Here is a 57,032-nt window from a genome sequence, read left to right as displayed (position 1 = left end):
TGAACGGCCTGGTCGAGCTGCGCGCGCTGATGAGCGCCGCGGACTCGGCCTCCGCGTGGGATCTCAAGTGCGACGTGCGCGAGCACCTCATCACGTACGTGCGCGAGAACCATCCCGAGGCCATGCCCCGCTTCCGCGTCGAGTCGCCCGAGACCCGCGCGGGCGTCCCCTGGCCCGGCGAGCCCGGTTCGCCGTAAAACCGCTGGCGCTCCGGCCGATCATCGGTCTAGCGTTGACAGCGTCAAGACCGAGGAGAAAGGGGGCGAGCAGTGACCGGCCTGAAGCGCGAACCGCTTCCCCCGTCTCCCGGCGCCTGCCCGGCATCCGGCTGACCCGACCGGGCCGCCGGGGTTCACAGGCGGTTCTTCACCACCCGAGTGTGGGGCAGCTTGGCAGCCCGCCTGCCTTGGGAGCAGGAGCGTCGCAGGTTCGAATCCTGCCACTCGGACACCGGCCCTGAAAGAAGAGGGCCGCGGGCACTGATCTGGACCGGCGGGAGTGGCGACCCCCGGCCGGACACGGCCCTCCGCCCCGGGCACGGCCCACGCCAGCCCGGCCCGGGGCCCACCTCTCAACCCTGCAGCAGTCCGGCCAGCTTCTCCGCCACCTCGTCGGGCGATCCGGAGCCGTCGACCACCAGGTCAGGGTGCTCCGGCGGTTCGTAGGCCTGGCCGAGGCCGGTCATGTTGGGCAGCCTGCCGGCCTTCGCCTGGGCGTACAGGCCCTTCGGGTCCCGGCTCGCGCACACCTCGGGCGGGGTGTCCACCCAGACCTCGGCGAAGTCACCCGGCGGGAACAGGCTCCGCGCCGCCGCCCGGTCCGTCCGGAAGGGCGAGACCAGCGCGACGATCACGATCAGCCCGGCGTCCAGCAGGATGCGGGTCAGCTCGGCGACCCGGCGCACGTTCTCCGCCCGGTCTCCCTGGGTGAACCCGAGGTCTCTGTTGAGTCCGCTGCGGACGTTGTCGCCGTCGAGCACGTACGTGTGCAGCCCCATGCCGTGGAGCCGCCGCTCCAGCGCGTTGGCGATGGTCGACTTCCCGGAGCCCGGCAGACCGGTCAGCCACAGCACCTTGGCCCGCTGCCCCTTCAGCTCCTGCCTGGCGTCGCGGTCGACGGTGAAGGTCTGCCGGACGACGTTGCGGCCGCGCCGCAGCGCGTGCCGGACCATGCCGGCCGCCACCGTCTCCTTGCTGACCCGGTCCACGAGCAGGAAGCTGCCGGTGTCCCGGCACTCCTGGTAACCGTCCAGGCAGAGAGGGGTGTCGGTGGCCAGCTCGACCGTGCCGATGTCGTTGAGGCCGAGGGAGCGCGCGGCGAGCCGCTTGCCGGACACCACTTCCATCCGGCCGCGCACGGCCGTGACCGTGGCGGGCACGGTCCGCGGCCCGGCCAGCATCAGGTAGGAGCGGCCGTGCCGCAGCGGCTCCTCGGCGGTCCAGATCAGGGTGGCGGAGTACGCCGTGGCCGGGGACAGCCCGTCGCCGAGGGCTTCCGGCGTGGTCAGCAGGTCTCCGCGCCGGACGTCGACGTCGTCGGCCAGCGTCACCGTCACCGGGGTGCCGGGGGCGGCCTGGTCGAGGTCGCCGCCGCCGGGGCCGATCAGCCGGTCGATCCTGGACGCGACCCCGCTGCCGGCGACCGCGACGGCGTCGCCCCGCCGGACGGGGGCGCCGATCACCGTGCCCGCGAAACCGCGGAAGTCGTCCGCCCGGATCACGTACTGGACGGGCAGCCGGTAGCCGCCGGCGTCGTCCGCCCGCGACCCCTCGGCCGGCTCCCACTCCGACAGCGCGCCGAGCAGCGTCGGCCCGTCGTACCAGGGCAGGTTCGGCGAGGGCTCGACCACGTTGTCGCCCTGGACGGCGCTGGCCGGGATCACGCTCGCCGCCATGTCGAGGCCGTTCGCCGCCGCCAGGACCTCGCTCGCGAGCTTCTCGAACACCGTCTGGTCGTAGTCCACCGCGTCGAGCTTGTTCGCCACCGCGATGACCGCCCGCACACCCATCAACGCGCAGATCGCCAGGTGTCTGTGGGTCTGCTCGCGGACCCCCTTGGTGGCGTCGACGAGTAACACGGCGACGTCCGCGGTGGACGCCGCGACCGCCATGTTGCGGGTGTACTGCTCGTGTCCCGGCGCGTCGGCGATGATCACCCGGCGCCCGGACGGCAGGTCCAGGAAGCGGTGGGCGACGTCGATGGTGATGCCCTGCTCGTGCTCCGCCTCCAGCCCGTCGGTCAGCAGTGAGTAGTCCACCGCGCCCGCCGCGATCGTGGAACCGCCGCGCCTGGTCCGCCGCGCGTAGTCGAGCTGGTCGTCGGTGGCGCCGCCGGTGCCGGCGAGCAGCCGGCCGATGAGGGTGGACTTGCCGTCGTCGACCGAGCCGCACGCGACCACTCGAAGCATGGAGATCATCAGAAGTATCCCTCCGACTTCTTGCTCTCGATGGAGGTGCCGCCCTCACCGTCGATGAGCCGGCCGGCGCGTTCGGACCTGCGGTCGCGTCTCATCTCGTCGATGACCTCGTCGACGGTCGCCGCCTTCGACTCGACCGCCGCGGACAGCGGGTAGCAGCCGAGTGTGCGGAACCGTACGTGGCGCAGCCGCGGCTCTTCGCCGGGCTCCAGTGGTAAGCGTTCGTCGTCCACCATGATCAACGAGCCGTTCCGCTCGACGACCGGGCGGGGCGCGGTGAAGTACAGCGGCACCACGGGGATGTCCTCTCGCTTGATGTAGCGCCAGACGTCCAGCTCCGTCCAGTTCGACAGCGGGAACACCCGCATCGTCTGGCCCTCCGCCAGCTCGGTGTTCGCCCGCCACCAGAACTCCGGACGCTGCGAGCGCGGCTCCCAGCGATGACCGGGCTCACGCAGCGAGAAGATCCTCTCCTTGGCCCGTGACCGCTCCTCGTCGCGTCGCGCGCCGCCGATCGCGGCGTCGAACCCGCCGTCGTCGAGCGCCCGGCGCAGCGTGACGGTCTTCATGATCCGGGTGTACTCGTGAGCGCCGTGGGTGAACGGCGTGGCTCCCTCAGGGTTGGTGTGCACCCGCAGGTCGAGCCCCAGCCGCTCGGCCGTCTCGTCCCGGAAGGCGATCATCTCGCGGAACTTCCAGCCGGTGTCGACGTGCACCACGGGGAACGGCATCCGGCCCGGCGCGAACGCCTTCATCGCCAGGTGCAGCAGCACCGAGGAGTCCTTGCCGATCGAGTACAGCAGCACCGGGCGGCGGAACGCGCCGGCGACCTCGCGCAGCACATGGATCGCCTCGGCTTCGAGCATGTCCAGGACGTCTTCTCCGGCCATGTGCAGACCCTCCGTCGTCGCTGTGCCAGATAGACCGTCTTCGCGGCCGTACATGTCTATAGTAACCTATAAATAGGTGATATCGGGTTACTCGGTCTCACGCAAGACCCGGACCGGCCGAGCGGAGGAGAGGTCATCAACTTCCCAGGACGCGCGGCCGGAAACGCTACGAACAACCAGATCGGCGGTGTGGCGGATGAACGCTCGTGGCAAGCGGAACGGCTCTTTGACCGTCGAAGAGCTGTCCAAGAAGACCTGGAACGACTTCGAGACGGTTCTCGGCGACAACGGAGGCGCCCGGGGGTGCTGGTGCATGCACTGGCGGCTCTCCATCGCGGAGTGGACGGAAGGAAAGGGCGAAGGGAACAAGAAGGCCATGAGCCGTCTCGCCCAGCGGAAACCGGTGCCGGGCGTCATCGTCTACGACGACGGCGCGCCGGTGGCGTGGTGCTCACTCGGGCCGCGCTCCGCGTTTCCGAGGCTCGAACGCTCGCCGCTCCTGTCGAGCGTGGACGACGAGCCGGTCTGCGCGCTCGCGTGCGTCTTCGTCCACAAGAAGCATCGTGGCTCCGGGCTGCTGCCGGGCATCCTCGAAGCCGTCTGCGCGTACGCGGCGTCCGAGGGTTACACGACCGCCGAGGGGTATCCGGTCGAGCCTCCCGAGGGGAAACGCGCGGGCTCGGACACGGCGATGACGGGGATAGCCAGCGCCTTCCTCAAGGCCGGGTTCTCCGAGGTGGCTCGCCCGCGCAAGGACCGGCCGATCATGCGGCGGCAGCTCACCTGATCCCTGGGAAGGCGCGCCGGTCAGGGCGTCCGGCCCTGACGGTGGCGGCGCGCCTTCTCCCGGTTCCCGCAGATGCTCATGTTGCACCAGCGGCGGCGTCCGCCCCGCGAGGAATCCAGGAACAGCCAGCCGCACCTCCCGCAGGCCCTGACGCGGCCGGACGGAAGGGTGAACACCGCGTGGACCGCCAGCAGCGACAGGACGGCCGGAATCGCTCCCGGCGCCGTCCAGTCCGCGGTGAACCGGTCGAGCGCGGCGTCGATCCGCTGCGCCTGGTCGGCTCCCACGCCCTTTCCGGCCCGTTCGAGAAGCGCGCCGAAGGGCCCGGCCGGCGCCGCCTCGCCGCGCGCGATCGCGCTGAACACGGCCCACGCCTGTTCCCTGACGGCCTGGACCTCGGGTACGAGATCCTTGGCGGACGCCTCCGGCAAGGGCGGCGTCTCCTCGAACAGCCCCGCGGACGCGCACCACGTCAGGACGTCCGAGGGCGTGTTCAGCAGCTCGCCGTCCTCCGCCGGGTGGTTGCGGTCGAAGATGGTGTTCGTGAGGTCCAGGACCGGGTGGCCGCCGACGAAGTGGGCGTCCTGCCAGGGAGACTGGGCCTTGATAGCTAGAGTAACCATTACGTCTAGTTTAAATGGTTACGCGGCCCTTGGCTAGGCGTCAGGCCGGAGCCGTGGCCTCCCCCTGGAAACGCTTCCGGAGAAGGACGGTCGCGACGATCGCCCCCACCGCGAACACGACCGAGCACCAGAGCGCCCAGCGCCAGCCGTCGACGGCTCCGCCGGAGGCCGCGGCGAAGTGGGCCGCCACCGAGGTGACCACTCCCACCCCCACGGCCAGTCCCAGCTGCTGGGAGACGTTGAGCAGCGCGCCGGCCGTGGCCCGCCGCCCTTCCTCGGCGCCGTTCGTGCCGGCGATACTCGTCGTGACCAGGGCGATGATGTGGCCGAACGCGTTCACGGAGGTGCCGATCAGGACGAGGGCGAACCCGTAGCCTTCCGGCAGGCCCACCATGATGAGAATGCCGGCCGTCTCGATGACGATCCCGCACAGGAGGACCCGGTAGAGCCCGAAGCGCTCGACGTACCTGCCCGCGTAGATTCCGACGACGATGGCGATCGCGCCCGAGACCGCGAACGTGAGGCCGGTCTGGAGCGCGCCCAGACCGAGATGCGTCTGCAGGTAGAGCGTGAGGACGAAGAGCATTCCCCCGTAGGAGCAGATCAGCAGGACGTTGACCAGGTTGGCCGCGCCGATGGCGGCCGTGTGGAAGATGGAGATCGGCACGAGGGCGTTGTCCTTGCGGGACTCCACCCAGACGAAGAGGGCGACGGCCGGCACCGCGACCGCCGCGCAGGCGAGGATCGGGACCGACGACCAGCCGTACTTCTCCCCTTCGGTGAGGGCGAACACGAACGCGACCATGCCCACGGTCGCCAGGACGACGCCGGTGAGGTCGAGGTGGCGGGACGCGTGCCTGTCCCGGCTCTCCTCAAGATGCGCTCTGGCCAGCAGACCGAACGCCACGACGATGGGCACGTTGATCAGGAAGACGGACCTCCATCCGGCGAACTCGGTGAGGACGCCCCCGAGGACCATGCCCGAGACGAATCCCGCCGACAGCGCCGACCCGTAGATGCCGAGGGCGCGCTCCCGTGGCGGTCCTTCCGGGATGGCCGCCTGGAGGAGCCCCAGACCCGCCGGAGCGATGAACGCGGCGGCGACCCCCTGCAGGGCGCGGCCCGCGATGAGAGCCGCCGGCGACCAGGCGAGGCCCGCCAGCAGCGAGGCGAGCAGGAATCCGGCCAGGCTCCAGATGAACACCCGCTTTCTTCCGTACAGATCGGCGATCCTCCCCCCGAGAAGGAGGAAGCCGCAGAAGGCGAGCGGATAGGCGGAAAGAACCCACGCGACGCCTCCACCGGAGGAGAAGTCCATGGATTCGCGGATGCTCGGAGCCGCGACATTGATGATCGAATAGTCGAGGGCGACCAGGAACTGGGTGCCGCAGATGACCGTGAGCTGCCAGAGATGCCGGGACCGGAACGCGCTCTCATCCCTTCCGGCCGTGCGCGCCGATGCTTCCTTCATGGCGTATCCCCTCTGCTTCTGTCGACTGCGGGTCCGGATGTCTCCGCTGCGGTCCCGGCGCGTGGGCGCGGTGTTCCGCGTGGCGGCGACCGCCGTGCGGATGGGCGTCCGCGAGCGTGCCGGGGCCGAGGAACATGCGGTGGAGATGCGTCACGGCGTTGAGCACGTCGTGCTCGGCGCAGGTGATGGAGATGCGCCGGGCGCGGACGATCACGTCCGTCACGGTGACGCCGCGGGCCTTGAGCGCGTCCACGAGGAGCCGCACCTGCGGATGGTGGGCACAGAAACCGCAGCCCACCAGCGACACCTTCGCCATGGGGCCGGACCAGTGGCATCCGGTGAAGGCGTCGGCCGCGCGCAGGCCGGCGAGCGCCTCGTCCACCTTGTCCCGGTCGGCGGCGTTCACGATGAACCCCAGCGAACCGGCGGAGGCGTCGGCGGCCGGCTGGCCGAGCATGTCCACCGGCGGCATCGGATCGGCCAGCGCGGCGGCGATCGTGGTCAGGGCGCCGGGGTCGACCCCGTCGAGCCGGCAGCGGAGCTGACCGGTCCGGTGCGCCACGCCGACGGCGGTGAACCGCTCCCCGTCGAGCGGGGCGGCCGAGCGGAAGCCGGTCACCCAGGTGCCGGCGGCCTCGGTCGTGCTGGAGCGGACGTGCACGGGAACGCGATGGGCACCGGCGTACTCCACGCTGGGATGCGCGAGCACCGTGGCGCCGCAGGCGGCCAGCTCGGCCATGTCCTCGTAGAAGAGGCGGTCCACCTTGCGGGCGTCGGCGACGTGTCGCGGGTCGGCGGTGAACACGCCTTCGACGTCGGTGAAGATCTCGCACACCCTGGCCCGTAACGCCGCCGCCAGGGCGACGGCGGTGGTGTCGGAGCCGCCCCGGCTCAGGGTGGTGAGCTCGCCGTTGTCGGCGGACAGGCCCTGGAAGCCGGAGACGACGGGGACGTGGCCGTCCTGGACGCATTCGCGGATGCGTACGGGATCGACGTTGACGATACGCGCGCGGCCGTGCACTCCGTCGGTGATGATGCCGCAGTCGTGGGCGCTGAACGAGCGGGCGGGCACGCCCAGCTCGTGCAGCGCTATGGCGAGCGCGGCCGCGGAGGCCTGTTCACCGGTACTGAGCAGGAGGTCCAGCTCCCGGGCGTGCGGCGTGTCGGTGAGGTCCCGGGCCAGCTCGATCATGGAGTTGGTGGTGCGGCCCATCGCGGAGACCACGGCGACCACGGACCCGTCCGCGGCGGCGATGCGCCGCGCCACGCGACGGATCTTGCCCGCGTCACCCAGTGATGTTCCGCCGTACTTCTGTATCACCAGGTCCATTGGTTTCCTCTTCCTGCGCCACGACGATCGTCATCGCGTCTCCCGGCTTTCGCGTCGCAACTGGTCCGGCGTGCCGAGGCGGACCGATTCGGCCGCGGCCCGCCGGTAGTACAGCTGGGCGTCGTCGTCGGACCGCATGCCCGCGGCGCCGTGGACCTGCATGGTCCGCGTCGTGACGGTGCGGGCCAGGTCCGACGCCGCCGCGAGGTCGGCCGCCGCGTGCGCCGCCGCGTCGCGGTCGTGCACCAGCAGGCGCGTCGCGTCGATGTGCATCGACAGCTCGGCCAGCCGGAACGCCAGGCCCTGGAACTTGCCGATGGGCTGGCCGAACTGGCGGCGGGTCTTCGCGTAGCCGACGGCGTGGTCGAGCGCCGCCTGGGCCAGACCCACCAGGTACGCGGCCTGGCGCACCCGTGCGCCGGCCAGCGCCGCCTCCCACCGGGTGGGGTCGGCCCACGCGGTCACGGGGGCGCCGTCGAAGACGACCTCGTACGCCTCGCCCCGGCTCGTCTCCTCGTACCGGCGCGTCGTGATGGCGGGATGGCCGGCGGGCACGAGCGCCAGGCGCGGTCCGGCGCCGCCCAGAAGGAAGTGGTCCACCTCCGCGGCGAACCCGACGAAGGTCCGCCGCGCGGAGACCACACCGTCCTGCTCGGACAGCGGCTCGTCCGCCACCGCCAGCGCCACCGGGGACCGGCCTATGTGGTCGTCCCCGAGCAGTTCCCGCGCGGTGAGCGTGTCGAGCAGCGGGCCCTGGTACAGCACGGACCCGAGGAGCTCGGCCAGCCGCACGGCGTCGGGGCCGGACGCGTCGAGCGCGCCGAGCTCGGCCAGCCCCTGCCACACCATCGCGCGGGTCTCCCGGCTGTCGTCGTCGTCCCAGCCCTCCGCGCGCGGCCGGTCGGCCATCCGCCGTACCAGCGGGGCCAGTTCCTCGTCGAAGAAGTCGGCGATCATCGTGGTCATGACGGCAACCCCAGTTTCGATGTGGCGACGAAGAAGAGCATGATCTCCGAGGAACCCTGGGCGAGCGTGAGCCCCGGCGCCTCCCGGAACGCGGCGTCCAGGACGCCGTCGGCGATCGCGTCGGGATCGCGTGCGTCCAGCAGCGCCCGCGGCCCGAGGAGCTCGACCGCCGCCACCGACACCTCCTTGGCCGTCTCCGACGTGTACCATTTCGCGGTCGCCGAGTGGACCTCGTCGGGCCGGCCCTCGTGAAGGTTGGCCACGCACCGCCAGGCCAGGAGCCGGGCCGCGCGCACCCGCGTGTCCAGTTCGACGAGCCGCTGCTCGCACCCCGGCGGGGCGTGCTCGCGCAGCGCGGCCAGCGTGCGTTCCGCCTTGGCGGAGTGGTCGAGCCCGGTGCGCTCCAGCGGGAGCACCTTGCCCAGCACCTGCCAGCCGTCGTCGGCCTCGCCGAGCACGTCCTCGGGCCCGATCCGGATCCCGTCGAGCGTCACCAGGTCGAAGCGTTCCTCGGACAGGTTCCACACCGGCTCGATGACCACGCCCATGGACTGCAGCGGCACCAGGAACAGCGTGATCCCGGCGAAGTTCACCGGCCCGGTCGACGTGCGGGCCGCGCACAGCGCGAAGTCACTGTGCTGCGCCTTCATGTTGTAGATCTTCCGGCCGTGCAGGCGCCAGCCGTCGCCGTCGGGTTCGGCGCGCGTGGTCAGCGACGCCAGGTCGGACCCGATGTCCGGCTCGCTGAAGAGCACGTTGGCCGTGATCTCGCCGCGTGCGAGTCCCGGCAGGAACCGCTCCTTCTGCTCCTCGGTGCCGAACAGGTGGATGGCGTTCCCGACGATGTCGACGCCCAGCGAGTGCACGTTGTCGGGCACGCCGTGGCGGATCATCTCCTCGGTGAGGATCGCCTTCTCCACGATCGTGGCGTCCGCTCCGCCGTAGCGCTCGGGCCAGTTGATCGCGAGCCAGCCGAGCTTGCCCAGCCGCCGATGCACGTCGAGCAGACCGGACTCCTGCCCGTACGGCGTCCGCCGGGACTGCGCGATCTCCGCGCGCACCTCGTCCTCGCACAGGAGCTTGCAGACTTCTTCCCGGAAGTTGTCCTGTTCCGGCGTGAAGGCCGGGATCATCGGACACTCACCTCGCTCAATCTGTGGCGCATGGCCTCCGCCAGCGCCTCGATGTGTGGGGGCCGGAGCATGGTGTAGTGGTCGCCCGGCACCACCTGGATCTCGTCGGCGTAGGGCCGCCACCGGCTGAGCTTCTCGCCCTCGGACTTCTCGGCGCACAGCAGCACGACCCGGCTGTCCACCCGCGACGGACGGAACGTCAGGAGCGCGCGCACGTTCGCGGCGAACACCGGGAACCGCTCGGCCAGCTCGGCCTCGCCCGGTTCGGCGCCCATGGCCGCGACGTCGGAGGCGAACCACGCGCTCAGCTCGTCGTCGCCGGGACGGGACGGCGCGTCCGGGACGGCGGTGTCGAGCACGAACGTCAGCGCGACGTCGCCGTCCTGGCGTGCCATCTCCAGCGCCACCGCGCCGCCGACCGACCAGCCGCCCACGTGCAGCGGCCCGTCGGGCCGGGCCTCGCGGACCGCGGCCAGATAGGTGGCCGCGAGGTCCGCGAGCGAGCGTTCCCCGATCGCGCCGCCGTGCAGGCCGGGGTCCTCCAGGGCGCAGACCTGACGGTCGTCGCCGAGGAGCCCGGCCAGCGCGACGTAGGGGGCCACCGATCCGCCGGCCGCGTGCACCAGGAACAGCGGCGGCTCGGTGCCCGCCGGGCCGAGCGGCACGAGCGGGGACACCGTCCGGCCGGAGGGCCGCGGCCGCCCTTCCGGCGGCGCGGCCTCCTGCTGGGCGAGGACCTCCTCCCGCCGGCGCCGCAGCCGCAGGTCCAGCAGCGCGCGCCGTTTCTCCGCCAGGGCGGCGGGGTGTGACCCGGCCATCAGCTCGACTCCTTCAGCAGCCGATCGACCTCCTCTTCGGGCAGATCGGCGACCTGCGCCTCCAGCTTCGCCACCTCGTCCTCGCCGAGCAGCGCGTGCTGCGCGTCGTCGATCTGGGCGGCGAACTGGCTGAGCAGCGGGTAGCTGAACAGCCGCCGCGGGTCGAGCGTCACCTGGAAGGCGTCGCGCACCCGCGAGATCATCTGGGTCACCTGCAGGGAGTTGCCGCCGAGCAGGAAGAAGTTGTCCTGCGCGCCGACGCTGCCGGGGTCGAGGCTCAGCAGGCTCTGCCAGATCTCGGCCACCCTGCGCTGCGTCTCGGTGGTCAGCTCGGCCTGACCGGCGCCGCCGTCGGGGCGGGGGTCGGGCAGCTTCCCGTGGTCCACCTTCCCGGTCGAGGTCAGCGGGAGCTGGTCCAGCCGCACGTAGTCGGTGGGCACCATGTGCAGCGGCAGCCGCCCGCTCAGGAACTCGCGCAGCTCGTCCGGCTCGACGTCGCCGACCACGTACGCGGCCAGCCAGGCCGAGGGCGTGCCCGCGTCGCGTACGGTCACGACGCACTGCCGCACGCCGTCGAAGCTCTCGATGGCGTGCTCGATCTCGCCCAGCTCCACGCGCAGCCCGCGCAGCTTCACCTGGCGGTCGACCCGGCCCAGGAACTCCAGGTTGCCGTCACCGTTCCAGCGCACCAGGTCGCCGGTGGCGTACATGCGCTCGCCCGGGGTGGTGGCGAACGGGTCGGGCAGGAACTTCTCGGCGGTCTGGTCGGGCCGGCCGAGGTAGCCGACGGCCAGCCCGGCGCCCGCCATGTAGAGCTCCCCGGGCACGCCGACCGGCACCGGCCGCAGGCCCTTGTCCAGGACGTAGGCCCGCTGGTTGGCCATCGCCCGCCCGATGGGCGGCGTCCCTTCCAGCGGCTCCGGCGGGCACAGGTAGTCCACGCAGGTCACCGTGACCTCGGTCGGCCCGTAGCCGTTGTGGAACTCGCGTCCCGGCTTGCTCCACCGGTTGACCAGGTCGGGGCCGAACGGCTCCATGCCGATGAAGCACACCCGCAGGTCGTCCAGCTCGGACGGGTCGAGCAGCCCCAGGACGGCGGGCGGGATGTCCACCATCGTCACCCGCTCGCGGGCCAGCAGCCCCTGCAGCGCCTCCGGGTCGAGCAGTTCGGAGCGCGGCGCGCCCACGATGGTCCCGCCGGCGGTCAGCGTCGAGAACACGTCCGACACGCTCACGTCGAAGGCAGGGTTGGAGAACTGCAGGATCCGGTCGTCCGGCGTCACCGAGAACATCCGCTGGAAGGTGGTGCAGAAGTTCACCACCGCCCGGTGGGGGACCATGACCCCCTTGGGGGTGCCGGTCGAGCCCGAGGTGTAGATGACGTACGCCGTGTCCTCCTGCGCCACCTGCACGGAAGGCGGCGAAACCGGCCGTCCGTCGAGCGTGTCGGAGTCCAGCAGGATCCGTTCCACCTCAGCGGGCAGGCGGTCGGCGAGATCCGAGGTCGTCACCACCGCGGCCACGTCGGCGTCGCCGAGCTGGTAGGCCAGCCGCTCCGCCGGGTACTGCGGGTCGAGCGGCAGCCACGCCCCGCCCGCCTTGAGCACGCCGAGTTCGGCGGCCGGCAGGTCGAAGCCGCGTTCGAGCAGCACGCCGACCACGCGCCCCGGCGTCACCTTGAACTCCTCGACCAGCGCGTGCGCCAGCCTGCTGGACCGCTCGTCCAGCTGCGCGTAGGTCAGGTCCTCGCCCGCGAAACGCATCGCGACCGCGTCGGGCGCCTCGGCCACGCGCGCCGCGAACAGCTCGTGCAGCAGGCGCTCGTCGCGCTCACCTGGCTCGGGGTTCCACGCGGTGAGCACGCGCAGGTACTCGCTGTCGGGCATGATGTCCAGCGAGCTCGCCCGGGCGTCCGGCCGGGACAGCGCGTCGGCCATGACCGTGCTGAAGTGCTCCACCAGCTGCTCGATGCGCTCGTGGTCGAACAGCTCGGAGGAGTACTCGATCCACACGCCCAGGCCGCCGTCCGGCAGGTCGTTGATCTGGAACGTGATGTCGAACCGGGTCGTCTCCGGCTGCGGGGTCAGCATCTCGACCTCGACGCCGGGCAGGCGCCAGCGCGCGATCATCGGCTCGGGCAGCAGCGTGAACAGGTGGGCGACCAGCGGGTTCCGCCCCGGCAGCCGCTCCGGCTTGAGCTCCTCCACCAGGCGGCCGAACGGCACGTCCTGGTTGGCCATCGCCTCCAGGATGTTGTCGTTGGCGGCGTGCACCAGGTCGCGGAACACCGGATCGCCCTCCAGGTTCCCGCGGACCACCACCGTGTTGGCGAAGAACCCCATCATGGGCTCGACTTCCGAGCGGGTCCGCCCGGAGAGTACCGACCCGAGCGCGATGTCCTGCTGACCGGTGTAGCGGTTCAGCAGCACCTGGTAGCCGGCCATCGTCAGGGCGAGCAGGGAGACCCCCTCGGCCTGGGCCATGTCGCGGATCTTCCGTGCCAGGTCGTCGGGCAGGCGGGTCTCGTGGATGCGGCCGGCCCCGGTGGGCGCCGACGGGCGCTGCCGGTCGGTGCGCCACTCCAGCGGTTCCATGCCGTCCACCGCGGAGTGCCAGTAGTCGATCTGCTTGGCCGGTCCGTCGCTGAGCAGCCAGAGCCGCTGCCAGGCCGCGAAGTCGGCGGGCTGGAGGGTCAGCTCGGGGAACTCCGAGCCGTCCGGATCGGTGTAGCGGGCCGTCAGCTCCTCGGCGAACTGCCGCGAGGACCATCCGTCGATGACGATGTGATGCCAGACGATGGACAGCACGTGCTCCTCGGGGCCCAGCCGCAGCAGGGCGAACCTGTACGGCGGGTGGTTGCGCAGGTCGAACTCCTCGCGCACCTGCCCGTCGATCCAGTCCTGGACGGACTCCTCGGTCCCGTCGGTCACCGGCAGGTCCCACGTCTCGGGCGGCGGATCGACCGTCTGGAAGGGCACGCCGTGCTCGTCGCCGAACCGGGTGCGCAGGCTCTCGTGCCGCGTGACGATGCCGCGCAGCGCCTTGGAGAGGGCGGGCACGTCGAGAGGCCCGCGCAGGCGCATCGCGAACGGCACGTTGTACACCGGTGCGCCCGCGACCATCTGGTGCAGGAACCACAGGAACCGCTGCTGCTCGGCGATGGCCATCTTGCCCGTACGCGGGACGGGGACGATCCGCTCCCGCTCGGCCTTCTCCGCCACGCGCTGGCGGACCTTCCTCTCCAGCAGGGCGCGTCTGATGTCGGCTGCGTCACGCTTGTCGGGTGTGGACATGATCTCGTTCTCCTCCTTCACCGTCGCACGCTCATCGGGCGCAGGTCGGTCCACACCCGCGCGATGTGTGCAAGGCAGTCGCTCTTGCTTCCCTCCGCACCGGCCTCGCTCCAGCCGGCCGGAATCTCCCGGCCCGCGGGCCAGATCGAGTACTGCTCCTCGTGGTTGATCACCACGACGAATCTCTCTTCCATGACGCTCACCTTTCTTGTGGTACGAAGGCGTGAATGCCGGTCAGTTCACCGAGGTAGCGGTCGAGCGCCCTGAGCCCGTCCGTCTCCGGCCTGGCCAGCGAGGTCGCGTGGCGGCTGAACCGCCGGGTGTCGAAGTGCCGGGAGCCGTCGGTGAACATCCGGTCGAACTCGGCCGGTGCCGCGTCCTGGTCGGCGACCGGGGGCGGCAGCAGCAGGAGCAGCCCGGCGAGCCGCTCGTCGGACTCGGCGATGGCCTCCAGGCGGTCGCGGAACCGGGGGTAGCCGACCCGGTCGAGCGCGGACCGTTCGGCGAGCACGCCGAACGCCTCGGCGAAGCGCAGCCGGGCCGGCCACAGCACGTGCATGGCGCCGTCGGGCACCTCGATGTCGCCGGTGGCGGCGCGGGCCACGAACTCGGCGACCACGTCGACGGGCGTCACGTCGATCTCGGCCCCGGTCGGGAACACGCATCCGGTGCGCGCGCACGCGTACAACAGGTTGTGCGCCAGCGAGTCCGGGTTGGCCACGCCGGTCGCGCGGTGCGGCCAGACCTCGCCGAGGCGGTACACCACGGATCTGACGCCCTGCCGGTGCGCGTCGGCGAGCAGGGACTCGGCGACGTACTTCGATCGGTTGTAGCCGTCCGCGGCGACCTCCTCCGTCGCCGGGAGCCGGTCCTCGGTGACGGGCGGCGCGTCCGGCCCGGCGGGCGGGAAGATGCTCAAGGTCGACAGGGTGTGCACGCGCGCGCCGCCCGAGGCGAGTTTGATGATCTCCTGTACGCCGAGCACGTTGGCGGGGCGGTGGTCCAGATAGCCGGACAGGAAGTTCACCGCGCCCGCGGCGTTGACGACGCCGGACACCGTGGAGGCGATCGCGTCGAACCGCCGCTGCGGCAGGCCGAGCAGCTCGCTGCCCAGGTCGCTGGGGATCACCTCGACCCGTCCGGTCTTGAGCGCCGTGGGCAGCAGCTGCCAGGCGGACGTCAGCCCGTACTGTTCGAGGACCTCGGTCAGCCGCCGGGCGCCGTCGGCGGGGTCGGCGCACCGCACCAGGCAGATCAGCCCGGCGTTGGAGCGCGTCAGCAGCTCGGCCAGGACGTGTGCCCCGACGAAGCCGGTCGCGCCCGTGAGCAGCAGGGTCTGCGGCGGGCTCCAGGCCAGGTCGTGCCGGATGTAGGCGAGCTCGGCGCAGTCGTCGTCGACGCCCTGGGTGAGCCGCGCCGCCTGCGCGCGCACGGTCGAGGCGACGAGCAGGTCCCGGGGCGGCACCGGCTTCCCCAGCCGTTCGCTGATCGCGGCGGTGAGCCGGTAGGCGAGCAGCGAGGTGCCCCCGTAGTCGGAGAACGGCACGACCACCGAGACCTGCTCCAGGTCGAGCACGTCGCGCCAGGCCGAGCAGACCAGCTCCTCCATCGGGTCGGCCGGCGGCTCGACAGGCTCCGCCGGGCCTTCCTGCGTCGCGGTCTGGGCCACGATGAGGGCGGCCAGCGCCTTGCGGTCCGCTTTGCCGTTGTGGTTGAGGGGGAGCGCGTCGAGCACCACGATCCGGTGCGGCACCTGCTCGGCCGGCAGCTTCTCCGCCGCGTACCCGCGAAGCAGCTCCGGCGACGGCGGGTCGTCCGGCGAGCGCGGCGTGACGCAGCAGACGAGCGTGGACTCGGGCGCCTCGCCGAGCACGATCGCCACCGCGTTGCCCACGAGCGGATGGTCGGCCACGGCCGAGGCGACATCGCCCAGCTCGACGCGCACCCCGCCGAGCTTCACCTGTTCGTCGCGCCGGCCGATGAAGTACATCAGGCCGTCCTCGTCGACCCGTGCCAGATCGCCGGTCCGATAGAGCTTCTCACCCGGGATCTGGGGGAACGGGTTGGCCACGAGCACCCGCGCGGTGCGCTCGGGATCGTTGAGGTAGCCCGCTCCGACGCACTCGCCGCCGAGATACATCTCGCCGGGAGTGTTCACCGGGACGGGCTTGAGGTCGTCGTCGAGCAGGATCGCGGCGGTGTTGTCGATGGGCCGCCCGAGGGGGATCCGGTCGGCGTCGGCGTCCGTGACGTCGTGGAACACCGACCCGATCGAGCACTCCGTCGGCCCGAACGTGTTGGTGACCTCCAGCCCCGGCAGCAGCGCGCGCAGCCGGTGCACCACGCCGGCGCCCGCCGCCTCCCCGCCGATCAGCATGCGCCGCAGGCTCGACGTCGCCTCGCGCAGGTCCTCGCGCACCTCCAGCAGCGACACGAACGCCTCCAGCACGGACGGCACGAAGTCGGTCATCGTGACGCCGTAGCGGCCGATGGTCGTGGCCGTCTCCTCAAGGTCGAGGATGCCGTCGCGGTGCGGCAGCACGACCTGCCCGCCCGACACCAGCGGCCACAACACCTGCCACATCGAGGAGTCGAACGTGGACCGGCTGTTCTGCAGCGTCACGTGATCGGCCCCGTCACCGAACCGGCGCGACATGGTGGTCAGCCTGTTGACCAGGCCGCGGTGGTGGTTGAGCGCGCACTTGGGCGCGCCGGTCGAGCCGGAGGTGTAGAACCCGTAGATCAGGTCTTCCGGCCCCGGCGCGCGGCCGGCCGGCGGCGGTTTCCGGTCGGCCGGACCGGGTGGCTCCGCGCAGTCGACGATCACCGTCGGGAGGGCCTGCTCCAGTTCGCCGATGATGCCCGCGGTCGCCGGCGACACCACGACGACGGGCGGCGACAACTCGGCCACGATCGCGCGGAGACGGTCGACCGGCCAGGCCGGATCAAGCGGTACGAACGCCGATCCTGTCTTCATCACCCCGAAGAGCGAGATCGGGAATTCGGGCCCGTCCGCTATCAACACGGGTATCAATTGTCCGGCCCGGACACCGCCGCTGATCAGTCGATCGGCCGTCACATTGGCCCAGGCGTCGAGGTCGGCATAACTCACCGTGATGTCCCGATAGCGGATCGCGGGACGGTCCGGCGCGTTCTCCTTTTGTGCGTGGAACAGATCGAGGACGGTGCTCCGCCGGGGGAAATCGTGGTGCGGCCCAAGGAATAAGTGAATGGCGGCCAGATGGTGTTCGTCTGGATTCTCATGCGGTTGGCGTGTCATCGTGCTCCCGATGTTCTCGACGGCAACAGATCGTCGTTTCAGGCAGATCGGTGACCATTCGGATTTGTGGTTTCCGGACAGCGGAAACCGGTCCTTCGGCAGGCATGGCGAGGGTACTGGTGAGATTCGGAGTTTTCGGCGGCCGGGTACGGGCGCCGGAAATCCACAGAATTGCCCGCGGGCATGAGCGGCCCGCCGGATATCGCGAGCCCGGCCGATCAAGCGGGTGGCGCCTTCGGGCGTGCGCTGACCACGTGTTTCCTCCTTTCGTCAGACGACTGGAGTGCCGCACGTTCGAACCGAAGTAACCGATATCAGTTGGATTACAAGTTACTCACATCTTGGAACATGAGACCGGGATGCGCAACCCGGGTGTCGCCGCCGCGGGCCAGGATGCCGGTGCGCGAGGCGGTATGGCCTGCGGGAACGAGAATGTGCCGCGGACTGAAATCGGTGTGGAGCGACGACCGGGCCGGCCGGACGCCGTGCGGCGCCGGGCACGCCGGACAGGCACGGCCTGGGGGAAGTCGCGAAGAGCATATTCGGCGTTACCCGAGGCGGCGCGCGCCAATCTGCGGACGCGCTGTTTTGTGACAATCTGCCGAAGAGCGAAAAATGATCAGCGGATGGGCGCGAAATGATCGTCGTCTGTCAATGACCAGGTAAGCGCACCTCCCGGCCGGAAGAATGAGGCCGGAGGCGAGCCGTATCAGAACGCCTCGACGGCGCTGAAAATCGACAAGGGCCGGACAGTTCACGTCCGCGATCCCGGGCGCTCCGGACGTGAAGGTCCCGAATCCATGGGTAGGGTCGGTGACGGTCGGCCCATTCAGCGCCGGCATCGCGCCCCATCTGTCGACGTAAGGGGGAGTCGTGCGGCAAACCGGCGACAACGCACCTGTCGGATTATTCCAATCGGGAGGACTTTCCTCCCTGGCCGTCGGGGTCTGGCTTCGTGAACTGCCGACGCCGGCGAGGCACTATATCGCCGACATCGGCCAGGCGGATCCCCCGGAGTTGGACGCGCTCGCTTCTTCGGTGCGACGATTCGGGGACGAATCCGTGGTCGTGGATCTACGGCCGTCCATCGCCGCCGTGGCGTCGGATCTCCTGCGGTACCGCGCCCGCCACGACGGCGGCTACTGGAACACGACCGGCGCGGCGCGCTTCGTGCTCGTCAGCGGGCTCGCGCCGCTGATGCGGGCCGACGGATGCCGGGCACTCGCGCACGGCTGTGTCGGCGGGGGCAACGACCAGCGCCGCTTCGCTCGTTACGGCGCCCACGTCGCGCCGGACCTGCCGGTCGTCGAGCCGTGGACGGATCCGCGGGCGCTCGAACGGTTCCCCGACCGCGAGACCATGCTCGCGGCCGTCGCCGAGCACGGGCTGAGCCTCGACCCGGGCAGCGGCGCAGAACGGTCCACCGATGCCAGCCTGGCCGGCGTCTCGCACGAGTCGGCGGAGCTGGAGGACCTCGAAACGCCGGTCACCCGGCTCGACCCCCGGTGGAGCGCGTGGCCCGAGCAGGCCACGGCCGAGCCCGAGACCGTCACGGTCCTCTTCCGCGAAGGACGGGTCGCCGACCTCGACGGGAGCGGGCCCGACCCGGTCGAGTGGATGAAGCGCGCCAACGACCTCGGCGCGCGGCACGGGGTCTGGCTGCGCGACGTGGTCGAGCGGCGCATCATCGGCACGGTCTGCCGGGGCGTCTACGAGGCGCCCGGCCTGGAGCTGCTCGACCGCGCGTGGACCCGCGTCCTGCAGGCGAGCCTCGACGGGGCGAGCCGCGAGCTCTACGACCGGCTGTCCGCCGTCCTGGGCTCGGCGATGTACGAGGCGCGGTGGCTCGAACCCGCCGCGCGGGCGGCGCGGGAGGCGATGGACCGGCTCGTCGGCGAGATCGACGGCAGCGTGACCCTGTCCGTCCACCGGGGCGTCGTCCGGGTCGAGCGGATGAAGGTCGCCGGCCCCGTGGTGCGGCAGACCCGGTTCGGCTCCGGCGGGAACCGCTGGAGCTAGACGGCAAGAGAAGGCTTACAGACAAGGAAGGAGCAGGTGATGCGTGAGCGTCGATTCGGCCGGCTCGGCTGGAAGGTCAGCGAGGTCGGCTACGGGATGTGGGGGATAGCGGGCGGCGAGGGCGGCTGGACGGGCGCCGACGACCGGACCGGCGACACCGCGCTGGACGAGGCCGTGCGGCTCGGGTGCACCTTCTTCGACACCGCCTGGATCTACGGCCGGGGACACAGCGAGAGGATGCTCGGGCGGCTGGTCGAACGGCACCCGGAACGCCGCCTCCACCTGGCCACCAAGCCCCCGCCCATGGACCGCGCCTGGCCGTCCACCCGCGACTCCAAACTGTCCGAGGTCTACCCGCCCGATCACCTGTGGGAGTACCTGCACCGCAGCCTCGAAGGACTGGGCACGCCGTCCGTCGACCTGTTCCAGTTCCACGTCTGGGAGGACGCCTGGGCGCACGACGCGGCCTGGCAGGACGCGATCATCGAGATGAAGGAACGCGGGCTCATCAGAGGCGTCGGGATCAGCGTCAACCGCTGGGAGCCCTGGAACGTCCTGGAGACCCTGCGCACCGGGCTGATCGACACGGTGCAGGTCATCTACAACATCTTCGACCAGGCCCCCGAGGACGAGCTGTTCCCGGCATGCCGTGAGCTGGACGTCGCGGTGATCGCCCGGGTGCCCTTCGACGAGGGCACTCTCACCGGCACCCTCACCCGCGACTCCCGCTGGCCCGAGGGCGACTGGCGCAACACGTACTTCGTCCCCGAGAACCTCGTCCCGAGCGTGGAGCGCGCCGAACGGCTGGCGCGGATCGTGCCCGAGGACATGACCATGCCCGAGCTCGCGCTCCGCTTCATCCTCCAGAACCCCGACGTCGCCACCGTCATCCCCGGCATGCGCAACCTCACGCACGTACGCGCCAACATCGCCACCAGCGACGCCGAACCGCTGAGCGAGGAGCTGATGGCGCGGTTGCGCGGATTCCGCTGGGACCGCCGGCCCACGGAGTGGTCGCAATGAGCGCCGCGCGCAAGCCCATCCTGCTGTGGGCCGTGCCCCGATCGCGATCCACGGCGTTCCTGCGCGTCATGATCGAGCGCGGCGATCTGGAGGTGGCCCACGAGCCGTTCTCGTACCTCCAGGCGGACGGTCACGTCGAGTTCGCCGGCAGGCGGGTCACCTCGCCGATCGAGATGCTCGACCTGATGCTCGACGTCAGCGCCGGCGAGCGCCGGGTGTTCGCCAAGGAGACCTCCGACTACACCTACACGCCGCTGCTCGAGGACAAGCGCCTGTTCAGCGACGTCGTCAACACGTTCATGATCCGGGAGCCGCGGGCCGCGATCTCCTCGCACTACGCCATGAACCCCGGGGCCACCCTCGACGAGTACGGCTTCGAGTACCTGCACACCATCTTCGACGCCGTGCGGTCGGCCACCGGCGAGATCCCGCTGGTGATCGACGGCGACGACCTCGTGGCCGATCCGGAGCCGACGGTCCGGGCGTACTGCGAGCGGGTCGGGCTCGACTTCAAGCCCGAGGCGATGCGCTGGGAACCCGGTCGACGGGACAACTGGCGGCGCACCGACCAGTGGCACGCGGAGGTGGCCGAGAGCAGCGGGCTGGTGGCCGGGAAGACGCCCGAGCGACGTGAGACGCCCGACACGAACGAGCACCTGCGCCGCGTCGCCGAGCACCACCAGCCGTTCTACGACGCGCTCGCCCGCCACCGCCTCGCCGGTTGACGCAGATCCTCGTCGCGTTCGCGGTCGTCGAGCCCGGCTCGCCGTGAAACCGCTGGTGCCCGACCGATCAGCTGGCGAGGCCGCTGTCCGGCCGAAGAAGAGCGGGAATCGAATTCCTGAAGGTCGTTGCAGCCTGACCTTAATAGGTGTTTTACGTTAACACAGAAAGTCCGACTCCTCCAAAAATATATTCTTGTTGATGGGTGAATGATGTTGTACTCTCCTGAAGAGATCAATTCAGAACGATCGACTCTGATGGAGTGGCCGTGGCAGTTCATGAGCCCCCGCAGCGCAACCGCCGGTTGACTCGTCGCTTCTTCACCCGGGCCATGGGCGCCAGCGCGCTGGCCGCTGCCACGACCGTCGCCACTCAGGCGCGGCCCGCTTCCGCACAGGCCATCTGTGAATACCTGTGCTGCCGCCTGGTCTACTGCCCGACCTTCCCCTACAGCACGTGCGCGAACAACGCGTACTACATTTGGGGCTGCTATTCGGGGGCGTCCTTCTGTCAATGCTGTGAAGCCTCCGGAAGGGCCTCTATCAGCTGCTATCCCTGAGCAACGGACGGACGATCCGGAGGCCCGCAATGTCGATCACCCCGACGAATCACGGCTACGCCTACATCTTCGAGAACGAAGGCTCGGTGAACGTGGCGGTCTGCGCGCGCATCGAGGACGAGAAGCCTGTCGACGTCATCGCCATTCATTTCCGTACCAAGCAGATCAAGGTCGATACGGCCGTTCAGCTGACCGGGGAGCAGGGCGCCCGCTACTCGACCGCGCCCGTCGCCGTCTACGGGGAGGACCACGTGGTCCACCTCCGCAAGGTAGCCGTGGGCGAAGGGCTGACCGCGGCCGGGCTCCGGTCGTAGCCGGCGATGGGGGTGCTGCCTGCCGTCCTCAGCGCGCTGCTCGCAGCGGCCCTGCTCAGCTCGGGCGCCGGCAAGCTGGTCAGCCCGCACGGTCTGGCCGAGGCTCTCGGTGAGCTGACCGGCGCACGGAGACCGCCGCCTGTGGCCCTGGTCCGGGCGGTCGCCGCCGCGGAGATCGCGCTGGCCGTCCTGGCCGTGTTCGGCCAGGAGCACCTGCTCACCTTGCTGCTGGCGGCCCTGCTGGGAACGGGATTCGCGGTGGTGGGGGTCCTGGGACGGCTGCGGGCGAGCTCACTGCCCTGCGGCTGTTTCGGCCGGAGCGGTTCGCGGTCGTTCGGGGCCTGGAACGTGCTGGCCGGCGCCGCGATCCTGGCCTGGGCCTTGGTGCCGGCGCTGCGTGAGACCGCCTACGATCAGGCTGTCCTGCTGCTCGCGCTGAACACGGCGATGTTCGTCCCCGTCTGGGCGAACCGCCGCCATCTGATCGTCTTCGTGAGAGGGACCATGGCGCGCGAACGGACCGAAACATGATCACGGCACTGATGGTCACCCTGCTCGTGCTGCTCAGCCTGGCGGTCGTGATCCTCTTCGCGATGCTGGGCGAGCTCAACGCGCGGATCTCCGAGTCGTCCGCGGGCGGCGGGACGAGGCGCCCCGAGTCCGTGCAGCCGCTGCCCGACGCCAAGCTCGGCGCGACGGTCATCGAGTTCCCCGACGGGCTCGCCCGGCCGCCGGGCGTGCTCCTCGTCCTCAGTACGACCTGCGGGGCGTGCCAGGAACTGGCTCCCGAGGCGCGTGGCTTCTTCGCCTCCTCGGGCGTGGACCTCGTCGGCGTCGTGGTGTCGTGCGCGTCGGCCGCCTCGGGCAGGGAGTTCGTGGCGCAGTACGGGCTGGCTGACCTGCCCGGCTACGTGGACGTCTCAGGACAATTCAGCATGTCGGCGCTCGGCGTCGGCATGAGCCCGGCGGCGGTGGCGCTCTCCCCCGATGGGGTCGTGCGGTCCGCTGTGGTGTTCAGCTCCTTCAACGCCCTGTCGAGCTGGATCGCCTCCCTCGACGACCCCTCCGGCGCAGCGGGCGGCGTGAGCGTCGCGCCGGGAAAGGACCTCGTCTGATGGACGTCCCGGCGATCGTGGCACTGGCCCTGGCCGGCTTCGTCCTGCAGTACTGGAGCCCTTGAGGCCGCTCGATGGTCGGCGTGGCCGGTCCATTGTCCAGGCGGTCGCCTGGCGCAGCACGCCGCTTCATCGCGGGCTACTCCGTGGGTCTCGTGGTGGGCGGAACGGTCATCGCGCTGCTGGCCGCCGTCGTGGCGGAAGGGCTCGGGAGCGTGCTCCCGCTCCGGTGGCGCGAGGTGGCGGCGGGCACGCTGCTGGTCGGGGTGGGCGTCGCGGACGTGCTGAACCGCACTCCGCACGTGATGCGGCAGGTGCCCCAGGACTACGCGCGGGCGCTCCGGCCCGGCTGGCGCGGTGTGCTCTGGGGCGTCGACCTCGGTCTGCTGTTCACCACGCAGAAGACCACGTCGCTCATCTGGGGCGCGCTCGTGGTCACGGTGCTGCTCAACCCCATGGCGGCACCGGTGTTCCTGGTCGGGATGGTGATCGGCTCGGTGGCGGGGACGGTGATTGGGACGGCACTCAACCACGTTCCCGGCCGGGCGTTCCTGGGCGGAGAGCGGGTGTTCATCCGTACTGTACGGGCCTTGAGCGGAGTAGTGCTGATATGCCTGGGTTTGCTCCAGATCGTGTAGTGGCCGCCGCCGCCGGGCGCTGTGCCCCGGATCCAGACGGTGGCGTCGTCGTCGTGACCAGGTTCGACTGTGGCGGGCTGTGGCGGCTGCTCGCCTTCCGGATCGCGCACGCCTGGATCTCGGCGCGCATCACGCCGCGGCTCGAAGGGCTCGTCTTCATCGCGACCCGTACGGACGTGGCGGCACGCAGGGTGCTGAGCGTCACCCTCTTCCACAACCTCGGCCAGGTTTACCAGATGGGGAGGATCCCGGCGCACATCAAGGCCGCGCGGGTCACCCGCCGGTTCGGTGTCCGGACCCGCGGCGCCGTTTTCGCCAATGTCGGGGACTGGCGGACGGTGCTGTTCGACGCGGCGGCGGGGGAGCCGGTCATCGACTGACGAACTCCAGGTCGATGGAGTCCGTGTGAGAGCTCCACGCGAGGTCCAGGCGCCAGCATCCGGGGCTCGGCAGGTCGACCGCAGAAGGCCCGGGGCCGCCCTCGACGGTGATGCGCGTCGGCGCGCCCACGCCGTTCAGCCGGGCCTCGATGCGCAACGGCTCGGACGGAACCAGCGGCGCTCTGGAACGCCACAGAATTTTGTTGCCCCGGTCCGGCAGCGGTGGGCTGTAAAGCGGATAGCCGAAAAGGATGGCGAGCATGTCACCGCGGCTGCTGGAGGCATAATGCATCTCTACGCCGGGGGTGAATCCTGTCCGGGCCCAGGATGGCGGTTCGCCCTTGACGGCCCGGAACTCGCACGGCGCCGTGGTGACGGAATCGACGGCGGCCTGGGTCGGCTGTGGCCGAGTTGGAGAGCTGTCATTCATGCAGGCGGCGGAGAGAAGGAGCGTTGCAGCCACCATGACGTGGCGCGACCGCATCAAGCGGACCCCCAGAAAAGGCGGATGAAAGGAAATCACCGCCAACGTACTACAACACCGAGCGATGCCGAAGACCTCAAATCCTCATGCGCCGAGGTCCGCGGTCGTCACTGGTCGTCCTCGTAGGGGTGGGCGCGTGCGTACCAGACCCACGCGGCCAGCCCGGCGAACAGCAGGGCGATGAACGGCGACCCGGCCGCCATCATGATCAGGCAGGACGTGGAGCTGATGGCGAGCAGGACCGTGTAGGTCCGTCTGGACAGGTCGGGCGCTCGCCGGGGCAGGTGCCGCGCGTCGCTGTGGAAGGACTCGGTGAAATCCGGATCCTCGTCGCGCAGCCGGCGCTGGATCCTACGCAACTCGTCGCGTTCGCGGTCGTCGAGCACGACACACCTCCTGGGCGCTCGCGCCAGGTGCGATCTCATCTCGTATCCCACCTGAATGATTTACATCGTAGCACGATATAAAATGGATCCCATGGATGGTCACGGGGGGATTCGGGAGGCGGCGGCAGAGAGCGAGCCGCTGTCGAAGCAGGATTTCGAGGCGCTCGCCCGGTTCCGTTTCGGGATCCGCAGCTACCTGCGGTTCAGCGAGGACTCGGTGCGCGCGGCCGGCCTCGCCCCCCAGCAGTATCAGCTCATGCTGGCGCTGAAAGGGTTCCCCGGCCGCGACTGGGCGACCGTGCGGGAGCTGGCCGAACGGCTGCTCCTGCGTCACCACAGCGTGGTCGAGCTGGTCAGCCGCGCCCAGCGGCAGGGCCTCGTACGCCGGAGCGCCCACCCCGACGACGGCCGGGCGGTCCGCGTGCTGCTGACCGCCGAGGGGGAGCGGGTCCTGGCTCTGCTGAGCGCCCTGCACCGCGACGAGCTGCGCCGCATCGACACCATGCTCACCCCGCCGACCTGGGACGCTAGCGGGTGACCAGGGACCACGCCCACCGGCCGGCCCCGGCGCGGGTCACTCGCCGGCGGCCCAGACGGCCTCGAACGCGGCCCCGTCGATCTCGGTCAGGTCCCAGATGTCGAGCGGCTGGTCGGTGAGGAACCCGTGCTCGTCCTGCGGGTGGCGCCACCAGTAGCGGCGTAGCCGCCGGGCCCCGTCGATCTCCGCCTGCCGGATCGCCCAGTGTTCGCCGTCGCCCTCGACGCTCTCGAACAGCCACACCCCGCCGCGCTCGTCGTCGCCGCGCCAGTAACGCCGCGGCCGCTCCGACTCGCTCAGCTCTTTGACCAGGGACCGGCGGAGATCAGGATGCACGCCGCCCACTTTAGGGGAACGCCCTCAGCGGTCGACGATCTCGTTCTTGCCGATCACGACCACGCCGCTCCGGGTCAGGGCGAAGCGGGTGCGGTCGTACTCCAGGTCGAAGCCGATGCGGGCGCCGTCGGGGATGACGACGTTCTTGTCGATGATGGCCTTGCGGACGATCGCGCCCCGGCCGACCTTGACGTTCTCCATCAGCACCGAGTCCTCCACCAGCGAGTGGGAGTGGAGGACGACCTTGGGCGACAGGATCGACCGGACGGCCGTGCCGCCCGAGACGATCACGCCGGGGGAGACCAGCGACTCCAGGGCGCGCCCGACCCGGTCGCCGTCGTTGTGCACGAACTTGGCCGGCGGCAGCGGGTCGTGACCGGTGTGGATGGGCCACTTGTCGTTGTAGAGATTGAAGATCGGGTGGGCCGAGATGAGGTCCATGTGGGCCTCGTAGTAGGCGTCGAGCGTGCCGACGTCGCGCCAGTAGCCGCGGTCGCGCTCGGTGGAGCCCGGCACCATGTTGTGGGCGAAGTCGTAGACGTCGGCCCCGCCCGACTTGACCATCATCGGGATGATGTTGCCGCCCAGGTCGTGTCTGCTGGTCGGGTCGAGCGCGTCCTCGCGCAGCGCGTCGATCATCGCCTGGGTCTTGAACACGTAGTTGCCCATCGAGGCGTAGACCTCGTCGGGGGAGTCGGCCAGGCCCACCGCGTCCTTGGGCTTCTCGCGGAAGGCCACGATGCGCTTGCCCTGCGGGTCGGTCTCGATCACGCCGAACTGGTCGGCCAGCGACAGCGGCTGGCGGATCGCCGCCACGGTCACGTCGGCGCCCGACTGCTCGTGCTGCTCGACCATCTGCCGGGGATCCATCCGGTAGATGTGGTCGGCGCCGAACACGATCACGTGCTCGGGCATCTCGTCGTAGATCAGGTTGAGGTTCTGGAAGAGGGCGTCGGCCGACCCCGAGAACCAGCGCGGCCCGAGCCGCTGCTGCGCGGGCACCGGGGTGACGTAGTTGCCCAGCATGGCCGAGAGCCGCCAGGTGCGGGAGATGTGGCGGTCCAGGCTGTGGTTCTTGTACTGGGTCAGCACGACGATCTTCAGGTAGTCGCCGTTGGCCAGGTTGGACAGCACGAAGTCGATCAGCCGATACATCCCGCCGAACGGCACAGCCGGTTTCGCCCGGTCCGCCGTGAGAGGCATCAGCCTCTTTCCCTCTCCACCCGCCAGCACGACCGCAAGCACCCTCCGGGACCTCATGTCCAGGACGCTACCCCCAATCGGCGCATCTATCGACGTAACTCTGTCCGGCCCTCTCCCGAGGTGTCCGGAGTGATCCCTCTATGTGCCGCCATCAGCGCACCGGTTGTTTCCCGCTCGCGCGCCTGTCAGCGTGTCCGGACGCCCGCGATTCCTCGTAAAGTCGAGTCATGCGAGTGGATCTGCTCAGCCGCGAATACCCGCCGGAGGTCTACGGCGGCGCGGGCGTGCACATGGAGTACCTCTCCCGCGAGCTGCGGGAGCTCGCCGACGTGCGGGTGCGGTGCTTCGGCGCCGCCAGGGAGGAGCCCGGGGTGTCGGCCTACCGGACGCCCGCCGGGCTGGCCGGCGCGAACGCCGCGCTCCAGGTGCTCGGCGTCGACCTGGAGATCGCCGCGGCCTGCGAGGGCGCCGACCTGGTCCATTCGCACACCTGGTACGCCAACTTCGCCGGGCACGCCGCCAAGCTCCTCCACGGCATCCCGCACGTGGTCACCACGCACAGCCTGGAGCCGCTGCGCCCGTGGAAGGCCGAGCAGTTGGGCGGCGGCTACGCGATCTCCTCGTGGGCCGAGCGCACCGCCCTGGAGGCCGCCGACGCGGTGGTCTCGGTGTCGGCCGGCATGCGCCGCGACGTGCTGGCCGCCTACCCGCGGATCGACCCGGCCAAGGTGAGCGTGATCCACAACGGCATCGACACCGCCGAGTACGCCCCGGACCAGGACCATCAGATCCTGAAAAAGTACGGCATCGACCGCGATCGACCGTACGTCATCTTCGTCGGCCGGATCACCCGCCAGAAAGGCCTGGTCCACCTTCTGCACGCGGCGCGGTCCTTCGCCCCCGACGCGCAGCTCGTGCTCTGCGCGGGCGCGCCCGACACGCCGGAGATCGCCGCCGAGGTGGCCGGGCTGGTGCGCGGCCTCGACCGCAAGGGCGTGTTCTGGATCTCCGAGATGCTGCCCAAGCCCGAGGTGATCCAGCTGCTCACGCACGCCTCGGTATTCGTCTGCCCGTCGGTCTACGAGCCCATGGGCATCGTCAACCTGGAGGCCATGGCCTGCGAGACCGCCGTGGTCGCGACGACCACCGGCGGCATCCCCGAGGTGGTCGCCGACGGTGAGACGGGCCTGCTCGTACCGATCGACCAGGGCCCCGACGGCACTCCGCACGACCCCGAGCGGTTCGCCGCCGACCTCGCCGGGCGGGTGAACACGCTGCTGGAGGACCCGGCGCGGGCCCGCGCGATGGGGCTGGCCGGACGGGCGCGGGCCGTCGAACACTTCTCCTGGCCCGCGATCGCCCGCCGCACGATGGAGCTGTACGCGTCACTTATGTGACGTAGGTCTCATTTGGGCCTTGTCCTGCCCGCCGTACGGGATCACCCTGAACGGCAGGAGGCAGAGATGACGCATCCCCTCGGAGTCAGCCGCCCGGACCTCGAAGTCACCGATCTGCCGACGCCGGAGGAGGTCTTCAAGGTCCCCCGGATCGGCAAGGTAGAGCTGTTCAAGTTCGCCGTGGGGCCCAGCCTGATCGCCCTCGGCATCTCCATCGGCAGCGGCGAATGGCTGCTCGGCCCGCTCAGCGTCGGTCAGTACGGCTTCGTCGGCGTCGGCTGGGTCATCCTGGTCTCGGCCGTGCTCCAGACGTTCTACAACGTCGAGTGCGCCCGCTACGTGACGGCCACCGGCGAGACCCCGGTGGTCGGCTGGGGGAGGGTGCCGCCGGGCTGGAAGCTGTGGGTCCCGCTGTCGGTGTTCATCGTCATCTTCGCATTCATCGCCGGCGGCTGGGCCGCCTCCGCGGGGCAGGGCGTGTACGCGCTCGTCCACGGCGACATCCCGCCCGCCGGGGCCGAGGAGCCCCGGCTGTGGGCCATCGCGCTGCTCGTGCTGGTCTTCCTGATCACCGCGGCGGCCCGGCGGGTCAGCCGCGCCCTGGAGCTGGCCAACTGGATCATGGTCGGCTCCATCCTGGTCGCCCTGCTGCTCATCGACCTGTTCGTGGTGCCGTGGGAGCTGTGGTGGGAGGGCATCAGGGGCTTCTTCACCCCGGCCGCGCCGCCCGCCGGGATCACCGCCACCCAGCTCGGCGGCCTGGCCGGCTTCACCGCCCTGGCCTCCGGACTGAACTGGTACGTGATGGGCCACTACCGCGACAAGGGCTACGGCATGGGCCACCGCGCCGGTTACATCGCCGGCCTGCGCGGCGGCCGGCAGGAGATCCTGGCCAGCGGCGTCACCTTCCCCGACGACGAGCGCAACCGGGGGCTGTGGCGGCGGTGGTACCGGCTGATCATGGTCGACATGTGGGGCGTGTTCTTCGTCGGCGCCATGCTCGGCATGCTCCTGCCGACGATCCTCATGGCGCACGCGGTCAACCTGTCGGGACAGCAGCCCACCCGGGCGACGGTGCCGACCTTCGTCGCCGCCGCGCTCGGGGACGAGTACGGGCAGGCGATGTTCGTCCTCGCGCTGATCCTGGGCGTGCTCATCCTGTTCAGCACGCAGCTGGGGATCTTCGAGGCGATGGTGCGGGTCACCACCGACGCCGCCCATGCCACCAGCCCCAGGCTGCGCAGGCTCATCGAGGGCGACCCGCGGCGCTTCTACTACCCGTTCATGATCGTGCTGCTGATCGTGATCGCCGTCGTCATCCACCTGTCACTGCCGGTGGCGCTGGTGGAGTGGTCGGCGAACATGTCGAACCTCGGCGCGCTGATCTACCCGTTCATGCTCATGTATCTCAACAGCAAGCTGCCCAAGCCGGCGCGGGCGCGCTGGTGGCACCACGTCATCCTGGTGCTCAACTTCCTGTTCTTCGGGTTCTTCTTCGTGAACTTCATCGCGGACTTCGTCGGGGAGCCGCTGGTGACGTTCTGATCAGCGCTGGGGCTCCAGGACCACCACCGGGATCTTGCGGTCGGTCTTCTTGGTGTACTCGTCGTAGTCGGGCCACGTGGCGGTCATCAGCCGCCACAGCTCCGGTCGCTCCTCGTCGGTGGCGGTGCGGGCGCGCGCCTTGAACCGGTCGCTCCTGACCTGCACCTCGACCTCGGGGTCGGCGGCCAGGTTCTTGTACCAGTCGGGATGCGACGGGTCGCCGCCCTTGGAGGCGACCACCACGAAGTCGTCGCCGTGCGGCTGGTAGATGAGCGGCGTCGTGTACGGCTCGCCGGATTTGCGGCCCTTCGTGGTGAGCAGGAGGGTCGTGGTGCCGTTCCAGTCGTGTCCTTCGGCGCCGCCGGTCTCGCGGTAGCGCCGGACGTGTTCCTTGCCATAGAGCATGCCCAGGCACCTACCCCGGCGCGCCCGGCACTCACCCGGGCACGCCGGGGCCTGTACGAGATGTTGACCTCGTTCGTGGCGTTCGCCCCATCGGCCAGGCTCGCGGCGGTTCGTCCGGAACGGTGCTGTACGTGAAGGACGGGCTGATGAGAGCCTAGGCCCCATGAAAGATCCGGCCAGGGTGCTCGCTGCCCGAATCGAGGAGTTCGAGCGGGCGGCGGACCCCCGGCTGGTGCTGGACGACGCGGCGCTGGACGACGCCGAGGACGCCATGCTGGCCTGCGACGGCGGGCCACGCGACGCCGCCGTCTGGCGGCTGGCCGGGGTGCTCCACCTGGCCCGCTACCGGCTCGCCCCCGAGGAGGACGGCGAGGCGGCCGTGGCAGGCGTGTTCTTCGCCGCCGTCGCCGTACTCGACCCCGACGGGCTGCCGGAACGGCTGCGCGGGACGCACGTCCCGGCCTCCGCCACCGCCGAGACCTGGGCGGAGCTGGCGGAGCAGGTCTTCCGCCACGTGGACGTGGACGCGTACCCGCACGTGGGCCTGCTCCTGCACGCCATACTCCGCCGCGCGCTCGCCACGCCCACGGCGGAGGTGTGTGACCGGCTCGGGCAGGTGCTGCTGGAGCAGGCCCTTGACATGCCCGCACCAGCCTGGGCCGCCGAGGCGCTGGCCATCCTGGGCAACGGCCTGGTGCGGCTGTACCGGACGGCCGGCGACGGCGGCGCGCTCGACGACGCGGTGCACGCCCTGTTCCGGGCCGCGCTCGCCGGCCCAGGCCACGTGACGGACCTGGCGGCGGCGCTCGGACACGCGCTGGCCGGCGACACCCCCCTGATCAGGGCGTACCTCCTGGCCGCCGGCCGCCCTCCAGGACCGGAACGCTCCGCGGCGCTCCTGGACCTCCTCTTCCTGGCCTCCACCCGCGCCGCCGCGTCCTGCGCCGACGCCGACCTGCTGGCGCTGCTGCGGGTGGGCCAGGCCTGCCTCGACCACTGGCACGAGGCCGGCGCGCACCCGGCGGTCCTGTCCCGCTACGGCACGGCCCTGGTGGAGTGGTACGTGGTCACGGGCGACCTCCGCTCCCTCGAAGCCGGCCGCGACATGCTCGCCGCCCTACCCCCCGCTCCGGCCACCCCGCCGACCCACCCGGTGCCTCCCGCCCATCCCGCATCCCATCCGCACGACCCGGCATCCCCAGCCCCGCTGGATGCCCCGGAAACCGCCCCGAGACCGGACCGTTCCGCGACCCAGCCTATGGGCCTTCCAGGTCCGTACGGTCACGCCGGCGCCTTGCCGGTGGATTCAGTGGACCTCCCGGGTTCGTACGGTCACAGCGCCGCTTGGCCGGTGGATTCGCTGAGCCATCCGGGTTCGTACGGTCACAGCGACGGCTGGCCGGAGGATCCGGCGAGCCATCCGGGATCGTACGGCTACGCCGCCGCCTGGTCGGTGGGCCTTTCCGGTTCGTACGGTCACACCGCCGCCTGGCCGGAGGATTCGGGACCATCGGCGCTGGGGAACGCCGCCGCCAGGCTGGACGACGCGGCGACCCGCCTCGACCTGCTCGGCCGCCGCCGCTGGCGGCGCTACCGGGGGAGCGGCGACCTGGCTGACCTGGAGATCGCCGTACAGACCCTGCGGCAGGCGGTGGTACGCGCACCAGAGGGACATCCGGAACGGCCCGCGTTCCTCACCGGCCTGGCCGGGGCCCTCCTCCACCGCGCCACACGAACAGGAGACGCCCGCACCGCCATCACCGCCGCCCGCGCCGCCGTCGCGGCCTGCCCAGGCCGCCACCCCCAGCGCCCCCGAGCCCTCCTCCTGCTCGGCCAAGCCCTACGCCTGGACCTCACCGCGCACACCGCCGCCGAGGCCGTGACAACCCTCCGGAAGGCACTCGCGGCGCATACGGACCCGCGCTTCCAGGCGGAAGCGCACACAGTCCTCTCCGACGTACTACGCCACCGCGCCACCCTCGTCGGCGCAGCCCAGCAGGTACGCGAACCCGCCGAGCCGGACGTGACGGTGCAGACGACCGGGCGCCCTGCGGATTGGGACGCTGAGGCCCTGGCGGGACGCCGGCCGGCCGCCTGGGACGAGGCGGTGCAGGCCGCCGGGCGCCCTGCGGATTGGGACGCTGAGGCCCTGGTAGGACGCCAGCCCGCCGATTGGGACGCTGCGGCCCCGGCGGGACGCCGACCCGCCGATTGGGATGCCGTGGAGGCGGTCGAGCGCCCTGCGGACTGGGATCCTGCGGCTCGGGAGGTACGCGGACCCGCCGAGTCGGGTGTGGCGGTGCAGGCGGCCGGGCGCTCTGCGGACTGGGATGGTTCGATCCAGCCGGCTCGCAGCTCCGCCGACGCGGGGGGTGCCGTTCAGGCGGCCCGTCAGATCGCGGACCTGGACGCTGCCGTTCAGGCGGCTCGCAAAGCCGCAGAGCTGGCTTACCTCGCCACCGGAACCACCGCGCCTCCGTCCGGCCCTCGCTCAGCAGTACCACTGCCTGGCGAACCACTGGCATCGCAGACGGTAACCCCGAGGGACCCGTTCGGCGGCTTGCCTTCGGCGCAAGGCACCCCGGCGAGTGCGGCGCGAGAGCCGTCGCCTCGGCCACGCACCCCCGAAGCACCGCCGCCCACGGGGGCGGGAGCGTCGCCCGTACCGCTTGCGCTGGTCAAGGGGTTGCTGGTGCGGTTCACCGTACGAGGTGACGAGCAGGACCTGGTCGAGGCGCTGGAACTCGCCGGGAACGTGCCCGGCGGCGATCCCGAGCTCACCTCGCTGCTCCGCCTGGCGCTCGGCACCCTGACAGGGACGCCGGACAAGCCGCTGGCCGAGGCAGCGACCCGGCTCGCCATGGTCTGCGACGACGAGGCAACCACCCGAGACCTGCTCCGCCTCGGCGAACGCCACGCCAAGGCAGCCAGAGACTCCCGAACCGGCGGCCAGACCAACACCCCGGGCGCATCGCAGTCACGAGCCACCACCGATACCAGCACAACCACCGACGTTGCCGGTACCGCCGACATCTCCGCCGGAACCGAGGGCGTCGCCAGAACGGACGACAGCGACAGTTCCGTCGACACCACTGCTACTGCCCACGTCGCTGGAGCCGGAGGCGTTTCCCGGACCCACGACGGCGCTGTTTCCGGGACCGACGACGGCGCCGGTTCCTGGAACGTCGCCGGAACCGCCGGACCCCCCGACGTCGTCACCGACCCCGCCGATGTCACCGCCAGCCCCCCCGAGGTCATCCCTGGCCCCGCCGACGTCATTGCCGGACCCACTTACGTCGCCGTCAGAAGCGGGGACGAGGCCGGAACCGGCGACAGCGCCGATCCCGGTCGCGCTGCCGGGATCGGCGGGAGAGCCGCGGAGGAAGGCCCCGGCGACGAACGCAAGAAGGTACGCGCCGCGACGTATCTGGTGAGGGCCGCAACGGGCCTGGCCGGACGTGGGCGCCGGAGAATGGCGATCGAACTGCTGGAGCGGGCCGGAAGGGCCTTCGCCGAGGCGGGTGAACCGGTCCAGGCAGCCGACACGTACTCCAGGATCGGGAACGAGCACGAGGAACTCGGCGCCTGGGAGGCCGCGTTACGGGCGTTCGAACACGCCGCCGACGGCTACGGAGCCCTCGGACACCCCCGGGAGGAGGCGGCTCAGCGGGCCGCCATGGGGAACGCCTGCGCCCAAGCAGGGGAGCCACGCCGGGCCGCCGCCTGCTACCGGCGGGCCGCCGAACTGTGCCGGGAAGCGGGCCTGCACGCGGACGAGGCCACGTACCAGGAAAGGGCCGCCGCGGCGTACCTCGACGCGGGCGACCGGGCGGAGGCGCTGGAACGTGCGGGCCGCGCCCGCGAGCTGCACCTGACCCGCGGCGACGCCGAGCGGGCGGCGCGGGCGCTCATCCCGGGCGCGCGGGCCGGCGCCGAGCTGGGCCACCTGCCCGCCGCGGCCGAGCTGATCAGCACCTGCGCGTCCGAGCTGGAGGCCATCGGCAAGTGGGACGACGCCTGCCAGGCGCTGGACGGGCACGCGGTGCTGCTGTACGAGCTCGGGCACGCGGATCACGCGGCGGCGTGCGAGGCCGCCATCGTGGACGTGGTCCGGCGGCGCGGCCAGCGGCGCGAGGCCGCCGACGAGTGGTACCACATCGCCCGCCGCCGTCTCTCCCGCGCCGACGTGCCCGGGGCCAGGCGGGCGTTCGAGCGGGCCGAGCGCGCCTACAACCAGCTCGGCCACCGGGACGGGGTCGCCGCCGTGCGCTACCACCTCGGCGTGATCGGATTCACCGGCGCCGGGATGGAACAGGCCACCCAGGACTTCGGGACGGCCGCCGAGGCGTTCGCGGCCCCCGAACGCGTGGCCGCCGCCCGTACGATGCGCGCCGCCTGCCTGGTTGAGCTGGGCCGCTGCGACGAGGCCTCGGCCGAACTGGACCTGGCGATGCGCCCCGCCGTGGCGGAAGGCGACATCGGCGCCCTGTTCTCCATCGCCCTGGTACGCGCCACCGCCGACCTCCGCACCGGCCACCCGGACGAAGCACTCGACCGGCTCCGAGCCGCCCTCGGCCTGGCAGCGGGCGACCCCCTGAGGGAAGCGGTAGTCCACGAACGCCTCGCGGTAGTCCACGCACACAACCGCCCAGCGCCAAAGCACCGCCCAGCCCAAGTCGGCCAGCATCCCCCCACAGGTTCCGGGAGTGGTCCGGCGGCGGGGGAGCGTCCGTCGCTCGGTTCGGCGGGGGACCAGGCAGCCGCAGCGGGGGATGAGCGTCCGCCGGTGATTTCTGGCGGTGGCGCGGCGGCGGGGGAGCGTCCGTCGGTCGGTTCTGCGGTGGACCGTGCAGTGGGGGTGGGGGGACGTCTGCCGGTGGGGCCCGGAGGTGGGCCGGTCGCCGGGGTGGGCGGGCTGGGGGAGCGGGGGGAGGGTGGCTGGGGGGCTGCTCGTGCGGGGGGATCGGCGGCTGTGGTGGAGCATCTGGGGCTGGCCGCCGACGGCTTCCGCGCGACCGGGCACGCTGGTCTGGCCGCGCTCACCTCGTTGCGTCTCGGCTTCGCGCTGGAGGAGCGGGGCGACCTGCGCCGGGCGAGGAAGGCGCTGGAAGAGGGGCTCAGTGGCGCGGTGACCGGGCCTACGGGGGACGCACCGTACGAGGTGATCCCGGTCGGGGGAGCGGAACCGGCCGTGCTGGTGCGGCTGGCCGAGCTGCAGTTCGCGGCTGGGGAGGTCGCGCGGGGGCGGGCGGCGCTGGCGCAGGCGCTGGCCACGGTGCGGCGCGGCGGCGTGGACCCGGAGCTGGCCGAACGGCTGGCCGAGCGCGTACGCATCGAGGAGGCCGAGGCGGCAGGCGATCTGTCCGGGGCGCTCGCGCTGGCACGGCAGGCGGCCGGCGCCGCCGCCGACCCGCGCCGCCGCTCCGGGCTGCTGGCCAAGCTGTGCGCGCTGGCGCTGGAGGCGGACGACCCTGAGGCCGCGTACGAGTACGCGAAGCATGGGTGCGACCTGCGTGACGGCCTGCTGAGCGAGCACCTGCGCGGGCGTGGCGCCGCCGCGCTCGCGCTGGGGCGCACGGCCGAGGCGATCGGTCACCTGGCGGAGTCCGTCCGGCTGGCGCGCGAGTCCGGGCAGGCGATGCCGGTGCGGCTGGTGGCCGCGCTCGGGGCGCTCGGCGCGGCGCTGGCGGAGGACCGGCGCTGGTCGCACGCCGGGGCGGTGCTCGCCGAGGCGCTCGCCCTCGCCGCCGGGCCCGCCTGGCGCGGCATGCGGGCGTCTCTGCTCGCGGTACGGGCGAGAACGCGCTTCCGCCAGGGAGACGTGGACGAGGCCGCAACTCTCTACCAGGAGGCGCTGGCGCTCGGGGAGGCCGTCGGCGACGACGCGACCGTGGCCACCGTGTGCGGGGAACTGGCCCCCGTGCACGCGGCCAGAGGAGAACGCGACGGCGCGGCACGGCTCGCCGAACGGGCCCTGGACATCGACCGGGCGCGCGGACGGCAGCGGGCCGTCGTGCGCGACCTGATCGCGCTGGGCCGGCTGGGCGACGTCGACCGCCTGGCCGAGGCGCTGTCGCTGGCGCAGCGGATCGGCTTCGGCGAGGGCCAGGCCGTGGCGCTGGCCGAACTCGGCGCTCTGGACCTGCGCGCCGGCCGGTTCACCGCCGCCCGCGCCCGCGCCTCAGCAGCCATCGACCTCCTCGAAGCCGGCACCCAGCCAACAACGGGGAACGTTCAGCGGCCGGCGCCGTTCAGCGGCGGCACCCTGCGACCGACTGCCGCCGCCGGCGGACAGCCGCCGGAGCCGAGCGTCGGCGGCCTACACCAGCGGGAACCGGTTGGCGATGAGCCGCAGGGATCCGGGCCGGTTGTCGAGGGCGCGCAGCAGTCGGATGGTGAGGTGCAGAGTTCGGCCGTCGAGGGCGCAGGGCGGTCGGACTTGGCTGCAGGTGAGCAGCAGAGGTCGGTTGTCGAGGGCGCGCAGCAGTCGGATGGTGAGGTGCAGAGTTCGGCCGTCGAGAGCGCGGGGCGGTCGGACGTGGTTGCAGCTGAGCCCCAAGGGTCGGTTGCCGGGGGTGTGGGCCGGTCGGGTCTGGGTGGGCAGGGGCCAGGGGCGGCTGTGGGTGGGGTGTTGTGGTCGGATGGGGACGACGGCGGGGGGCGCGTGCCGGGGCTCGGCGGGGCGCATCGGGCGGAGCTGGCCGCCGCGTATGCGACCAGGGCCGCGGCAGGCGAGGAGCTGGGTGAGCTGGCGGCCGCACTGGCGGACGCCGAGCGGGCCGGTGAGCTGGACGACACGGGTTCGGCGGCGGCCGAGCGGCTCCGCTCCAGGGCGGTGGGGCTGGCCGTCCGTCTGGGGTGCGGGGCCAGGGCCTGGGCGCATGCGGAACGGGCCAAGGAGACGCTGCTCGGGCTGGAGGAGAACGTCGCGCGGGCCATCGGCGTCGACCCGGGCCGGCTCCTGGACCTGCTGCCGGAAGGAAGCGGCGTCGTCGCGTTCCACACCGGCGAGGCGCTCGTCAGCGTGGTGGCGCACCGTGCGGGATGGGCGAGGCCGCGCGCGTTCGCCACCTCGGCAGGGCCGGAGCTGCTGGCCGAGTTCGCCGCGACGGCGAGGGCCGGCGACGGCGGGCGGCGGCGGGCCGAGCTGTGGCGGGTGGTCGCCGACCTGCTGCTCGGCGAGGCGATCGAGGCGCTCGGCGACGATCTCGACGTGCTGTATCTGCTGCCGCACGGCGACTTGCACGGGCTGCCGCTGCACGCGCTCGCTCCGGGTGGGCGGCTGCTGCTGGACCGCTACGCCGTGGCGTACGCGCCGTCGGCGGCCGCGCTGGCCCGGCAGGCGCTGCGCCGCGCCGGTCACGGCGGCCGGACGCTGGTGGCGGGCCAGGGCGAGGACGCGGCCGCCGTCGCCGCGGTGCTGGGCAGCCCGCCGGTCACCGCGGCCGCCCGCGATCTGGAAGGCGTCTGGGACACCGTGCACCTGGCCTGCCCGGCCTGCTACGACGGCGCCGACCCGTACGGCTCGGGGATCCGCCTTCCCGGCGGGCTGCTGAACGCCCGCGCGCTCATGGACCTGCGGATCGAGGCCCGGCTCGTCGCCGTGAGCGGCTGCGAGCCGACACCCGGCGGCGCGGGCGTGACAGCGCTCGGGCACGCCCTGCTGCGCGCGGGCGCCGCCGCCGCGCTGCTGCCGCAGTGGCCGGCGCACCCCGAGGTGGCGCGGGAGCTGCTGCCGTCCTTCCACGCCCGGCTGGCCGCCGCCGGCCCGGGCAGGGCGCTCAGGGCGGCGATGCTGGAGTCACGCGAGCTGTACGGGTCGTCGCGCCCGGACCTGTGGGCCCCGTACACCCTGATAGGACTGGCCGCCTGAAGGGCCACGACAAGCAGGCCGGGCCGTCAGAGGTAAGGCCGCGCGACCGTCACCAGCTCGGCCGGGGCGTCGCGGGTGTCGACGTGGAGCGCCGTCTCGGGGGTGCGCTCGCGGACGTCGCGGTCGCGGATGGCGAACACGGCGGGCGGCGCGCCGGCGTCGCCGTAGCGGACCGAGACGGCCGCGCCGATCGCCGTGCGCAGGTCGGCCACCACCTCACGGACCGGATGCGCGTCTCCCGAGACCGCCAGGTGGCCCAGCATGCCGGCGAAGCGCGACTCGGTCTCGGCGGCGGGCCGCTGCCCCGGCAGCACCGGGCGGTCGAGCCAGAACACCTTGCCCGACAGGAAGGCGTCGTAGCCGAGCGTCCGCGCCGCGCCGGCGACCAGCTCGCCGAACTCCGCCAGCTCGGCCCGGGGCGGCAGGTCGGTGGTGACGAACAGGGGCACGATCAGCGAGTCGAGCATGGGCCATCCCTCCGTGAGGAGGCTCATGGTAGGGCCCGCCACCGACAATTCCCCGCGCCGACACCCGCCGTCTCAGCCGTCAGCCGCGTCGGCCAGCCTGCGCGCCAGCACCCGCAGGTGCGCCGCCAGCTCGGGCGGCTCGCGCACCTCGAAGGCCATCCCCAGTGACACCAGCCAGAACGCCAGCTCGTCCAGCGAGTTGGAGCCGCTGGTCAGCAGGCAACCGCCCCCGTCGAGCGGCTCCACGGCGGCCACCGACGGCGGCATGCGCGCCACGACCGCCTCCGCCGGCGCGTGCACGATGACCTGGCACCGGTAACGGTACGGCGCGCTGGAGATCCTGTGTGAGGTGTAGGCCGCCAGGTCGTCGGCAGGCGGCTCCCGAGGCGTGAACCGCGGCCCGTTCGGCGTGCGCAGCCGCAGCCGGTCGACCCGGAACACCCGCCAGTCGTCCCGCCCGGGGTCGAACGCCACCAGATACCAGCGCCGTCCTGACACCACCAGCCGGTGCGGCTCCACCAGCCGCTCCGTGACCGTCCCGTCCCCGGCCCGGTAGTCGAAGCGCAGGCCCTCGTGGTCGCGGCAGGCGGCCGCGATGGCCGACAGCGTGCCCGCCTCGACCGCGGGCGCGCCGCCGGTCAGCGGCACGGTCATCGACTGCAGCGCGTTCACCCGGTGGCGCAGCCGCGACGGCAGCACCCGCTCCAGCTTGGCCAGCGCCCGCACCGAGGTCTCCTCGATGCCCGCCACGCCGCCCTGCGCGGCCGTGCGCAGCCCGACGGCCACCGCCACCGCCTCCTCGTCGTCGAGCAGCAGCGGCGGCAGGTCGCTGCCCGCGCCGAGCCGGTAACCGGGCACCCCGGCCGACGCGTGCACCTGGTAGCCCAGCTCCCGCAGCCGCTCCACGTCGCGGCGCACCGTACGGGCCGAGACGCCGAGCCGCCCGGCCAGCTCCGCGCCGGGCCAGTCGCGCCGCGTCTGCAGCAGGGACAGCAGTTTCAGCAGTCGAGCCGAGGTCTCCAGCACACCTAGGACCGTACCTGTCCTAACCGGCTTCTAGCGTGGGCGTCATGGACAACGACATCAGGCCCTTCCGCATCGACGTCCCGCAGGCCGACCTGGACGACCTGCGCGAGCGCCTCGCCCGTACCCGCTGGCCCGACGAGCTGGACGGCGCCGGCTGGTCGTACGGGGTGCCTGTCCCGTACGCGCGAGCACTCGCCGAGTACTGGCGCACCGGCTACGACTGGCGCGCGCACGAGGCGGCGCTCAACGCGTTCCCGCAGTTCACCACCGAGATCGACGGGCAGAACGTGCACTTCCTGCACGTGCGCTCACCCGAGCGGGACGCGCTGCCCCTGCTGGTCACGCACGGCTGGCCGGGGTCGGTGGCCGAGTTCATGAAGGTCGTCGGCCCGCTCACCGACCCCCGCGCGCACGGCGGCGACCCGGCCGACGCGTTCCACGTCGTCGCCCCGTCCCTCCCCGGCTTCGGCTTCTCCGGGCCCACCCGCGAGCGCGGCTGGGACATGGCCAGGGTCGCGGCGGCGTGGAAGGAACTGATGCGCCGGCTCGGCTACGGGCGGTACGGCGCGCACGGCGGCGACACCGGCGCCGTCATCTCCCCGATGGTCGGCAGGCTCGACCCGGAACGGGTCGTCGGGGTGCACGTCAACGGCGGGCTCGGGTTCCCGAGCGGGGATCCGGCCGAGCTGGAGGGCCTGACCGAGGCCGAGCGGGCCCGTCTGGCCGTCTACGGCGACCAGGACGGCTCCGGCTACGCGATGATCCAGTCCACCCGGCCGCAGACGCTCGCGTACGGCCTGCACGACTCCCCGGCAGGGCAGCTCGCCTGGATCGCCGAGAAGTTCAAGGAGTGGACCGACCCGGCCCGCGAGCTGCCCGAGGACGCGGTGGACCGCGACCAGCTCCTCACCAACATCAGCATTTACTGGCTCACCGGGACCGCGGGCTCCTCGGCCCGGCTGTACAAGGAGAGCGCCGCGTCCTGGGGCCGCGGGCAGGAGCCGTCGGCGCTCCCGCACGGGGTGGCCGTCTTCCCCGGCGACCCCGGGGTCCGCCGCGTCGCCGAACGCGAGCACAAGATCGTGCACTGGTCGGAGTTCGACCGCGGCGGGCACTTCGCCGCGATGGAGGCGCCCGGCCTGCTGGTGGGGGACGTCCGGGCGTTCTTCGGGCTGGTCCGCTGAGTCAGCGGCCGCGCCACTCGTCCTCGATCGCGGCGTGGATCACCGAGTCGCGCCAGCCGTCGGGGGCGGCCACGTGGTGACGCAGGCGACCCTCCTCGACCATGCCCGCCGTCAGCATGGCCAGCTGGGCGGGCAGGTTGGCGGGGGCCCGCGCGCCCCAGATGCGGTGCAGGCCGAGCTGCTTGAAGCCGAAGGTCAGCAGCAGCCGCACCAGGTCGGTGCCCATGCCCCGGCCCCAGTGGTCGGGGCGCAGGCCGAGGCCGATCTCGGCGCAGTGCGGGCGTTCGGCGTCGATGTGCAGCCGGGCCACGCCGATCACGCTCCGGTCGTGGGCGTCGAGCACGGCCAGCGCGTACAGGCGACGCGGCTTCTCGGCGGCGGCCGCCACCGCCTCCCGCACGACCTCGGCCACCTGCCCGACCGTGCGGGGCGGGAACGGCATGTGCTGGGTGGCCGCCGGATCTCCGTAGATCGCGTGCAGTGGCGCGGCATCCGACTCGGTGACCTCACGAAGCCACAAACGCTCACCTTTGCACACGACCTCGCACATGGGCCGACGGTAACGCTACTTGAGTGATCTCTACAAGCCCTTGTCAAGTGGCCAGTTGACTGCCGTAAGCGCGGGCGACAAGTTCGGCGATCATGCTGTGCGCGCCGATCGGCTCCGCGTGGCCGGCGCCGATCGCCTCCGCCGCGCGTCGCCCCAGGTCAGCCGGGGCCTCGTGGCCGATCACACACGGCGAGAGCGCCAGCCGCTGGGCGCCGGCCGCGCGCAGCCGGTCCGCGGCCACGGCGACTCCGGGCTCGCTGTCAAGCGAGGCGGCCACCACCGGGAGCGTCAGCCGGGAGGCCAGCAGCACCGCGGTCGCCTGTGCCGCGTGCACGGCCTGCTCGCCGCCGGTCGTGCCGAGGATGACCGCGTCGACGGGGCTGTGGACGTTGAGCAGGCGCACCCGGTCGGCCCTGGCCAGGCCGCGTTCGGCCAGCTTGATGTGGAGCGCCTCGGCCAGCAGCGGGTGCGGGCCGAGCGCGCCCGTCACGACGGCGCCCGAGCCGCTGTCGGCGACGGCCCGGCCGATCTGGCCGAGGACGGCCGGATCGTCCCAGGTGAGCAGGGGCACCACGATCGCGTCCCGGCCCTCCGGCAGCGCCGGGGCCAGCTCGTCCACGGTGGTGAGCCGTACCTCGATCTGGGGGTTGTCGACGCGCACCACGGCGGCGATGTCCGCCGCCACGCCGGTGGCGCTGCCGGGCGCGGCGAGCACGAGTACGGGCGCGTCCGGCGGGAGGGACGTGGGGACCGGCCGCCGGTGCCGGCCGCCGCCCGGGCGGGGGGAACGTTCACGTACAGGGAGGCTCACAGGCGCGCAGTTTATGCGTAAACGGTCGATCAGGTTCTGGGAATCGGCGGCGATTGCGTTACAACGTGCGAAATGGTGACCGAGATCACATCGTGACGCTCGTGAGCGTTGACTTGCGCGCGTTCACCAGCAAACTGTGGATCTACTAGAAACGCGTTCTAGAGCGACCTTTTGTCCCGCTCGTGCCCCGGAGGTTGGGGATGAAGCCGTTCTACGTCCGCGAGCTCAGCGTCTATCCCGTCGGCGCCCGCCGCGTCCGCCTGCTCGCCATCGCGGTGCTCGCCAGCCTGGTGGCCAACTTCGAGACCACGATCGCCACCATCCTGCCGCTGCTGATGACCGACCTCGGCATGTCGCTGGAGGAGTACGGGCTCATCGCGGCGCTCTCGGTGCTGGTGGGCGGGGTGTCCGCCGGGTTCGGCGGCATCCTGTCGGACCGGTGGGGACGGGTCGCCATCCTGGTGCCCACGCTCACCGTCACCGCCGCCTGCAACTTCCTGCTCGCCACCGTCGACTCGGTGAGCGGGCTGCTCGCGGTCCGCTGCCTGATGCTGTTCATCGAGGGCGCGGGCATCACCATCACCGCCTCGCTGGTGCGCGACTTCTCGCCCCGGATGGGACGGGCGCAGGCGTTCGCGTTCTGGACCTGGGGCCCGGTCGGCGCCTCGTTCCTGGCCTCCGCGCTGGCGAGCCTGACGCTGCCGCTGTTCGGCAACGCCTGGCAGTCGCAGGCCATCCTCATGGGCGTCGTCTCGCTCACCCTCTGCGCGATCATCATCTGGCAGATCGCCGAGCCGTCCGCCGCGCTGCGGGCCCAGGTCATGGACGCCGAGGCGGAGGTGAGCGCCGCGGAGAAGATCGACCCGGGCAAGCTGAGAGAGCTGTTCCGGCACCCGCACCTGTGGGCGCACGTGCTCGGCAACACCGGCTGGCAGGTGCTCTACTGGACCTTCGCCATCTTCGGCCAGACGATCCTGGTCACCGCGTTCGGCATGGCCGCGGCGGCCGCCAACGGCGTGGTCGCGCTCGGCATCGTGCTCAACGCGCTGGCCGTCATCGCGGTCGGCCGGATCTCCGACCGGCTGCGGCTGCGCAAGCCGTTCACCGCCGCCGGGACCGTGCTGACCATCGCCGCGCTGGCCTACTTCATCGGCCTGGTCGGCGCCGGCGCCTCGGCCACCCACGTGGTGGTCGTGTACGCGCTGCTGTTCCTGGCCCTGGGCATCGCGTACGTGCCGTGGATGGCCAACTTCTCCGAGAACGCCGAGGACGTGGACGCCCGCCTGCAGGGCTCCGCGCTCGGGCTGTGGGGGATGGTCGTCCGCGTCATGATCGTGGCGATGCTGGTGGTCTCGCCGCAGGTCGTCGCCGCGGCCGGCTGGGAGACGTGGCTGATGGTCGGGCTGGGCGGCCAGGTGCTGTTCCTGCTGACCCTGGCCGCCTTCAAGGGCCCGTGGCTCACCCGTGCCCCTGTTCCGGGCGAGCCCCGGGCCTAGCGCGTGGGCACGACGACCGCGTCCTGGTTCCCCGGGGCGTAGACGGTGATGCCCTGGGGGAGTGACTTCAGCTTGTCGATCTCGGCGCAGGCGGGGCACTTGTCGTAGCCGTCCTGCCTGGCCTGGTTGGCCCTGGCCTCCGCCTCGGCCTGCGCGACTCTCGCCTGCGCCTCGGAGACGGCGGCGCCGGCCGCCAGCGAGCGGTCCACCGACTTCTGCACCTCGGCCGGGAGCGTGATCCGCGACAGTGAGAAGGTCATGCCGGTGAAGAACGCGCCGCCGAGCGTGCGCGGCAGGTCGCGGGCGAGCGCGGCGTTCACCCCGTCCTGCACCGCCCTGATGTTCGTGTTGCTGTCGCGCGGCTTCAGCGCCGAGCTCTCCAGCAGCGCGCACGACGGCACCAGCTCGGCGCAGCGCCGGGCGCCCACCTCGGTGCGCAGCGCGTTGTCGATCACCGGCCGGACCGCCTGGCCGAAGAACGCGGTCCACCCCTCGTCGCCCTCCCACGCGTACAGGAAGGAGTCGTCCTGGCCGCGGAAGGTACGGGTGCCGTACTTGTCGTCGAAGGTCTTCAGCGTCGCCGGATCCAGGTTGAGCGTGAAGTACAGGGTGCCCTCGACGCCCAGGTTCACGCCGTCGCCGCTGGGCACCGTCACCACGTCCACGCCCAGCGTGGTGGCGCGCCTGGCGTCCGCGGTGATCGTGTAGAAGCGCTGCTGCGCCGGGTACGGGTGCACCGACGACCACAGGCCGGCCCAGTTCAGGCCGGAGCCGGGCGCGATGACCTCGCGCACCTGGTTGTCGTCGAACCAGCCGCCGTCGCGGACCACGGCCACCTCGCCGGCGTCGGTCCTCTCCAGGCCCCCGACGAGTCCGACGAGCGACGGCACGCAGATCAGCGCGGCGATCACGAGCAGGGCGGTTCGCATGGTCGTCCTTCCCTCCGCGGGCGGCGGTGGCAGCCGCCGCCCGCGGCTCTCGCGGCAACTCCAGGAGGGGCGGTCTCAGGTGCGCTGCGGCATCGGCTCGGCGGCCAGGTCCAGGTCCCGCGTCTCCGGCGCGATGGCCAGGCCCAGGGCGGTGATCGCCAGCGCGATCACCACGTACACCGACACCGCGAGCGTGGTGCCGAACGTGTCGACGAGCTTGATCGCGATGACCGGGGCGAGCGCGCCGCCCGCGATGCCGGCCACCTGGTAGCCCATCGAGGCCCCGCTGTAGCGCAGCCGGGTGCTGAACAGCTCGGCGATGAACGCCGCCTGCGGCCCGTACATCGCCGCGTGGGTGACGAGCGCGACCACGGCGGCCACGATGATCAGGAACGTGGACCGGGTCTCCAGCAGCGGGAAGAACGCGAACACCCAGACCGCGGCGCCCACGACGCCGGCGAAGTACACGGGGCGCCTCCCGTACCGGTCCGAGAGCGAGCCGAACAGCGGGATCAGCCCGAGCTGCAGCGCCGAGGCGATCAGCACCGCGTTCAGCCCCACCTGCCGGTCCAGCCCCAGCGGGCCGGTCAGGTAGACCAGGATGTACGCGGTGAAGGTGTAGAAGGCGACGTCCACGCCGATCCGGGCGGTGAAGGCCGACAGCAGCGCGCGCGGGTGCGTGCGCAGCACCTCCAGCAGTGGCATCCGCGCCTTGGCGCCCTTCTGCTCGACCTCGGCGAACAGCGGCGACTCGGTGATCTTCAGGCGCACCCACAGGCCGACGAGGACCAGCAGCCCCGACAGCAGGAACGGCACCCGCCAGCCCCATGACATGAACGCGGCGTCGGGGAGCGTGAACGACAGGATCGCGAGCAGGCCGGTGGCCAGCACGTATCCCGCCGGGACGCCGACCTGGGGCCAGCTCGCGTTGAATCCGCGGCGGCGCGGGTCGCCGTGCTCCAGCGACATGATCACGGCGCCGCCCCACTCGCCGCCGAGCCCGAGCCCCTGCACGAACCGGAGCGTGGCGAGCAAGACAGGCGCCAGCACGCCCAGCGTGTCGTATCCGGGCAGCACGCCGATGAGGAACGTCGAGACGCCCATCACGAGCAGCGTCACCACCAGCACCGTCTTGCGCCCGGTGCGGTCGCCGAAGTGGCCGAACACGATCCCGCCCAGCGGCCGGGCGACGAACGCCACCGCGTTCGTGGTCAGGGCCAGCAGGGTCGCGTTCAGCGGGTCGAAGGTAGGGAAGAACAGCTTGCCGAAGACCAGCGTGGCGGCGGTCGTGTACAGGAAGAAGTCGTACCACTCCAGCGATGTGCCGATCAGGCTGGCGAGGATCACCCGCCGGGATTGGGGGGTGGAGCCGGACATCGATCGCTCCTTCGTTCAGAGGGTCACCGTTTCAACGTAAGGATCGTTGAACGATTCGACAAGAGGTTTGTTCGATGATTTCCTGTTGCCTGTGGACGACGCAGTAGCCGGCCTCGCACAAGACCGATCCCGCCTCGGGCGCAGCAGCACCGCCGAGCGGGTCGCCGACATCCTGCGCGACCGGATCATCGAAGGCCTCTTCATGCCCGGCCAGCGCCTGTCGGAGGAGTCGATCTGCGAGGCCCTCGGCGTCTCGCGCAACACGCTGCGCGAGGCGTTCCGGCTGCTCAGCCACGAACGGCTGCTCGACCACCGGCTCAACAGGGGCGTGTTCGTCCGCGTGCTGTCGGCCGAGGACGTCTCCGACCTCTACCGCGTGCGCCGGGTGCTCGAAGGCGCGGCCGTCCGCCGCCCCCCGACGCCGCAGGCGCTGGCGCAGATCAGCGAGGCGATGACCGACGCCGAGCGGGCCGCCGAGGCCGGCGACTGGCGGGCCGTCGGCACCGCCAACATCCGTTACCACCAGGCCCTCGTCACCCTCAACCAGAGCCCCAGGCTCGACGAGGCGATGCGCCAGCTCCTGGCCGAGCTGCGCCTGGTCTTCCACGTGATGGAGAACCCGCGCGACTTCCACGAGCCGTTCCTCGACCGCAACCGCGAGCTGCTCAAGCTCATCGAGGCCGGCGAGCCCGACCGCGCCGCCGCCTATCTCGACGGCTATCTCGACCACGCCGAGCAGCTCCTGCTCCGCGCCTACGAGCCGAACCGCTAACGTTCCCGGCTATGGACAGGCTCTTCTCCGTCGCCGAGGCGCGCTCGCTGATGCCGCGGATCCTCGCCGAGGCCCGCGAGCTCATCGCCGCCCGCGCCGACCTCGCCGAGATCACCTACGACCGCGACACCGGCGGCGTCTCCCCGCTCGGCGGGCTGCCCGAGATCAAGGGCATCGAGGCGGGCATGCAGGAGATCCTGTCCCGCTGGGCCGGCCTGGGCCTGGAGGTGAAGGGCATCGCGCCCGTGCTGCTCGACTTCCCCGCCGTGCTCGACGGCGCGTCCGTACGGCTGTGCTGGATCGAGGGCGAGCCGGAGCTGGGCTGGTACCACCGCTCGGAGCTCGGTTTCCCCGGCCGCCGGCCGTTGCCCCGAACGTGACGCATCCGTGATCCGCGGGTACGGCCCGCCGGTTGTCCAAGTGAGCATGAGAATCTGCTCGGCGACCGCCGCCCTCCTGGCGTCCGCGGTCCTCGGCGGGGTCGCCTGGGCGCCCGCCGCGCACGCCAGGCCCGCTCAGGTGGGCCTGGCGTGGATCTCCACCTGTACGGAGAGATCCGGCATCACGGTCCCGTGTCCCACCTGGCGGCTGCTCGCCCCCGGCGGCGGCGTGACCACCAGCTCCGCCGTCGCCGGGGTCAGCGTCGACCGGCGCGGCAGGAGCACCGGCGAGGCCGCCCCGCTCGCCGTCAGCGCCGACGGCCGGTCCGTCGCCCACCAGCGGTCCGGCGACCACCGCCTGGTCGTGTGGCACCTGCCCAGCGGCCGCCGCACCGCGCTGCCCAGGTCGCTGCTGCCCAAGGGCGCCGGCACCGACCTGGTCTCGCTCACCCTGTCGCCCGCCGGCGACCGGGTGCTGGTCGACTACCTCGACCAGGCCGAGCGGGTGCCCACCAAGCTCTACACCCTCGCCACCCGCCGGACCGCCGAGCTGCGCGGGGGAGACACCCCGATCGGCTTCAGCCCCGGCGGCGACCGGGTGCTCACCGAGCGCGTCACCGCCGACAACACCACCGCGCTCGTCGTGCACGAGCCCGACGGCACCTCCGTCAGGCGCACGCCGCCGCAGGTCGTGGCCAACGCGCCGGTCAAGGCGCTGGCCCGCGACGGGCGGACCGTCGCGGTCGTCGTCTCCGGCCACCCCGAACGCGGCAAACCGCCCAGGCTGCGCCTGTACGACCTGGCGACCGGCAAGCTGACCGAGGGCGTGGACCTCGCGCTCGCCCCCGGCGACACCCCGTTCACCGCCCGGTGGGGCGAAGGCGGCAAGCTCACGGTCGCCGTGCCCGGGAGAGGGAAGGGCGGCACGGCCGTGGTCCGGGTGCTCACCGCCGACCCCGCGACCGGCGCCGTCAAGCAGACCGAGCGCTACACGACCGGCAAGGACCCCTACTTCTACACCGTCGCGGGAGAGTGACATGAAGGTCATCCTGCTGGCCGCCGCCTTGCTGGCCGTGTCCCTGACCGCGCCCGCCCAGGCCGGGCCGCACCACGACGCCGTCCGCTACGCCTCCATCAAGGGCTGCGACAGGGGCGACGACGGCCGGCTGCCCTGCGGCCCGTGGCGGCTGGTCATGCACAGCGGCGAGCAGCGCGTCCTGGCCGACGCGCAGACCGTCGCGCTCAAGGCCGACGGCAAGCCCTACAAGTACCTCCCCGCGCCCGTCGCGGTCAGCGGCGACGGCACGAAGGTCGCGTACTTCGCGAAGAACTCCCGCCGCCTCGCCGTCCGCACCCTCGGCGGCGGCGTCACCCTGCTGCCGGCCGGCGCGGTGCCCCGGGTGCCGCAGTACGAGGTCGGGCTCGTCCTGTCCGACGACGGCGGCCGGCTCGCCGTCACGATCGGCACCGGCCAGGTGCGGATCTTCGACACCTCCGACGGCGCCCGCCTCGGCACGCTCCCGCGCGGCGAGACCCTGGTGGACTTCAGCGGCGACGGCGGCGAGGTCCTCACCACCGTCGACGCCGACGAGTCCGTGACAGACGTCGTGGTCCGCGCCGACACCGGCGAGCTCGTCTCCCGCGCCACCCCGCCGCAGCTCGTCTCCGCCAACATGCCGCTCGCCCTGGCCGCCGACGGGCGCACCGCCGCCGCGTTCGTCGCCGGCAAGTCCCAGCTCGTGCTGTACGACGTCGAGACCGACCAGGTGCTCGGCCGGGTCCCGGTCAAGCTGCCCAAGGGCGACCTCAACGCCATCGACTGGACCGGCGACCGGCAGGTCACGCTCCACCTCACCACCCAGGCCGGCCGGATGAACGTCGTCCAGATCGACACCGAGACCGGCGCGGTCAGGCTCAGGGACCGCTACACGGTGCTGAAGGACTCGCTCGTGGTCGCCGCCTGCGGCGGCTGACCCTCTACGCTCGGGAACGTGGAGGATCACTCGACCAAGGCGATCGCGGCCAGGGCCGTCGACCTGTGCACGGTCCTGCTGTACGAGGACGCGACGGCGGAGTCGGTGGCCCGGGTGCTGCGCGCCCACGGGGAGCGGGGGCCGCTCGACCTCACCGGGGCCGACGTGCGGGCGATGCGGGAGGCGGCCGGGCGGCTCGTCGAGGTCCTAGCCGCGCCCGGCCCCGGCGCGGCGGCGGCCCTGCTCAACGGCCTCCTGGCGACCGCCGCCGGGCCGCCCCGCCTGACCAGCCACGACGGCACGACCGGCTGGCACGTGCATGTCGACAGCCACGACGACGCGCCCTGGGGCGAATGGTTCCAGGCGTCCTCGGCGATGGCCTTCGCCGTCCTCCTGGCCGACCACCAGCGCGTCCCCGGCGGCCTGTGCGCGTCGGCGACCTGCCGCCGCCCCTTCCTGCACGCGGGCGGCGGCAGCCCCCGCCGCTACTGCACACCACGCTGCGCCACCCGCGAACGCGTAGCCGCCTACCGCTCCACCCGCCCAGCCTGATCACCTTGCCTGCACCCAGCCCGATCGCCCGGCCTTATCGCCCCTTGCCTGCATCCGCTCATGTCGCCCGGCCTGATCACCCCGCCTGTGCCTCTTCGCCCGCGGCTTCGTCAGGACCGTACGGCGTAGGTCCTTCCAGGGCCGACCGGGGGAGCGAGAGCAGACCGTACGCCGCCACGGCCAGAAGCTGGACGCCCGCCCCCGCGAGCAGCGCGGCTCCCGGGGACAAGGCCACCAGCGGCCCCGCCAGCGCCGAACCCGCCGCGAACGAGGTGATCTTCAAGCTGGCCCCGGTCGTGAACACCTGGCCGCGCACCCGTTCAGGCGCCTCCCGATGCCGCACCGCGAACAGCGCCGTAAGCTGCGGCCCCTCACCCACGCCCACCACCACAGCGGCCAAGACCGCCACCGCGAACGACCCCGCCACCGCCGCCACCAGCGTCCCCACCCCGATCAACAGGGTGGACACGACCATCACCGTGTCCCACCCCATCCCCGCCCGCGCGACCCCGGCACTGCCTTGCCGTCCCGCCCGGAGAGGCCGCCACCGTAACCTCGCCCGCGCGTCCACGGCACCGGCTTGTCGTCCCGTCCGGAGAGGCCACCACCGCACCCCCGCCCTCGCGACACCAGCTTGCCGTCCCGTGCGGAGAGATTGCCATCGCACCCCCGCCCGCGCGATCACGGCGTTGGCCGCGAGGGCCGCTCCCGCCGTCACCGCCAGCAGGAGCGCCCCGTACCCGGCGTCGCCCGCGAGCCGCAGCCCCAGCAGCGGCGCGGCCACGATCAGCATGGCCAGACCCGCCATCGACACCATGGACGTCACGGTCGCCCGCCGCAGCGCCCGGTTCCCCGCGATGGCGCGGAACCCGGCCGCGAGCTCCTCCCGGACCGCCCCCGGCTTCCCGAGCCTCTCCTCCCGGGCCGGCAGCACCCGGGCCGCGGGCAGGGCCGCCACCAGCAGCACCACCCCGGCCGCGACGGCCGCCTCTCCTCCGGCGGCGGCCGCGATCACCCCCACCAGCGCAGGCCCGGCCAGCGCGGCCACGTTGTAGCTCATCGCGTCCAGCGCGTTCGCCCGCGGCAGCCGCCCGGCCCCGACAACTAACGGCAGCTGCGCCGTCCACCCGCCGTTCAGCGAGGGCCCCAGCAACCCGGTCAGCACGGCCACCCCGATCAGCGCCGCGTCCGGCAGCCGCCCCAGCCCGGCCAGCACCACGAGCAGCCCCGCGCCGTAACCCACCAGGCACCACCCGAGCACCCGCCCCGGCCTGCGGGTACGGTCGAGCACCACGCCCAGCAGCGGCCCCCCGGCCGCCGCCGACACGGTCAGCCCCGCCAGCAGCGACGACGCCAGCACGGGCGACCCGGTCACGGCCAGCCCGGCGACCAGCAGCGCGGGCCCGGACATCTCGTCGCCGGTACGGGAGGCGAGGGCGCCGAGCATGTAACGTGTCAACACCCAGGAGACGTTACACCGGCGCGCTCAGGCCGTGCTGGTGATCACCGCGAACCGCGCCCCGTGCGGATCGGACAGGTAGGCGATCCGCCCCACCCCCGGCACGTCGTCCACCGGCGTGCGCACCGTGCCGCCGAGCTCCTGGCACCTGGCCACCACCCCGTCGCAGTCGGGCACCTCGAAGAACGGCACCCAGTGGGCCCGGTCACCTGGCGGCAGCCCTACCAGCCCCGCCATCGACGAGTCGGCGCCGCCCTCGGCCGGCGAGACCACCGGGTAGGTCAGATCTCCCATGTCGACGTCGTCGAACCGCCAGCCGAACACCGACCGGTAGAAGCCGCGGATGCCGTCGGTGTCGGGCACGAACAGCTCGGCCCAGGCGAACGACCCCGGATCGGTCACCACGTCGAGACCGCGCGTGCCACCCGGCTGCCAGGCCGCGAACTCCGCCCCCGCGGGGTCGGTGAACTGCGCCATCCGCCCCTGCCCCTCGATGTCGAACGGCTGGGCGCGGACCAGCCCACCGGCCAGCTCGACCGCCTTGGCGGTGGCGTCGCAGTCAGGCGTCTGGAAGTACACCATCCAGGACGCGGCGGCCCCTTCCTCCATCACCGACCCGGCCGCGGCGACCGTCTTGCCGTCGGCCTGCCAGAAGCCGTATCCCTCCATCGCCGGCTGGAACCGCCAGCCGAACAGGTCGCTGTAGAAGCCGGCGGTCGCCTCGATGTCGGGGCTGCCGACATCGACCCAGCACGGGCTGCCCGGCAGGAACTCAGTGGTGAGCATGACGTGCTCCTCGATCGGATGTGGCGGCCCCGCTGCGGCCCGGGACGACGCCACGCGATTCTTCTCGTCCTTCATGCCCCGCCCGCGAGATCCGGCACAGTCGAAAACATGTTTGAACGATCACCTACACTCGGTGGTATGGCGGCTGTTTACCAAGCATCTCTGCTGAGCCTGAACGAGGAACTCGCCGTGGGGCCGCTCGGCTCGACGGTCCGCCGCGTCCCTCTCGACCGGGGCGCCTGGGTCGACGTGCGGCCGGGCTGGCTGTCGGGAGCCGACGAGCTGTTCGAGCGGCTGGCCGAGTCGGTGCCGTGGCGGGCCGAGCGGCGCAAGATGTACGACCGCGTCGTCGACGTGCCGCGGCTGCTGAAGTTCTACGACGAGGGCGAGACGCTGCCGCACCCCGTGCTGGCCGACGCCAGGCGCGTCCTCGACGAGCACTACCGCGAGGAGCTGGGCGAGCCGTTCGCCACGGCCGGCCTGTGCTACTACCGCGACGGCCGCGACAGCGTGGCCTGGCACGGCGACACCATCGGCCGCGGCGCCGCCCACGACACCATGGTGGCGATCCTGTCCGTGGGCTACGCGCGCCCCCTGCTGCTCCGCCCGCGCGGCGGCGGCTCGTCACTCCGCTACGACCTGGGTCACGGCGACCTCATCGTGATGGGCGGCAGCTGCCAGCGCACGTGGGAACACGCCGTCCCCAAGACCACCCGCCCGGCGGGCCCGCGCATCAGCATCCAGTTCCGCCCCCGCGGCGTCCGCTGACGGCCCGGGTCACCGGCCCGCGTGAGCCGCGCGGCCGCGGCCCACTCGCCCGCCATGAGGGCATGCCCGGCCGAACCCGTCGTCACGCGACGGCCGCCGCGTAGATGAGTGCGCCGTCGCGGGTGAAGGGCACCTGCGTGCCGTTGAGGACCACTTCGGTGGCGTGCGATGCGTCGATCGCGATGGCTCGCGCCCGGTCGGTGCTCGCGGTCAGGCCCGTGCCGTCGATGCGGACGGTTCCGTCCGCGCTGATGCGCACGGCGAGGTCGGCCACTTCGGCCGGGGACTCGACCAGGGTCTGGCCGTCACGTTCGACGGATGTGCCGTGGACCATGACGATGGTCCGGCCGGTGGCGCCGTTCTCCGCGTAGAACATCTTCCCGTCGTAGGTGTAGGGCCCGAACGAGCGCGAGGGCTGGCTGGACCACGACTTGTAGTAGACCGCGTCGCCGCGCGCGCCGAGGTCCAGGCTCAGCGCGGTCGCCCGGTACGGCGAGGTGCCGCTGACCGGGAGCCGCTCCACCGCCGCCGCCGGGTCCGCCGCTCCTCTGGAGGGCAGCAGGAGGGTGTCGAAGGTCGTCCCGCCCTTGGCCGTCTTGACGTACGACGCGTACGTGGCGTTCTCCACCCGGTACATGTACGGCGCGTGGTGGCCGTCCCGCAGCGAGGCGCTGATCTGGCCCGGGTCGGCGGGTACGACGCTGATGTTCGGACCCGTGCCGTCGAAGGCCGTGGTCGCGGCCTTCGATCCGGATCGGAGAGCGGGGCCGGCCTCCGCGCCGAAGTGCCAGTTCTGCTCGTAGCGGTGTGCCGCGCCGTCGGTGGGCTTCAGCCGGTCGGAGACGAGCCAGAGGCCCGAGTGCAGGGCCAGGACGGATCGCTCGTGGCGCGCGCCGCCGGAGGCTTCGGTGTGGGCGCCGATCCGGTCGAAGACCGGGTTGGTGACCAGGTGAGTGATCGCTCCCGGAGCCTTCGAATCCTGTGCCTGGTTGTCGATCTCGATGGTGTTGTGCGCCTCTGTGCTGAACCGCAGCCATTGCGCGCGCGGGTCAGAACTGTAGGTGTATGTCCCCATGTCGGGCAGCAGAGCCCTGCCGTACGCGTAGGCGGTGACCGCCAGTTCGTCCGTGTGGCTGTGGTTGCCCCGGTCGATGTTGAGCCGCAGGTGGGAGTCGTCGCGGCTCCAGCCGGACCTGGACACCGCCACCCGGGTGTCGGGATACAGCGACGAGGTGTGCGCGGGCTTCCGCCCCGAGGCGCCGGAGGTGCCGACGTAGATCAGCTCCTGGTCGCCGAGCAGTTCGCCCAGCCGTCTCAGCGTCGAGCGGATGTCCCTGCTCTCGCCGTCGCCGTACCCGGGCCCGTAGCCGTTCGGGTAGGTCTGATCCATCAGGAAACGGCCCAGCTTGCGCAGCTTGGCCTTGGTGGCGTCGCTGAACTCGATCCCGTGCGGCCGCATGAACAGGGCGATGTCCACGTACTGCGAGGCGTAGGAGCGGGCGTAGCCGTCTGTCGCCTCCCAGTAGCCGCCGTCGGGGTAGGTCGAGTCGTCGAGTTGCGACCCCAGGAAGTCGACCGCGTTGCCGCGCCACCCCGTGGCCGCGCGGAACTCCGGGAAGTACACCGCGGCGTGCAGCAACGTGACCTTCTGCGTCTGCTTCCAGTTCGGCGCGCCCTGGACGCTCTCTTGCAGGTGCATGCCCGCCCGGTTGAACGCCTTGAGGATTTCGGCGTTGGCCTCGGCCGTCAGCGACGGGCTCTTGCGCAGGATCTCGTACGCCGGAATCCAGTTCTGGACGCGGCGGGCCACGGAGAGGCTGTTCGGGTACGAGCCCGCGCCCTCGTCGGAGTCGTAGGTGTCGGCGTCCTCGATGAAGTCGGTCATCAGGCCGATGAGGGCGCGGGCGTGCTTCTCGTCACCGGTCCGCTGATAGGCGGTGGCGAGCGGCCCGGCGAAGAAGAAGCGGGGGAGCTGGACGTGGTACTCCTCGTCGGCGCCGGCCGGCTTCTTCCAGTCGAAGCCGCCCGGGTCACCCTCCCAGGAGTACGTGTACTGCACGGTGTTGGACCAGGTGCGGGTGTCCTCGTCGAAGGATTCGCCGTTGCCGAACAGCATGACCTGCTTACTGGCGTCCGCCCTGGCGGTCAGCGTCAGCTCGGCCTTCTTCACCTCGGGCAGGCCGTCGAGGTCGAACTGCAGGTAGGCCTTGCGGGTGGCGGCCGTGAACGGGCCCGCGCCCTGGTCGCTGACCTGCAGCAGGTACTTGTCGCCGTACACGTTGCCGGGATGGCCCGCCCAGATGTGGGTGTCGTCCGTCGGGTGGAGGCTCTTCGTCGAGCCGTCGGCGAAGGTCAGGCGCAGGGTGGGCTTGCCGGAGCCTTTGCTCCTGCTGTGGACGTGCGCGACGACCGGGTCCTTGTACCGGCTCATCAGGAAGAATCCGCTCCGGCCACCGGTGACGCTGCTCGTCACGTCGGTCGTCACCGTCGTCTCCGCCGTGCCGATCGTCAGGGTCCTGATGTAGACCTCGCCGCCGTCAAGCGTCCAGATGTGGTCCGGAGTAAGCTCCACGGCTCCCGGCCAGTCCGGGTGGGAGAAGCTGCCCGCCGATATCGCTGGACGTGTCCGGAAATAGTCGAGCAACCGCTGTTTTGCCAGGCCGTAGTCACCCGCCTTGACCGCGTTCTGCATGTCCGTCAGGCCCGGATGGCTGTAGGACAACCGCGATCCGATGTCCCAGGCGCCATCCCGCCATCGTCCGAAGAAGCCTACGTCCGACAGGGCCTTCGCCCCGGCCTGCGGACCTGTCACGAGCATGGGAGCAGCCAGGATCAGGAGGGCGAGACCTCTGATCCAGCGATCGTTGCGAGACACCCGCGCAAGCTTAGGAACGCCCGGTATGTCTACGGTATGCCGAGGCGATCACCTGGAACGGCGAAGCGCTGGACGCATGCCGAACCCGCGACTTCGTGGAGATGGTGGACGATACTGGGATTGAACCAGTGACCTCTTCCGTGTCAGGGAAGCGCTCTCCCGCTGAGCTAATCGTCCGTCGAGGTGGAGACGGGATTTGAACCCGCGTGCACGGCTTTGCAGGCCGCTGCCTCGCCTCTCGGCCACTCCACCGGGCAACCTGTCCGAGCGGAAGACGGGATTCGAACCCGCGACCCTCACCTTGGCAAGGTGATGCTCTACCACTGAGCCACTTCCGCGTTGCCCGACTACTCTAGCGAATTTCCCGCCGCCCCGCCTCACCCGTGCGAATACCGCTTCCCGCCGGACCTGCGCTACAACTTCAAGGATGAAGATTGGGCCGATCGAGGTGTGGCCGCCGGTGGTGCTGGCGCCGATGGCGGGCATCACGAACGCGCCGTTCCGGGTGCTCTGCCGCGAGCAGGGCGGCGGGTTGTTCGTGTGCGAGATGATCACCTCCCGCGCCCTGGTGGAGCGGAACGCCAAGACCATGAAGATGATCCGCTTCGCCGAGCCGGAGCGGCCCAGGAGCCTCCAGCTGTACGGGGTCGACCCGGTGACGGTGGGCCGGGCGGTCAAGATGGTCGCCGAGGAAGACCTGGCCGACCACGTCGACCTCAACTTCGGCTGCCCCGTACCCAAGGTCACCAGGCGTGGCGGCGGCTCCGCGCTCCCGTACAAGCGCAACCTGCTGCGGCGGATCCTGCGTGCGGCGGTGGCCAACGCGGGCCCGCTGCCCGTCACCATGAAGATGCGGACCGGCATCGACGACGACCACCTCACCTACCTCGACGCCGGCCGCATCGCGGCCGAGGAGGGCGTCGCGGCGGTGGCGCTGCACGCGCGCACCGCGCTCCAGCACTACGGCGGGACGGCCGACTGGGACGCCATCGCCCGGCTCAAGGAGGCGGTGCCCGACATCCCGGTGCTGGGCAACGGCGACATCTGGTCCGCCGACGACGCGCTGCGGATGGTCGCCCGTACGGGATGCGACGGCGTGGTCGTGGGCCGCGGCTGCCTCGGCAGGCCGTGGCTGTTCAGGGATCTGCGGAGTGCGTTCGACGGCAGCGCCGAGCGGGCCAGGCCGTCGCTCGGCGAGGTCGCGCGGACGATGGCTAGGCACGCCACGATGATGGTCGAGGCGTTCGACACCGAGCGCTACGCCATCGCCGACTTCCGCAAGCACATCGGCTGGTATCTCAAGGGCTTCACCGTGGGCGCCGAGGCGCGGCGGCGGGTGACGACGGCGGACTCGCTCGACGAGCTGCGCGCAGGGCTGGCCGAGCTGGACCCGGATCAGCCGTGGCCGCCGCACACCGACACGCCGCGCGGCAAGTCCGGCGAGCGGACCAAGGTCCACCTGCCTGAAGGCTGGCTCGACGACGCCTGGGACACCGTCGTCCCCGAGGACGCCGAGTCCGACATCTCCGGCGGCTGAGCAAGCGGGCTGCAAGAATCCCTGCATCGGCGGCTCGTACCATCGGGGACCATGATCTCCATACTCCTGTTAGCCGCAGCGGTCGCCATTCCCGACGGTTTCATGCTGTACGAGAAGGCCGCCGCCAAGAAGGATGACAACCCCG

At 71.7% G+C, this 57,032-nt stretch carries 49 protein-coding genes and 4 tRNA genes (2 of these 53 running past the window's edge); 25 read left to right on the top strand and 28 right to left on the bottom strand.

Annotation, left to right across the window (positions count from 1 at the left end):
- Both AB0K05_RS25935 and AB0K05_RS25930 read left to right on the top strand, forming a co-directional pair.
- A protein-coding gene (locus AB0K05_RS25935; RefSeq protein ID WP_364232349.1) for a mechanosensitive ion channel domain-containing protein crosses the window boundary here: on the top strand, positions 1–197 show its end. Its footprint begins 886 nt before the window's first position; only the last 197 of its 1,083 coding nucleotides appear in the window; the start codon falls outside the window, past its left edge; it ends in the stop codon at positions 195–197.
- Between the two features lie 176 nt (positions 198–373).
- Positions 374–448: transfer RNA gene (locus AB0K05_RS25930), tRNA-Pro, on the top strand.
- 123 nt (positions 449–571) lie between these two features.
- Here AB0K05_RS25930 and cysC read toward each other — a convergent pair.
- Both cysC and cysD read right to left on the bottom strand, forming a co-directional pair.
- The gene (cysC, locus tag AB0K05_RS25925) at positions 572–2,416 is read right to left on the bottom strand and encodes an adenylyl-sulfate kinase (protein WP_364232347.1); all 1,845 of its coding nucleotides are present in this window, start codon (positions 2,414–2,416) and stop codon (positions 572–574) included.
- Entirely contained in the window at positions 2,416–3,306 is an 891-nt protein-coding gene (gene cysD / locus AB0K05_RS25920) for a sulfate adenylyltransferase subunit CysD (RefSeq protein ID WP_148030671.1), read from the bottom strand. The genes cysC and cysD overlap by 1 nt, the downstream gene beginning before the upstream one ends.
- A 226-nt stretch (positions 3,307–3,532) precedes the next feature.
- Here cysD and AB0K05_RS25915 point away from each other — a divergent pair, with 226 nt between their 5' ends.
- A complete protein-coding gene (locus AB0K05_RS25915; RefSeq protein WP_364232344.1) occupies positions 3,533–4,093 on the top strand; it encodes a GNAT family N-acetyltransferase in 561 nt (186 codons plus the stop codon).
- Between the two features lie 20 nt (positions 4,094–4,113).
- Here AB0K05_RS25915 and AB0K05_RS25910 read toward each other — a convergent pair whose 3' ends face one another.
- Genes AB0K05_RS25910 through AB0K05_RS25870 form a run of 9 tightly spaced genes read right to left on the bottom strand, consistent with a single transcriptional unit; the run spans position 4,114 to position 17,007 of the window.
- Positions 4,114–4,716: a CGNR zinc finger domain-containing protein gene (locus AB0K05_RS25910; protein ID WP_364232341.1), complete on the bottom strand. Its 603-nt coding sequence runs from the start codon at positions 4,714–4,716 to the stop codon at positions 4,114–4,116.
- Positions 4,717–4,756: 40 nt separating this feature from the next.
- Positions 4,757–6,187: an MFS transporter gene (locus AB0K05_RS25905; protein ID WP_364232339.1), complete on the bottom strand. Its 1,431-nt coding sequence runs from the start codon at positions 6,185–6,187 to the stop codon at positions 4,757–4,759.
- Entirely contained in the window at positions 6,150–7,517 is a 1,368-nt protein-coding gene (locus tag AB0K05_RS25900; protein ID WP_148030675.1) for an aspartate kinase, read from the bottom strand. The genes AB0K05_RS25905 and AB0K05_RS25900 overlap by 38 nt, the downstream gene beginning before the upstream one ends.
- 30 nt (positions 7,518–7,547) lie before the next feature.
- The gene (locus AB0K05_RS25895) at positions 7,548–8,483 is read right to left on the bottom strand and encodes an acyl-CoA dehydrogenase family protein (RefSeq protein WP_364232336.1); all 936 of its coding nucleotides are present in this window, start codon (positions 8,481–8,483) and stop codon (positions 7,548–7,550) included.
- Positions 8,480–9,616: an acyl-CoA dehydrogenase family protein gene (locus AB0K05_RS25890; RefSeq protein WP_364232334.1), complete on the bottom strand. Its 1,137-nt coding sequence runs from the start codon at positions 9,614–9,616 to the stop codon at positions 8,480–8,482. The genes AB0K05_RS25895 and AB0K05_RS25890 overlap by 4 nt, the downstream gene beginning before the upstream one ends.
- The gene (locus tag AB0K05_RS25885) at positions 9,613–10,434 is read right to left on the bottom strand and encodes an alpha/beta fold hydrolase (RefSeq protein ID WP_364232332.1); all 822 of its coding nucleotides are present in this window, start codon (positions 10,432–10,434) and stop codon (positions 9,613–9,615) included. The genes AB0K05_RS25890 and AB0K05_RS25885 overlap by 4 nt, the downstream gene beginning before the upstream one ends.
- Positions 10,434–13,727 carry a non-ribosomal peptide synthetase gene (locus tag AB0K05_RS25880; RefSeq protein ID WP_219547553.1) on the bottom strand — a complete coding sequence of 1,098 codons (3,294 nt, stop codon included), beginning with the start codon at positions 13,725–13,727 and terminating at the stop codon, positions 10,434–10,436. Before AB0K05_RS25880 ends, AB0K05_RS25885 begins: the two co-directional genes overlap by 1 nt.
- A gap of 17 nt (positions 13,728–13,744) precedes the next feature.
- Positions 13,745–13,921: an MbtH family NRPS accessory protein gene (locus AB0K05_RS25875; protein ID WP_364232330.1), complete on the bottom strand. Its 177-nt coding sequence runs from the start codon at positions 13,919–13,921 to the stop codon at positions 13,745–13,747.
- Positions 13,922–13,926: 5 nt separating this feature from the next.
- Positions 13,927–17,007, bottom strand: coding sequence for an amino acid adenylation domain-containing protein (locus AB0K05_RS25870; protein WP_364232328.1), 3,081 nt, complete (start codon positions 17,005–17,007; stop codon positions 13,927–13,929).
- Positions 17,008–17,880: 873 nt separating this feature from the next.
- Between AB0K05_RS25870 and AB0K05_RS25865 the strand changes: the two genes are divergently transcribed.
- The 8 genes from AB0K05_RS25865 (at position 17,881) to AB0K05_RS25830 (ending at position 23,778) form a co-directional block, all read left to right on the top strand.
- Complete coding sequence (locus AB0K05_RS25865) at positions 17,881–19,026, top strand: argininosuccinate synthase domain-containing protein (protein ID WP_364232325.1); 1,146 nt, start codon at positions 17,881–17,883, stop codon at positions 19,024–19,026.
- A gap of 39 nt (positions 19,027–19,065) precedes the next feature.
- Entirely contained in the window at positions 19,066–20,049 is a 984-nt protein-coding gene (locus AB0K05_RS25860) for an aldo/keto reductase (RefSeq protein ID WP_364232323.1), read from the top strand.
- Positions 20,046–20,774 (top strand): sulfotransferase family protein, encoded by a 729-nt coding sequence (locus AB0K05_RS25855; protein ID WP_364232320.1) that lies wholly within the window; start codon positions 20,046–20,048, stop codon positions 20,772–20,774. The genes AB0K05_RS25860 and AB0K05_RS25855 overlap by 4 nt, the downstream gene beginning before the upstream one ends.
- A gap of 586 nt (positions 20,775–21,360) precedes the next feature.
- Positions 21,361–21,645 (top strand): hypothetical protein, encoded by a 285-nt coding sequence (locus AB0K05_RS25850; protein WP_364232318.1) that lies wholly within the window; start codon positions 21,361–21,363, stop codon positions 21,643–21,645.
- 6 nt (positions 21,646–21,651) lie between these two features.
- The gene (locus AB0K05_RS25845) at positions 21,652–22,176 is read left to right on the top strand and encodes a MauE/DoxX family redox-associated membrane protein (RefSeq protein ID WP_148030686.1); all 525 of its coding nucleotides are present in this window, start codon (positions 21,652–21,654) and stop codon (positions 22,174–22,176) included.
- Positions 22,173–22,760, top strand: a complete 588-nt coding sequence (locus AB0K05_RS25840) for a hypothetical protein (RefSeq protein ID WP_271277414.1) — start codon at positions 22,173–22,175, stop codon at positions 22,758–22,760. The genes AB0K05_RS25845 and AB0K05_RS25840 overlap by 4 nt, the downstream gene beginning before the upstream one ends.
- A 155-nt stretch (positions 22,761–22,915) precedes the next feature.
- Positions 22,916–23,398 (top strand): hypothetical protein, encoded by a 483-nt coding sequence (locus tag AB0K05_RS25835; RefSeq protein WP_148030688.1) that lies wholly within the window; start codon positions 22,916–22,918, stop codon positions 23,396–23,398.
- Between the two features lie 53 nt (positions 23,399–23,451).
- Positions 23,452–23,778 (top strand): hypothetical protein, encoded by a 327-nt coding sequence (locus AB0K05_RS25830; protein ID WP_148030689.1) that lies wholly within the window; start codon positions 23,452–23,454, stop codon positions 23,776–23,778.
- Here the strand turns inward: AB0K05_RS25830 and AB0K05_RS25825 are convergent.
- On the bottom strand, positions 23,768–24,307 hold the full coding sequence (locus AB0K05_RS25825) for a hypothetical protein (RefSeq protein ID WP_271277413.1): 540 nt from the start codon (positions 24,305–24,307) through the stop codon (positions 23,768–23,770). The genes AB0K05_RS25830 and AB0K05_RS25825 overlap by 11 nt on opposite strands.
- A 62-nt stretch (positions 24,308–24,369) precedes the next feature.
- Entirely contained in the window at positions 24,370–24,648 is a 279-nt protein-coding gene (locus AB0K05_RS25820; protein WP_364232314.1) for a DUF3040 domain-containing protein, read from the bottom strand.
- A 91-nt stretch (positions 24,649–24,739) separates the two neighbouring features.
- Between AB0K05_RS25820 and AB0K05_RS25815 the strand changes: the two genes are divergently transcribed.
- On the top strand, positions 24,740–25,186 hold the full coding sequence (locus tag AB0K05_RS25815; protein WP_271277411.1) for a MarR family winged helix-turn-helix transcriptional regulator: 447 nt from the start codon (positions 24,740–24,742) through the stop codon (positions 25,184–25,186).
- 36 nt (positions 25,187–25,222) lie between these two features.
- Here AB0K05_RS25815 and AB0K05_RS25810 read toward each other — a convergent pair whose 3' ends face one another.
- Positions 25,223–25,522 (bottom strand): hypothetical protein, encoded by a 300-nt coding sequence (locus AB0K05_RS25810; RefSeq protein ID WP_271277410.1) that lies wholly within the window; start codon positions 25,520–25,522, stop codon positions 25,223–25,225.
- A 24-nt stretch (positions 25,523–25,546) separates the two neighbouring features.
- Positions 25,547–26,782, bottom strand: a complete 1,236-nt coding sequence (gene glgC, locus AB0K05_RS25805; protein ID WP_148030694.1) for a glucose-1-phosphate adenylyltransferase — start codon at positions 26,780–26,782, stop codon at positions 25,547–25,549.
- Between the two features lie 170 nt (positions 26,783–26,952).
- Here glgC and glgA point away from each other — a divergent pair, with 170 nt between their 5' ends.
- A complete protein-coding gene (gene glgA, locus AB0K05_RS25800; RefSeq protein ID WP_271277408.1) occupies positions 26,953–28,122 on the top strand; it encodes a glycogen synthase in 1,170 nt (389 codons plus the stop codon).
- A gap of 66 nt (positions 28,123–28,188) precedes the next feature.
- Positions 28,189–29,667 carry an Nramp family divalent metal transporter gene (locus AB0K05_RS25795; protein WP_219547525.1) on the top strand — a complete coding sequence of 493 codons (1,479 nt, stop codon included), beginning with the start codon at positions 28,189–28,191 and terminating at the stop codon, positions 29,665–29,667.
- Here the strand turns inward: AB0K05_RS25795 and AB0K05_RS25790 are convergent, their stop codons facing one another.
- Positions 29,668–30,072 (bottom strand): nitroreductase family deazaflavin-dependent oxidoreductase, encoded by a 405-nt coding sequence (locus AB0K05_RS25790; RefSeq protein ID WP_148030697.1) that lies wholly within the window; start codon positions 30,070–30,072, stop codon positions 29,668–29,670.
- A 163-nt stretch (positions 30,073–30,235) separates the two neighbouring features.
- Between AB0K05_RS25790 and AB0K05_RS25785 the strand changes: the two genes are divergently transcribed.
- Positions 30,236–37,945: a CHAT domain-containing protein gene (locus tag AB0K05_RS25785; RefSeq protein ID WP_364232308.1), complete on the top strand. Its 7,710-nt coding sequence runs from the start codon at positions 30,236–30,238 to the stop codon at positions 37,943–37,945.
- 26 nt (positions 37,946–37,971) lie between these two features.
- On the opposite strand, the gene AB0K05_RS25780 is transcribed toward AB0K05_RS25785, so the two are convergent.
- Positions 37,972–38,412: a hypothetical protein gene (locus AB0K05_RS25780; protein WP_219548301.1), complete on the bottom strand. Its 441-nt coding sequence runs from the start codon at positions 38,410–38,412 to the stop codon at positions 37,972–37,974.
- A 72-nt stretch (positions 38,413–38,484) separates the two neighbouring features.
- Positions 38,485–39,438 carry a YafY family protein gene (locus tag AB0K05_RS25775; protein WP_364232306.1) on the bottom strand — a complete coding sequence of 318 codons (954 nt, stop codon included), beginning with the start codon at positions 39,436–39,438 and terminating at the stop codon, positions 38,485–38,487.
- Positions 39,439–39,482: 44 nt separating this feature from the next.
- Here AB0K05_RS25775 and AB0K05_RS25770 point away from each other — a divergent pair, with 44 nt between their 5' ends.
- Entirely contained in the window at positions 39,483–40,622 is a 1,140-nt protein-coding gene (locus AB0K05_RS25770; RefSeq protein WP_364232303.1) for an epoxide hydrolase family protein, read from the top strand.
- A 1-nt stretch (position 40,623) separates the two neighbouring features.
- Here the strand turns inward: AB0K05_RS25770 and AB0K05_RS25765 are convergent, their stop codons facing one another.
- Entirely contained in the window at positions 40,624–41,142 is a 519-nt protein-coding gene (locus tag AB0K05_RS25765) for a GNAT family protein (RefSeq protein WP_271280357.1), read from the bottom strand.
- Between the two features lie 73 nt (positions 41,143–41,215).
- Positions 41,216–41,983: a hypothetical protein gene (locus AB0K05_RS25760; protein WP_148030703.1), complete on the bottom strand. Its 768-nt coding sequence runs from the start codon at positions 41,981–41,983 to the stop codon at positions 41,216–41,218.
- A 200-nt stretch (positions 41,984–42,183) separates the two neighbouring features.
- On the opposite strand from AB0K05_RS25760, the gene AB0K05_RS25755 reads away from it, so the two are divergent.
- Positions 42,184–43,479 carry an MFS transporter gene (locus AB0K05_RS25755; RefSeq protein ID WP_364232299.1) on the top strand — a complete coding sequence of 432 codons (1,296 nt, stop codon included), beginning with the start codon at positions 42,184–42,186 and terminating at the stop codon, positions 43,477–43,479.
- On the opposite strand, the gene AB0K05_RS25750 is transcribed toward AB0K05_RS25755, so the two are convergent.
- Both AB0K05_RS25750 and AB0K05_RS25745 read right to left on the bottom strand, forming a co-directional pair.
- Positions 43,476–44,408, bottom strand: a complete 933-nt coding sequence (locus AB0K05_RS25750; protein ID WP_364232297.1) for an SPFH domain-containing protein — start codon at positions 44,406–44,408, stop codon at positions 43,476–43,478. The genes AB0K05_RS25755 and AB0K05_RS25750 overlap by 4 nt on opposite strands.
- A gap of 75 nt (positions 44,409–44,483) precedes the next feature.
- Positions 44,484–45,785, bottom strand: a complete 1,302-nt coding sequence (locus AB0K05_RS25745; RefSeq protein ID WP_271279269.1) for an MFS transporter — start codon at positions 45,783–45,785, stop codon at positions 44,484–44,486.
- Between the two features lie 91 nt (positions 45,786–45,876).
- Here AB0K05_RS25745 and AB0K05_RS25740 point away from each other — a divergent pair, with 91 nt between their 5' ends.
- The 5 genes from AB0K05_RS25740 to AB0K05_RS25720 are packed head-to-tail and all read left to right on the top strand — an operon-like array spanning position 45,877 to position 49,462.
- Positions 45,877–46,557, top strand: a complete 681-nt coding sequence (locus tag AB0K05_RS25740; RefSeq protein WP_315970604.1) for a GntR family transcriptional regulator — start codon at positions 45,877–45,879, stop codon at positions 46,555–46,557.
- Positions 46,558–46,568: 11 nt separating this feature from the next.
- A complete protein-coding gene (locus AB0K05_RS25735; RefSeq protein ID WP_219548285.1) occupies positions 46,569–46,937 on the top strand; it encodes a DUF2203 domain-containing protein in 369 nt (122 codons plus the stop codon).
- A gap of 46 nt (positions 46,938–46,983) precedes the next feature.
- Positions 46,984–47,973, top strand: a complete 990-nt coding sequence (locus AB0K05_RS25730; RefSeq protein WP_364232292.1) for a hypothetical protein — start codon at positions 46,984–46,986, stop codon at positions 47,971–47,973.
- Between the two features lies 1 nt (position 47,974).
- On the top strand, positions 47,975–48,910 hold the full coding sequence (locus AB0K05_RS25725; protein WP_271279271.1) for a hypothetical protein: 936 nt from the start codon (positions 47,975–47,977) through the stop codon (positions 48,908–48,910).
- 18 nt (positions 48,911–48,928) lie between these two features.
- Positions 48,929–49,462 (top strand): CGNR zinc finger domain-containing protein, encoded by a 534-nt coding sequence (locus AB0K05_RS25720; protein WP_271279272.1) that lies wholly within the window; start codon positions 48,929–48,931, stop codon positions 49,460–49,462.
- Positions 49,463–49,538: 76 nt separating this feature from the next.
- Here the strand turns inward: AB0K05_RS25720 and AB0K05_RS25715 are convergent, their stop codons facing one another.
- Both AB0K05_RS25715 and AB0K05_RS25710 read right to left on the bottom strand, forming a co-directional pair.
- A complete protein-coding gene (locus AB0K05_RS25715; protein ID WP_364232288.1) occupies positions 49,539–50,924 on the bottom strand; it encodes an MFS transporter in 1,386 nt (461 codons plus the stop codon).
- Between the two features lie 24 nt (positions 50,925–50,948).
- Entirely contained in the window at positions 50,949–51,707 is a 759-nt protein-coding gene (locus AB0K05_RS25710; protein WP_148030712.1) for a VOC family protein, read from the bottom strand.
- Between the two features lie 138 nt (positions 51,708–51,845).
- Here AB0K05_RS25710 and AB0K05_RS25705 point away from each other — a divergent pair, with 138 nt between their 5' ends.
- Entirely contained in the window at positions 51,846–52,475 is a 630-nt protein-coding gene (locus tag AB0K05_RS25705) for an alpha-ketoglutarate-dependent dioxygenase AlkB (RefSeq protein WP_148030713.1), read from the top strand.
- 82 nt (positions 52,476–52,557) lie between these two features.
- Here the strand turns inward: AB0K05_RS25705 and AB0K05_RS25700 are convergent, their stop codons facing one another.
- From AB0K05_RS25700 to AB0K05_RS25685, 4 genes are all read right to left on the bottom strand, one after another.
- Positions 52,558–55,350 carry a heparinase II/III family protein gene (locus AB0K05_RS25700; protein WP_364232285.1) on the bottom strand — a complete coding sequence of 931 codons (2,793 nt, stop codon included), beginning with the start codon at positions 55,348–55,350 and terminating at the stop codon, positions 52,558–52,560.
- Between the two features lie 102 nt (positions 55,351–55,452).
- Positions 55,453–55,527: transfer RNA gene (locus tag AB0K05_RS25695), tRNA-Val, on the bottom strand.
- 4 nt (positions 55,528–55,531) lie between these two features.
- Positions 55,532–55,602 (bottom strand) — tRNA-Cys (locus AB0K05_RS25690).
- Positions 55,603–55,616: 14 nt separating this feature from the next.
- Positions 55,617–55,688: transfer RNA gene (locus AB0K05_RS25685), tRNA-Gly, on the bottom strand.
- 89 nt (positions 55,689–55,777) lie between these two features.
- Between AB0K05_RS25685 and dusB the strand changes: the two genes are divergently transcribed.
- Together dusB and AB0K05_RS25675 are read left to right on the top strand one after the other, a co-directional pair.
- The gene (dusB, locus tag AB0K05_RS25680; protein WP_271279275.1) at positions 55,778–56,887 is read left to right on the top strand and encodes a tRNA dihydrouridine synthase DusB; all 1,110 of its coding nucleotides are present in this window, start codon (positions 55,778–55,780) and stop codon (positions 56,885–56,887) included.
- A gap of 51 nt (positions 56,888–56,938) precedes the next feature.
- A protein-coding gene (locus AB0K05_RS25675) for a hypothetical protein (protein WP_219548271.1) crosses the window boundary here: on the top strand, positions 56,939–57,032 show its beginning. The gene runs 470 nt beyond the window's last position; the window shows 94 of its 564 coding nt (coding positions 1–94); its start codon is at positions 56,939–56,941; its stop codon lies off the right edge, out of view.

Source organism: Nonomuraea sp. NPDC049486, assembly GCF_040676925.1.
Taxonomy (GTDB): domain Bacteria; phylum Actinomycetota; class Actinomycetes; order Streptosporangiales; family Streptosporangiaceae; genus Nonomuraea; species Nonomuraea ferruginea.
The sequence above is the reverse complement of the archived record's forward strand: the minus strand, read 5'-3'. Positions and strand labels throughout refer to the sequence as shown.

Bases quoted from the DNA above. Each gene is read 5' to 3' on its own strand.
- cysC (WP_364232347.1), bottom strand. From the start codon at position 2,416: ATGATCTCCATGCTTCGAGTGGTCGCGTGCGGCTCGGTCGACGACGGC.
- cysD (WP_148030671.1), bottom strand. From the start codon at position 3,306: ATGGCCGGAGAAGACGTCCTGGACATGCTCGAAGCCGAGGCGATCCAT.
- AB0K05_RS25910 (WP_364232341.1), bottom strand. From the start codon at position 4,716: ATGGTTACTCTAGCTATCAAGGCCCAGTCTCCCTGGCAGGACGCCCAC.
- AB0K05_RS25905 (WP_364232339.1), bottom strand. From the start codon at position 6,187: ATGAAGGAAGCATCGGCGCGCACGGCCGGAAGGGATGAGAGCGCGTTC.
- AB0K05_RS25900 (WP_148030675.1), bottom strand. From the start codon at position 7,517: ATGGACCTGGTGATACAGAAGTACGGCGGAACATCACTGGGTGACGCG.
- AB0K05_RS25895 (WP_364232336.1), bottom strand. From the start codon at position 8,483: ATGACCACGATGATCGCCGACTTCTTCGACGAGGAACTGGCCCCGCTG.
- AB0K05_RS25890 (WP_364232334.1), bottom strand. From the start codon at position 9,616: ATGATCCCGGCCTTCACGCCGGAACAGGACAACTTCCGGGAAGAAGTC.
- AB0K05_RS25885 (WP_364232332.1), bottom strand. From the start codon at position 10,434: ATGGCCGGGTCACACCCCGCCGCCCTGGCGGAGAAACGGCGCGCGCTG.
- AB0K05_RS25880 (WP_219547553.1), bottom strand. From the start codon at position 13,727: ATGTCCACACCCGACAAGCGTGACGCAGCCGACATCAGACGCGCCCTG.
- AB0K05_RS25875 (WP_364232330.1), bottom strand. From the start codon at position 13,921: ATGGAAGAGAGATTCGTCGTGGTGATCAACCACGAGGAGCAGTACTCG.
- AB0K05_RS25870 (WP_364232328.1), bottom strand. From the start codon at position 17,007: ATGACACGCCAACCGCATGAGAATCCAGACGAACACCATCTGGCCGCC.
- AB0K05_RS25860 (WP_364232323.1), top strand. From the start codon at position 19,066: ATGCGTGAGCGTCGATTCGGCCGGCTCGGCTGGAAGGTCAGCGAGGTC.
- AB0K05_RS25855 (WP_364232320.1), top strand. From the start codon at position 20,046: ATGAGCGCCGCGCGCAAGCCCATCCTGCTGTGGGCCGTGCCCCGATCG.
- AB0K05_RS25850 (WP_364232318.1), top strand. From the start codon at position 21,361: ATGTCGATCACCCCGACGAATCACGGCTACGCCTACATCTTCGAGAAC.
- AB0K05_RS25845 (WP_148030686.1), top strand. From the start codon at position 21,652: ATGGGGGTGCTGCCTGCCGTCCTCAGCGCGCTGCTCGCAGCGGCCCTG.
- AB0K05_RS25840 (WP_271277414.1), top strand. From the start codon at position 22,173: ATGATCACGGCACTGATGGTCACCCTGCTCGTGCTGCTCAGCCTGGCG.
- AB0K05_RS25815 (WP_271277411.1), top strand. From the start codon at position 24,740: ATGGATGGTCACGGGGGGATTCGGGAGGCGGCGGCAGAGAGCGAGCCG.
- glgC (WP_148030694.1), bottom strand. From the start codon at position 26,782: ATGAGGTCCCGGAGGGTGCTTGCGGTCGTGCTGGCGGGTGGAGAGGGA.
- glgA (WP_271277408.1), top strand. From the start codon at position 26,953: ATGCGAGTGGATCTGCTCAGCCGCGAATACCCGCCGGAGGTCTACGGC.
- AB0K05_RS25795 (WP_219547525.1), top strand. From the start codon at position 28,189: ATGACGCATCCCCTCGGAGTCAGCCGCCCGGACCTCGAAGTCACCGAT.
- AB0K05_RS25790 (WP_148030697.1), bottom strand. From the start codon at position 30,072: ATGCTCTATGGCAAGGAACACGTCCGGCGCTACCGCGAGACCGGCGGC.
- AB0K05_RS25785 (WP_364232308.1), top strand. From the start codon at position 30,236: ATGAAAGATCCGGCCAGGGTGCTCGCTGCCCGAATCGAGGAGTTCGAG.
- AB0K05_RS25780 (WP_219548301.1), bottom strand. From the start codon at position 38,412: ATGCTCGACTCGCTGATCGTGCCCCTGTTCGTCACCACCGACCTGCCG.
- AB0K05_RS25770 (WP_364232303.1), top strand. From the start codon at position 39,483: ATGGACAACGACATCAGGCCCTTCCGCATCGACGTCCCGCAGGCCGAC.
- AB0K05_RS25755 (WP_364232299.1), top strand. From the start codon at position 42,184: ATGAAGCCGTTCTACGTCCGCGAGCTCAGCGTCTATCCCGTCGGCGCC.
- AB0K05_RS25750 (WP_364232297.1), bottom strand. From the start codon at position 44,408: ATGCGAACCGCCCTGCTCGTGATCGCCGCGCTGATCTGCGTGCCGTCG.
- AB0K05_RS25745 (WP_271279269.1), bottom strand. From the start codon at position 45,785: ATGTCCGGCTCCACCCCCCAATCCCGGCGGGTGATCCTCGCCAGCCTG.
- AB0K05_RS25735 (WP_219548285.1), top strand. From the start codon at position 46,569: ATGGACAGGCTCTTCTCCGTCGCCGAGGCGCGCTCGCTGATGCCGCGG.
- AB0K05_RS25730 (WP_364232292.1), top strand. From the start codon at position 46,984: ATGAGAATCTGCTCGGCGACCGCCGCCCTCCTGGCGTCCGCGGTCCTC.
- AB0K05_RS25725 (WP_271279271.1), top strand. From the start codon at position 47,975: ATGAAGGTCATCCTGCTGGCCGCCGCCTTGCTGGCCGTGTCCCTGACC.
- AB0K05_RS25710 (WP_148030712.1), bottom strand. From the start codon at position 51,707: ATGCTCACCACTGAGTTCCTGCCGGGCAGCCCGTGCTGGGTCGATGTC.
- AB0K05_RS25705 (WP_148030713.1), top strand. From the start codon at position 51,846: ATGGCGGCTGTTTACCAAGCATCTCTGCTGAGCCTGAACGAGGAACTC.
- dusB (WP_271279275.1), top strand. From the start codon at position 55,778: ATGAAGATTGGGCCGATCGAGGTGTGGCCGCCGGTGGTGCTGGCGCCG.